Below are 55,642 nucleotides of genomic sequence, written 5' to 3' on the forward strand. Positions count from 1 at the left end.
GAGCAGCGCCGCCCGCACCCGCGCGCCGCGCCGGGCCAGCCGCGCGCCGGCGTAGAGCGCGTCGCCGCCGTTGTCGCCGCTGCCCGCCAGGACCAGCACCCGGCTCGCGTAGACGCGGCCAGGCACGCCGTCGCGCAGCAGCTCCGCGCAGGTGGCGGCGAGTCCCGCGGCCGCCCGTTGCATCAGCGTGCCCTCGGGCAGACGGGCCATCAGCTCGCCCTCGGCCGCCCGGACCCACTCCACCGCATGTGCTCGACGCATGCCCGTCCGCTCCTTCGAGGCCCTGGAGGCTCAACCCTCGGCGATCACCACCGCCGACGCTACGCCCGCGTCGTGACTGAGGGAGAGATGCCACGACTTCACGCCCAGGCGCGCCGCGCACGCGGCGACCGTGCCGCGGACGGTCAGCACCGGGCGTCCGGTCGTCTCGGTGCGCACCTCGGCGTCGGTCCACTCCAGGTTGCCCGGCGCGCCGAGGGCCTTGGCCAGGGCCTCCTTCGCGGCGAACCGGGCCGCGAGCGAGGCGATGCCGCGCCGCTCCCCGCTGGGCAGCAGCAGCTCGTCGGGGGTGAAGAGGCGGTCGGCCATCGCGGGGGTGCGCTGCAGCGACTCCTCGAAACGTCTGATCTCCGCGACGTCGATGCCGACTCCGATGATCATGCGACTGCTCCCAATCGACGAAGAAGGGGTCCGGACGCGTGGCGCGTCCGGACCCCCACTCTTTCAGGGACGGTCTACTCGACCGTCACCGACTTGGCCAGGTTGCGTGGCTGGTCGACCTCGTGGCCCTTGGCCGTGGCCAGCTCGCAGGCGAAGACCTGCAGCGGGACGGTCGCGACCAGCGGCTGCAGCAGCGTCGGCGTCTGCGGGATGCGGACCAGGTGGTCGGCGTACGGCACGACCGCCTCGTCGCCCTCCTCCGCGATGACCAGGGTCTTCGCGCCGCGGGCGCGGATCTCCTGGATGTTGGAGACGATCTTGTCGTGCAGCACCGAGCGGCCGCGCGGCGACGGAACGACCACGACGACCGGCAGGCCCTCCTCGATCAGTGCGATCGGACCGTGCTTCAGCTCGCCTGCCGCGAAGCCCTCGGCGTGCATGTAGGCGAGCTCCTTGAGCTTGAGCGCGCCCTCCAGCGCCACCGGGTAGCCCACGTGGCGGCCGAGGAACAGGACGGACTTGGCGTCGGCCAGGGAGCGGGCCAGCTCGCGGACCGGCTCCATGGTCTCCAGCACCTGCTCGACCTGACGCGGCGCGTCGGCGAGCTGGCGGATGACCTCGAAGATCTCGTCGCCCCACTTGGTGCCGCGGACCTGGCCCAGGTACAGGGCGACCAGGTAGCAGGCGACCAGCTGGGTCAGGAACGCCTTGGTGGAGGCGACGGCGACCTCGGGGCCGGCGTGGGTGTAGAGCACGGCGTCCGACTCGCGCGGAATCGTGGAGCCGTTGGTGTTGCAGATGGCCAGCACCTTGGCGCCCTGCTCACGGGCGTGACGCAGCGCCATCAGGGTGTCCATGGTCTCGCCGGACTGGGAGATGGCGATGACCAGGGTCTGCGCGTCGAGGATCGGGTCGCGGTAGCGGAACTCCGAGGCGACCTCGACCTCGCAGGGGATGCGGGTCCAGTGCTCGATCGCGTACTTGGCGATCATGCCGGCATGGAAGGCGGTGCCGCAGGCGACGATGACGACCTTGTCGATCTCACGCAGGACCTGGTCGTCGATGCGCAGCTCGTCGAGGGTGAGCCGGCCGTCGGTGTCGATGCGGCCGAGGAGGGTGTCGGCGACGGCCTTCGGCTGCTCGGCGATCTCCTTGAGCATGAAGTAGTCGTAGCCGCCCTTCTCGGCGGCGGAGGCGTCCCAGTCCACGTGGTACTCGCGGAAGTCGCCCGGCTTGCCGTAGAAGTCGGTGATGGTGACGCCCTCACGGCGCAGCTCGACGACCTGGTCCTGGCCGAGCTCGATGGCCTCGCGGGTGTGCGCGATGAAGGCGGCCACGTCGGAGGCGAGAAAGTTCTCGCCCTCGCCGACGCCGACGACCAGCGGCGAGTTGCGGCGGGCCGCGACGACGACGCCCGCGGCGTCGGCGTGGGTGGCCACCAGGGTGAACGCGCCGTCCAGCTGGCGGCAGACGCCGCGCATGGCCTCGGCGAGGTCCAGCTCCGCGCCGCCTGCCCGCTGCGCGTCGACGGCCTCGGCCAGCAGGTGCGCGACGACCTCGGTGTCGGTCTCGGAGGCGAGCACGTGGCCGCGCTCGGTCAGCTCCAGGCGCAGCCGGGCGAAGTTCTCGATGATCCCGTTGTGCACGACGGCGACCTTGCCCGCGCCGCCCACGTGGGGGTGGGCGTTGGCGTCGGTCGGGCCGCCGTGGGTCGCCCAACGGGTGTGGCCTATCCCGACCGTGCCCGCGGCCAGGGGGGACTCGGCCAGCAGCGCCTCAAGATTGGCGAGCTTTCCGGCCTTCTTCGCGACCGCGAGGTCGCCTTCGGGGGTCTGCACGGCCACACCGGCCGAGTCGTATCCCCGGTACTCCAGGCGCCGCAGCCCGGACAGGACGACGTCCAGGGCGGGCTGCTCGCCCACGTAACCAACGATTCCGCACATCGCCCCAGCTTAAGGCCCACTCGCGGAGCCCTCGCCTCCGCTCGTGGGCCGAAATTGCGACGAGGCTCACAGCTTTACAAGGGACATAAGAGACAAGCGTTGGCAAAAGGGGGACTGACGGCCGATCGTGACGCCCGGTCAGCCCGCACGCCCGTCGATCGGCTTGTGCGCGGCTGCGCACTCCTGTGCCCGGCACAATGGGGCCCGTGCGGATTCGACTGCTCGGCCCCCTGTCCCTCACCGGCCCCGACGGCGACGCCGTCGACCTGAAGGGCGAACGCCTCCGCACCCTGCTCGTCGCCCTGGCGCTGACCGACGGCAGGCCCGTCTCGGTGCGCGCGCTGACCGAGACCCTCTGGCCCGACGAGCCGCCGGCCAACCCCGCCAACGCCGTGCAGGCGCTCGCCTCGCGGCTGCGCGCCGCGCTCGGCCGCGACGCGGTCGAGCTCACCCCGGCCGGCTACCGCCTGGGCCTCGACACGGACGTGGCCCAGTTCTCCCTTCTGCTCCGGGCCGGGGAGCACCGGCGCGCGCTCGCGCTGTGGCGCGGCGAGCCCGACCTCCCCGGCCACCCCGACGAGGTGCTCCGGCTGCGGTCGCTGTGGCGGTCGGCACAGGACGAGGTGGTCGACGCCGACCTCGCCGAAGGGAACGGCGAGCCGCACATCCCCGCGCTGCGCGCGGCCGTCGCCGCCGAGCCGCTGCGCGAACGCCCGCGCGCCCAGCTGCTGCGCGCGCTGCACCAGGCGGGACGGGACGCGGAGGCGCTGGCCGAGTACGAGCAGGCCCGCACCGTCCTCGCGGAGCAGTTGGGCGCCGACCCCTCCCCGCTGCTGAGGGACGCCCACCTGGCCGTCCTCGCCGGGCCCTTCGCCGCAGGGTCGCCGGCCGCCCCGTCCCCGTCAGGCCAGCCCCCGACCGCCCAGCCCCCGTCGGGCCTATCCCCTTCGGCCCAGCGCCTGTCGGCGGAGCCGGGCGCCCGGCACGCCCTGCCCGCCGCGCTGACCAGCTTCCTCGGCCGCGACGCGGAGGTCGCCGCCGTGCGCGCGGACCTCGCCGTCTCCCGACTGGTCACCCTCATCGGCCCCGGCGGCGCGGGCAAGACGCGGCTGGCCGTCGAGTCCGCCCGCAGCCACCCCACCCCGCTGCGCCTGGTCGAGCTGGCCCCGGTCAAGGACCCGGCCGACCTCGCGGGCACCGTGGCGGCGACGCTGCACTGGCGCGAGACCGTCCCGTCGCGCACTCACCCGGGCGGCAACCCGGCGGACGTCACCGAGCGGCTGATCAACGTCATCGGCGCGACCGAGCTGCTGCTGATCCTGGACAACTGCGAGCACCTGATCGACGCGGCCGCCGCGCTGGCCGCGCGGCTGCTCGCCGCCTGCCCGCATCTGCGGATCCTGGCCACCAGCCGGGAGCCGCTGGCCATCACCGGCGAGCGGCTGCGGCCGGTGCCGCCGCTCGCGCTGCCGGAGAGAACGTCCCTCGACGGCGCCGCGCGCGACGACGTCAGGCCCGCCAGGGCGTCCCACGACTACCCCGCCGTCCGGCTCTTCCTCGACCGCGCCCTCGCCGTACGGCCCGGCTGGACGCCGACCGACGCCGAGCTCGCCACGGTGGTGACCGTCTGCCGCGCGCTGGACGGCCAGCCGCTCGCGATCGAGCTGGCCGCGGCGCGCATGCGCTCGCTGGACCCGCAGGGCATCGCCGACCGGCTGACCCAGCGGTTCCGGCTGCTGACCGGCGGCAGCCGGGACGCGCTGCCGCGCCACCGCACGCTGCGCGCCGTCGTCGACTGGAGCTGGGACCTGCTGGAGGCGCCGGAACGCGCCCTGCTCGCCCGCCTCTCCGTCTTCTCCGGCCCGGCGGCCCTCGACGCGGTGGAACGTATCTGCCACACGGCGCAGCTGACCGAGGACCAGGTCTTCGACGTGCTCGCCTCCCTGGTCGACAAGTCGCTGGTGGTCCGCAGCGACTCCGGCCGCTACCGGCTGCTGGAGACCATCCGCGTCTACGCCGCCGAGCGCCTGGAGGAGGAGGGGGCCGCCACCGCCACCCGGGACGCGCACGCCGCCCACCACCTCGCCCTCGCCGAGCGGAACGAGCCCGAGCTCTACGGCCCCGGCCAGATCGCCGTCCTCGCAGCCTTCAACGCCGCACACGACGACCTGATCGCGGCCCTGCGCTGGTCCGTCGAGCGCCGCGACGCGGACACCGCGAACCGCCTGGTGGCCGCGCTCGGCTGGTACCTGTGGCGGCGCGGTGACCAGGGCGAGCACCTGCCGCTGGTGCACCAGGCGCTGGAGCTGCCCGCCGCCGACGTCGCGCCGCTGCCGCGCGCGATCGCCTCCGGCATCACGGCCCTCTACGCCCTCGACACGGACTGGATGCTGGCCTCGTCCCTGGAGATGCTCCACCAGGCGACGGCCCTGCGCGACGCCCTGCCGGCCCCCGCCGTCCACCCGCTGCTGCCACTGCTCGACATCATGACCGCCCTCTTCGAGCAGGAGGACTGGACCGTCACCGGTATGGCCCGGGGCCTTCTCGACGCCCCGCACCCGTGGGTCCGGGCCACCGGCCGGCTCTTCTTCGGCTTCGCGCTGCAGAACGACGGCCGTGCCGAGGAGGCCGAGGCCGCCCTGCGCGCGGCCTCCGAGCAGTTCCGCGAGGTCGGCGACCTGTGGGGGCGCTCCTTCTGCTGCTCGGGGCTGGCCGACTACGCGCTGTGGCGCGGCGAGGTGGACTCCGCTGTGGCGCTGTGGCAGCAGGCCATCGAGTTCGAGCAGCGGATGGGCGTCAATGCCGACGCGCCCGACTACCGGGCCCGCATGATCGCCGCACGGTACTCCGACGCCGAGAGCGCCGAGGCCGTCGCCGCGCTGGAGCGGCTGGTCGTGGCCGTGCGCGCCAACGGCGCCTGGTCACCCCTGCTGGTCACCCACAGCGCGCTGGCGAGCGCCTACCGGCGCACGGGAACGCCGGAACGGGGCCTGCCACTGCTGGAGGAGGCGCTGGGCCTGCTGCACCACCGGATCAACGGACTGCCGCAGATGAGGTCGGTGCTGCTGACCGAGCTCGGCCTCACCCTCGGCGCCTGCGACCGGCTCGACGAGGCGGCCGACGCCCACACCGACGCGCTGCGCGCCGCCGCCGAGTCCTACGACGGGCCGATCGTGGCCGCCGCCCTCCAGGGCTTCGGCGACCTGGCGCTGCGTCAGGGCGACCCGGAACGCGCGGCGTACCTGCTCGGCTCCGCGCACGGCCAGCGCGGCGTGCCGGACCGCTCCTCCCCCGAACTGGCCGCCAACCGCGAGGCCGCACGGGCCGCGCTCGGCGCGGAGCGCTTCGAGGCGGCCTACGCGCGCGGCCGGGCGAGCTCACGTGCGGAGCTGCTCGACCAGCTCGGTCTGGGCGACGTGCGCCCGGCCGGGGTCAGGAGCGCCGCGGACACGCCCTGACCGGCCCGCGGCCTCACCCGCGCGAGCCCTGGAGGCTCCGCAGCGCCCCGTCGAGCGCGCCGAGCGCCACCTGCCAGGACTCCTCCGTCGGCCGCCCGAGCCGGAACCGGTTCGCCGCCTCCAGGGTGACCCAGCCGTGCAGCGTGCTGCACAGCAGACGGACGGCGTCGATCCGCGCCGTGTCGTCCAGCGCGTAGCCGCGCAGCAGTGCCGCGCACGCGGCCACCACACGCTGACCGCCCTCGGACTCGACCGGGAGCTGGGTCGCCGCGTACCGCCCGGGACGCCCCTGCGCGAAGTCGCGGTAGGCGTTCGCGAAGGCCGCGAGCGCGGCGCGCCCCGCGCGGCCGGCCACCGCCTCGCCGAGCGCGTCCGCGAGCTCGTCCGCCGCCAGCGCGGCGACCCGCTCCCGCAGCTCGGCGAGGTTGCGCACGTGCGCGTAGAGGCTGGCGTCCGCGACGCCCACCCGGCGGGCCACCGCGGCGACGGTGAGCTTCTCGAAGCCGGCCTCGTCGGCCAGGTCCGCCGCCTCGCGGGCGACCCGGTCCGCGGTCAGGCCCATGCGTGCCAACGAGCACCCTCCACCTATAGCTGTTAATCATTTGCCTAGGGCTCCTAGGAAAGCCTACCGTCGGAACCATGCAGAAGCTCACCGAATCCCGGATCCGCGAGTCGTTCGTCAACTGCACCAAGGGCGAGGCCGCCCGCCTCCACATCCCCCGGGACCTGGACGAGCGTCCCTTCGCCGACCTCGACTTCCTCGGGTGGCGCGACCCGGGCGCGCCCGACCGCTGCGCGCTGGTCGCGGAGCGGCCGGACGGCTCGCTCGTCGGCATCGCCCTGCGCTTCCCGCCGCCGCAGCGCGGCTTCCTGCAGCGCAGCCTCTGCTCACTGTGCCTGACCACGCACCCCCGCAGCGGCGTCTCGCTGCTGACCGCCCGGCGCGCGGGCAAGGCCGGCCGGGAGGGCAACTCCGTCGGCCTCTACATGTGCACCGATCTCGCCTGCTCGCTCTACGTCCGGGGCCTCAAGCAGGCCGAGCCGGGGGCCCGGTTCGAGGAGTCGCTCAGCCAGGAGGAGCAGATCGAGCGCCTGAACACCAAGCTCGACGACTTCCTCGACAAGGTCCTGAGGTGAACACGAGCGCGCTTTGAGACATATCTCTCGGCGCGGACCTTCCGGTACTCGGCAGACAATAGGACGGTGCCCCCAACGCTGGAAGCCCAACGCCGCGCCGACGCGTCCCCCTTCGTCGACCTCGACCGCGCGGAGTGGAGCGCGCTCCACGAGCGCACGCCGCTGCCGCTGACCGCCGCCGAGCTGGAGCGGCTGCGCGGTCTCGGCGACGTCATCGACCTGCAGGAGGTCCAGGACGTCTACCTGCCGCTGTCACGGCTGCTGAACCTGTACGTGACGGCCACGGGCGCGCTCAGAGGCGCGCTCAACGACTTCCTCGACAGCAACGAGCACACCCACACCCAGTCCGGCACACCGTTCGTCATCGGCGTGGCCGGCTCCGTGGCCGTCGGCAAGTCCACGACGGCCCGCCTGCTGCAGGCCATGCTGGCCCGCTGGCCCGAGCACCCTCGCGTCGAGCTGGTCACCACCGACGGCTTCCTGCTGCCCAACGCCGAGCTGCGCCGCCGCGGCCTGATGTCCCGCAAGGGCTTCCCCGAGTCCTACGACCGCCGCGCGCTGACCCGCTTCGTCGCCGACGTGAAGTCGGGCAAGGAGGAGGTCACCGCGCCGGTCTACTCGCACCTCGTCTACGACATCGTCGAGGACGAGCGGCTGACCGTGCACCGCCCCGACATCCTCATCATCGAGGGCCTCAACGTGCTGCAGCCCGCCCTGCCGGGGCAGGACGGGCGCACGCGGGTCGCGGTGGCGGACTTCTTCGACTTCTCCATCTACGTCGACGCCCGCCCGGACGACATCGAGACGTGGTACCTGGACCGCTTCCGCAAGCTGCGCCAGACGGCGTTCCAGAACCCGGAGTCCTACTTCCGCCGCTACGCCGAGGTCCCGGAGGCCGAGGCGCTCGACTACGCCCGCCACCTGTGGCGCACGATCAACCGCCCCAACCTCGTCGAGAACGTGGCCCCGACCCGGGGCCGCGCCGACCTCGTCCTGCGCAAGGGCCCGGACCACAAGGTCCAGCGGGTCAGCCTGCGCAAGCTCTGACCGCGCCTCAGCCCTGCGGGGCCTGCGGCACCGGCGGCTGCACGCCCTGCGGCTGAGTGGGCTGGTACGGCGTGGTCTGCTGCGGCATCGGCTGCTGCGGCGCTTGCGGCGCATAGGCGTACGGCGCGGCGGCGTCGTACGGCTGCGGCGCACCCTGCGTCGGAACGTACGGCGCGGCGGCGTCGTACGGCTGCGGCGCACCCTGCGTCGGAACGTACGCCTGCGGCGCGGCGGCGTCGGCATGGCGCGACTTCCGCGAACGGAAGAAGTTGACGATCAGCGCCACCGGCAGGATGAACACCTTGAACAGGATGAGGTAGGACCCGCCGGTGAAGACGAAGCCCAGATAGATGCCGTAACCGAAGAAGCCGACACCGACGATCGCGTTGAAGATGCGCCAGCCGGTCGTCTGGCCACTGGAATTGAGCGCGGCGATGACCAGCATCGCGATGCCGCTGACCAGAAGCAGGACGACATAGGCCGAGAAACCGGGCGAACTGCTGAAATCAATGTTCAAGGCGGAGGCCCCCGTAGACGAAATCGGATAACGCCCGCGGACGCTATCCGATCCCGATCCCGCCTGTCACTCGGTTACTGCTGGGTCTTCGACTCCTCGGCGGCGAGCCGCACGCACAGCGCCACGGCCTCCATCGCCTCGCGCAGCTCGGTCAGCGAGGGGTAGCTCGGAGCCAGGCGGATGTGGTGGTCCCGCGGGTCGTGCCCGTACGGGAACGCCGCACCGGCCGGGGTGAGCGCCACACCGGCCTCCTTCGCCAGGCGCACGACCTCCGCCGCGCAGCCGTCCGGCACCTCCAGGCTGACGAAGTACCCGCCCTCGGGCCGGCTCCAGCGGGCGATCCCTCGTCCGCCGAGCTCGCGCTCCAACACGTGCTCGACCGTCTCGAAGCGCGGCGCGAGCAGCGCGCGGTGCTTGGCCATGTGCGCGAGCACGCCCTCGGTGTCGCCGAAGAAGCGGACGTGGCGCAGCTGGTTGACCTTGTCCGGGCCGATGGTCTGCTTCGACAGCAGCGCCTTCAGCCACTCGACGTTGCCCGTCGAGGAGCCGAAGAAGGCGACGCCCGAACCGGCCAGGGTGATCTTCGAGGTGGACGCGAAGACGAAGGCCCGGTCCGGGTTACCCGCCAGCGCGCAGGCCTCCAGGATGTCCGCGAGCTCGGCGCGCCGCTCGGTCAGGTCGTGGATCGCGTAGGCGTTGTCCCAGAGGATCCGGAAGTCCGGCGCGGCGGTCCGCATCGCCGCGAGGCGGCGCACGGTCTCGGCGCCGTAGACCTCACCGGACGGGTTGCTGTAGGCCGGGACGCACCAGATGCCCTTGATCCGCGGGTCCTCGGCGACCAGCCGCTCGACCTCGTCCATGTCCGGGCCCTGACCGGTGAGCGCGACCGGCACCATGGTGATGCCGAAGCGCTCGCACAGCCCGAAGTGCCGGTCGTAGCCCGGCACCGGGCACAGGAAGACCACCTCGTCCTCCTCCACCCACCGGCGCGGGGCGCCGGGCACGGGCGAGAGCAGGGCATTCGCGATGACGTCGTGCATGATCTGCAGGCTGGCGTTGCCCAGCGCCAGCAACTGGCCCTGCGGGATGCCGAGCAGCGGCGAGAAGATCTCCACCAGCTCGGGCAGCCCGGTCAGCCCGCCGTAGTTGCGGGTGTCCGAACCGTCGGCCGCGAGATAGTCGCCCTCCCCGGGCAGCTCCAGCATCCGGTTCGACAGGTTCAGCTGCTCGGGCGAGGGCTTGCCCCGCGTCAGATCCAGCTTCAGCCCCTTGGCCTGGAGCCCTGCGTATTCTTCACGAAGCGTCACTTCTACTCCCACAGTGGGTTGCCACATCTAGGGGCGCGGGGCTCTGCTGATGTGCGGCTCCGCCGCGCGGGCGCGAGAACCACCTGCGTACGGATGGCCCCGCACGTGCGGGGACCCACCGCCTCGGGTGGCTTGTCGCGCGCACGCGGTCAGTCAAGCGCCGCCCACGCCCCTGGAGGGTGCCTAGCCGAGCCTCTGCCGAACAACTTCCGCGAGCCGCTCGCAGACGCTCTGCGCCTGCTCGTGGTTCGCGGCCTCCACCATCACACGGACCAGCGGCTCCGTCCCGGAGGGACGCAGCAGGACCCGGCCGGTCTCGCCGAGCTCCGCCTCCGCCTCCGCCACCGCGTCCAGCAGCGCCTCGTCCTGCGCGGCGCGCGCCTTGTCCACGCCCTTGACGTTGATCATGACCTGCGGCAGCCGCGTCATCACGCCGGCCAGCTCGCCCAGCGGCTTGCCCGTCGCGGCGACGCGAGCCGCCAGCATCAGGCCGGTCAGCGTTCCGTCGCCGGTGGTCGCGTGCTCCAGCAGGATCACGTGGCCGGACTGCTCGCCGCCGAGGGTGTAGCCGTGCTGCTTCATGGACTCCAGCACGTAGCGGTCGCCGACCGCGGTCTGGACGAGGTCGATGCCCTCGCGCTCCAGCGCCAGCTTGAAGCCCAGGTTGGACATGACCGTCGCCACGACGGTGTCCTTCGCCAGCGCGCCCGAGTCCCGCAGGCCCAGCGCGAGCACGGCGAGGATCTGGTCGCCGTCGATCTCGTTGCCCTCGCGGTCCACCGCGAGGCAGCGGTCGGCGTCGCCGTCGTGGGCGATGCCGAGGTCCGCGCCGTGCTCGACGACGGCCGCGCGCAGCGGGCCGAGGTGGGTCGAGCCGATGCCGTCGTTGATGTTGAGGCCGTCCGGCTCGGCGCCGATGACGGCGACGACGTCGGCGCCCGCGGCGCGGAAGGCCTGCGGGGAGGCGGCCGCTGCGGCGCCGTGGGCGGCGTCGATGACGACCTTCAGGCCGTCCAGGCGGTTCGGCAGCGCGCCGAGCAGGTGCTGGACGTACTGGTCGAGCCCGGCCTCGTGGTCGCGGACGCGACCCACCGCGGCGCCGGTCGGGCGGGACCACTCCTCCGTGCCGAAGCGCTCGTAGTGCGCCTCGATGGCGTCCTCGATCGCGTCGTCGAGCTTGTGGCCGCCCTTGGCCAGGAACTTGAGGCCGTTGTCGGGCATCGGGTTGTGACTGGCGGACAGCATCACGCCGAAGTCCACGCCCAGCGCGTCGGTCAGGTACGCGACCGCCGGGGTCGGCAGCACGCCGAGACGCAGCACGTCCACGCCCGAGCTCGCGAGGCCGGCGACGACCGCGGCCTCCAGGAACTCACCGGAGGCCCTCGGGTCCCGACCGACCACGGCCACCGGACGGTGACCCTCGAACGCGCCCAGATCACCGAGCACGTGCGCGGCGGCGACGGACAGACCCATCGCCATCTCCGCGGTCAGATCCACGTTCGCCAGTCCGCGAACGCCGTCGGTACCAAAGAGTCGTCCCATACTGCTGAAACCTTCCGGGTGACGCGTAACGCCGGATATGAACGAACCACGCCCTGGGAACACACGGTGCTCCCAGGGCGTGGCGAAAACCAGCTCCCCCATGCGATGCGGCGGAGCGGGGTGCGACTTAGCGCTTGCTGTACTGCGGCGCCTTACGGGCCTTCTTGAGACCGGCCTTCTTGCGCTCGACGGCACGCGGGTCACGCGTCAGGAAGCCGGCCTTCTTCAGCGCCGGGCGGTTGGCGTCGACGTCGGCCTCGTTCAGGGCGCGGGCGACACCGAGACGCAGGGCGTAGGCCTGGCCGGAGATGCCGCCACCGTTGATACGGGCGACGACGTCGTAACGACCGTCCAGCTCAAGGATCTTGAACGGGTCGTTCACGGTCTGCTGGTGCACCTTGTTGGGGAAGTACTCCTCCAGGGTGCGACCGTTGATCTTCCACTGGCCGGTGCCGGGGACGATGCGCACGCGGGCGATCGCCTCCTTGCGGCGACCCAGGCCGGCGCCCGGAAGGGCCTCGCCGAACCGGGAGGGAAGGGACTCGCTGGTGTACTCGGTCTCCTCGACCTCGAAGGTCTCCTCGACCTCGAGGGGGAGCTCAGCAGTGGTCTCGGCCACGGTTGTCCTCTGTTCTTCTCGTCAGATTTGGGGTGTGGCCGGTCTTACTGAGCGACCTGGGTGATCTCGAACGCCACCGGCTGCTGGGCAGCGTGGGGGTGCTGGTCGCCCGAGTACACCTTCAGCTTCGAGAGCATCTGACGACCCAGGGAGTTCTTCGGGAGCATGCCCTTGATGGCCTTCTCGACGGCCTTCTCGGGGTTCTTGTCCATCAGCTCGTCGTAGCGGACGGACCGCAGACCACCCGGGTAGCCAGAGTGGCGGTAGGCCATCTTCTGGGTCTTCTTGTTGCCGGACAGGTGCACCTTGTCCGCGTTGATGATGATGACGAAGTCACCCATGTCAACGTGCGGCGCGTACACCGGCTTGTGCTTGCCCCGCAGAAGGGAGGCGGCCTGAGAGGCCAGACGGCCGAGGACAACGTCCTGGGCGTCAATGACGAGCCACTGACGCTGGACGTCGCCGGGCTTGGGGCTGTACGTACGCACGGTCGTAGCCTTCGCTTTTCAGTGAGTGTGTGCCTGACAGGACCGCCTGGACGATCGGAGCAGCCTGCGCACCCTCGATCCGGACGCAATCGGATCTTCGGGGCCGCCGCTCATCGACCTGGCGGACCGGCGTACCGACCTCTCACGTGAGATAGAGCGAGCCAATACGCACAACGAACTCGCAGAATACCGGCCCGGCGGCTGGCGGGTCAAAACGCCGCCCACGCACCGTGCCGGTTATCCACAAGCTGTGCACCAGTCTACGTCCCGCTTCAGCGTTCCCGCGCCACGCGCCGCTCGTCCCAGACCGGCTCAGGGGCCTCGTAGACCCGTCCGTCCGCGCCGAACACCAGGAAACGGTCGAAGGAACGGGCGAACCAGCGGTCGTGTGTGACGGCCAGCACTGTTCCGTCGAAGGCCTCCAGGCCCTCCTGCAGCGCCTCGGCGCTCTCCAGGTCCAGGTTGTCGGTGGGCTCATCCAGCAGCAGGGCCGTCGCGCCCGACAACTCCAGGCGCAGGATCATCAACCGCGCCTGCTGGCCGCCGGAGAGGCTCTCGAACCGGACCGCCTCCTGGTGATGCAGCTCATAGCGCCGCAGCACGCTCATCGCCGCCTTGCGGTCCAGCGCGTGCTCGGACTCGAGGATCTCCCGGGCGGTGCGGCCGTGCAGCTCCGGATGGGCGTGGGTCTGCGCGAAGTGGCCCGGGACGACGCGGGCGCCGAGCTTCCAGGCGCCCGCGTGAGCGACCGGCTCGCCCGCCACCAGCCGCAGGAAGTGCGACTTGCCGGAGCCGTTCGAGCCCAGCACCGCGACCCGCTCGCCGTAGTAGACCTCCAGGTCGAACGGCTTCATCAGCCCGGTCAGTTCCAGCTGCTCGAAGGTGAAGGCGCGCACGCCGGTGCGCCCGCCCTTGAGCCGCATCGTGACCGCCTGCTTGCGCGGCGGCTCCGGCGGCGGGCCGGCCTCCTCGAACTTGCGCAGCCGGGTCTGCATGGCGGAGTACCGCGAGGCCATGTCGGGCGACCGCTTCGCGAACTCGCGCAGCTCCACCACCAGCTTCTTGAGCTGGGTGTGCTTCTCGTCCCAACGGCGGCGCAGCTCCTCGAAGCGGGCGAAGCGCTCCTCGCGGGCCTCGTGGTAGGTCGAGAAGCCGGCCCCGTGCACCCAGATCTCGCTGCCGTCGACGCCCGTCTCCACGCTGACGATCTTCTTGGCGGCGTTGTTCAGCAGCTCGCGGTCGTGGGAGATGAAGAGCACCGTCTTGCGGGTCTCCGCCAGCTGCTCCTCCAGCCAGCGCTTGCCCGGCACGTCCAGGTAGTTGTCCGGCTCGTCCAGCAGCAGCACCTCGTCCGGGCCGCGCAGCAGCGACTCCAGGACCAGCCGCTTCTGCTCGCCGCCGGAGAGGGTGTTGAGCGCCCGCCACTGCGCCCGCTCGTAGGGGGTGCCCAGGGCGGCCATGGTGCAGACGTCCCAGACGGTCTCGTAGTCGTAGCCGCCCGCGTCCGCCCAGTCCGCCAGCGCCTGCGCGTAGGCGAGCTGGGTCTCCTCGTCCTCCTGCGTCATCATCGCCAGCTCGGCCGCGTCCACGGCCCGCGCGGCGTTCTTGACCTTGGCCGGGGCGACCGAGACCAGCAGGTCGCGCACGGACGCGTCGGGCGCCAACGGCCGCTCCGCGCCGTCGTCCTGCTGCGTCGCCTCGCGGCCGGTCGTGCCGACGAACTGGCGCATCACGCCGAGCCCGCCGCTGACGGTGACCGTGCCGCCGTGCGGCTTCAGGTCGCCCGCGATCAGTCGCAGCAGCGTGGTCTTGCCGGCGCCGTTGGCGCCGACCAGCGCGACGGCGGCGCCCTCGCCGACCCGGAAGGACGCGTCGCCGAACAGCACCCGTCCGTCCGGCAGGTAGTACTCCAGGTGAGAGATCTCGACGTGTCCCATGAGCAGCGATTGTTGGTTCCGGAGGCGGTCACGGGCAAACCGGTTTTTCCGCCCGCTCGCCCACACCCAGTACGATTCCGGCGCATGACGACAGGGTCTGGTCAGCAGGGCGAATCGCCGGAGGGCCGTCAGGGCACGCCGCTCCCCCGCCGCGGCGCGCAGCAGCACGGGCGGATACCGACGCAGTACGCCCCGGGCAGCGGAAGACTCCGCGCCGCAGCGAGAAGCGCGGCGCGCAGCGCGCTCAGCACCGCGGTGCGCGTCCGCCCCGGCGCCCCCGAGCCGCCGATCCCGGAGCCCCAGCAGGGCGCGCCGGGAGCCACCGCGACGCGGACCGCCACGGCGTTCGCGATCCGGCCGGGCACCCCCGCGGACGACTCCCCCACGCCCGACCTGGACGAGCTCACCCAGCCCTACGCCGCCACCAACGTGCGCCGCCGCCGCTTCCGCCGGCGCACCCTCGCGCTGGGCGCGGCCGTCGTCCTCTTGGCGGGCGGCACCGCGGCCGCGCTGGCGGTCAGCGGCCACCAGGGCCGCTCGGGCCGCCACAGCTCAGCGGCGGCGCCGACCAGCCCGTCGGCGCAGCCCACGACGCCCTCCGCGGTGCCCTCGGCCGTCCCCTCGGCGCAGCCGACGCCCAGCCCCACCCTGCTCGACCCGCTCACGCTGCTCTCCAGCGCGGCCACCGACAAGGCGCCGCTCAGCGCGGCCACGCTCTTTCCGGGCAAGAGCGTCACCGTCAACGGCCATTCCTACACCCAGGCACTGACAGCGACCTCGTTGTGCGCGGCGGCGGCCTCACCGGCGCTCGCGACCGTGCTCGCCAAGAACGGCTGCCAGGGCATCTTCCGCGCCACCTACGGAAACGGCTCGGCGGAGGTCACCGTCGGTATCGCCGTCTTCGACAGCGCGGCCGAGGCGAACGCGGTCAAGGGCGCCGCCGCTACCGGCAACATCTCGTCCCTGTTCGGCGGCCCGGTCAAGCCGTTCTGCCAGAAGCAGGTCTGCCGGATCTCCAGCAACGCCGTGGGCCGCTACGCCTACTTCACCGTGGCCGGATACCCGGACGGCAGGCCGGTCCCGGCCAACGACACGACCGCCCTCGCGGCCGGCAACGACCTCGCCACCCTGGCCTTCCAGAACCTCGCCGAGCGCGGCCGCACCGAGGCGGCCGCCGCTCACTGACCCCCGAGCACCCTCAGTCGCCGGGCGGCACGGTTCCGCTCGGCGAGCAGCTCGTCGGCCGGGTAGCCGACCTCCTCCAGGGTCAGTCCGTAGGGCCGCACGACGTTGACGGCGGAGTTCCGCACCCCGCCGGCCAGCACCTCGGCCGGGAAGTCCAGCGGCCGCTGACCGCCGCCGACGAGCAGCATGGAGCCGACCAGGGCGCGCACCATGTTGTGGCAGAACGCGTCGGCCCGGACGGTCCCGACGACCAGGCCGGGGACTCCGGGGCCGAGGAGCGCGTCGCCCTCGGTGCGCTCCCAGGAGAACTCCAGCAGCTCCCGGATGGTCGTCGCGCCCTCGCGCTTCTTGCAGTACGCCGCGAAGTCGTGCTCGCCGATCAGACGTCGGGCCGCCTCGTTCATCAACGCCACGTCCAGCGGCCGGTCGTGCCAGAGCACATGGCCGCGCCGCAGCGGGTCGACGCCGCCCTGGGTGTCGCAGACGCGGTAGGCGTACCGCCGCCAGACCGCGCTGAAGCGGGCGTCGAACCCGGCCGGGGCCTCGGAGAGCCGCCACACCCGGATGTCCCCGGGCAGCCGCCCGGCGAGGCGGCGCAGCAGCTTCTCGCCCTCGGTCTGCCAGATCGCCTCCGGGAGGTCGACGTGAGCCACCTGACCGCGCGCGTGCACCCCGGCGTCCGTACGCCCCGCGACCGTCAGCGGGAAGATCTCCCGCTGCCGCGTCACGACGGAGACGGCCTCCTCCAGCTCCTGCTGGACGGTCCGCCGCCCGTTCTTCTGCCGCGCCCAGCCCGAGAAGTCCGCGCCGTCATAGGCCAGGTCCAGCCGGATCCGGACGAAGCCCTCGGCGGGGCCGTCCTTGCGAGGCTCTTCTTCGCAGCTCATCTGTTCCTCTGAGTCGAAAAACGGACCCGCCCCCTCGGAAGGGAACGGGTCCGTCGTGGATCACGCGGGAGGATTACTCCGCCGCGGTCTCCTCCGTCTTCGCGGCGACCTTGGTCGCGGCCTCGGCCTCGCCGACGGCCTCCTGGGCCACGGTCAGGCCCTCGACCAGCTCGATGACGGCCATGGGCGCGTTGTCGCCACGGCGCGTACCGATCTTGGTGATACGGGTGTAGCCACCCGGACGGTTCTCGTAGCGAGGACCGATCTCGGTGAAGAGGGTGTGCAGAACCGCGATGTCCGTGATGACCTTGCGGACCTCACGGCGGTTGTGCAGATCACCCTTCTTCGCCTTGGTGATCAGCTTCTCCGCGTACGGACGCAGACGGCGGGCCTTGGCCTCCGTCGTGGTGATGCGGCCGTGCTGGAACAGCTCACGGGCCAGACCGGCGAGCAGCAGACGCTCGTGGGACGGGCCGCCGCCGAGGCGGGCACCCTTGGCGGGCTGAGGCATGGTGTCTCCTTCAATATCCGGCGTCGGCCGTATGAGGAACCGGGCCGGGCGTACGGGCAGTGCGCCCGCACGACTTAGACATACAGCTAACAAGAGTACGGGACCGCCGAGGCGGTCCCGTACCCTCCCCCAGCCTTCGGCAGGGGGGTCACCCCAGGCAATGCCAGGAGTCAGAAGACTCAGTACTGCTCGGTCTCCGCGAAGCCCGTGTCGTCGTCGTCGGCGCCGAAGGCGTCGGCGGCGGCGGTCGGGTCGAATCCGGGCGGGCTGTCCTTGAGGGCCAGGCCCATGCCGGCCAGCTTCGCCTTGACCTCGTCGATCGACTTCGCACCGAAGTTGCGGATGTCGAGCAGGTCGGCCTCGGAGCGGGCGACGAGCTCACCCACGGTGTGGATGCCCTCGCGCTTGAGGCAGTTGTAGGAGCGGACGGTGAGCTCCAGCTCCTCGATCGGCAGTGCCAGGTCGGCGGCCAGGGCGGCGTCCGTCGGGGACGGGCCCATGTCGATGCCCTCGGCGTCGAGGTTGAGCTCGCGCGCCAGGCCGAACAGCTCGACCAGGGTCTTACCGGCCGACGCCATCGCGTCACGCGGACGCATGGCCGGCTTGGTCTCGACGTCGACGATCAGCTTGTCGAAGTCGGTGCGCTGCTCGACACGGGTGGCCTCGACCTTGTAGGTGACCTTCAGCACGGGGCTGTAGATCGAGTCGACCGGGATACGGCCGATCTCCTGGCCGGACTGCTTGTTCTGCACGGCGGAGACGTAGCCGCGACCGCGCTCGACGGTCAGCTCCATCTCCAGCTTGCCCTTGCCGTTCAGCGTGGCGAGGACCAGCTCGGGGTTGTGCACCTCGACACCCGCCGGCGGCGCGATGTCGGCGGCGGTGACCAGGCCCGGACCCTGCTTGCGCAGGTACATCACGACCGGCTCGTCGTGCTCCGAGGAGACGACCAGCTGCTTGATGTTGAGGATCAGGTCGGTGACGTCCTCCTTGACGCCCGGCACGGTGGTGAACTCGTGCAGCACGCCGTCGATCCGGATGCTGGTGACAGCGGCGCCCGGGATCGAGGAGAGGAGGGTACGACGGAGCGAGTTGCCGAGGGTGTAGCCGAAGCCCGGCTCCAGCGGCTCGATGACGAACCGGGAGCGGAACTCGTCGACAACCTCTTCGGTCAGCGTCGGGCGCTGAGCGATCAGCATGAGGGAAATCCTCCAGATAGATCTTCGGCACCCACTATTTGATGCCGACGAAAGCAAGGATACGGCCTCCGGGTGAACCGGAGGCCGTATCCCAAGAGCGTTGGCTCAGAAGCGCATCAGACGCGACGACGCTTCGGCGGGCGGCAGCCGTTGTGCGGGACGGGGGTGACGTCCTGGATGGAGCCGACCTCCAGGCCGGTGGCCTGGATGGAGCGGATCGCGGTCTCACGACCGGAGCCCGGGCCCTTGACGAAGACGTCGACCTTGCGCATGCCGTGCTCCTGCGCGCGGCGAGCAGCGGCCTCGGCGGCCATCTGCGCGGCGAACGGGGTCGACTTGCGGGAGCCCTTGAAGCCGACGTGGCCCGAGGACGCCCAGGCGATCACGTTGCCGGACGGGTCTGTGATCGAGACGATCGTGTTGTTGAACGTGCTCTTGATGTGGGCGTGCCCGTGAGCGACGTTCTTCTTCTCCTTGCGGCGGATCTTCTTCGCGCCGGCAGCCTGACGGCCCTTGGGAGGCATGAGCTGATTTCTCCTACTGAGGTGGTCGGTCCGCTAGCCCAGCGGGCCGGATTAAGTCCGGTGTGTGGGGCGGACTACTACTTCTTGCCCGGCTTCTTCTTGCCGGCAATCGCGCGACGCGGGCCCTTGCGGGTACGCGCGTTGGTGTGGGTGCGCTGACCGCGGACCGGCAGGCCACGGCGGTGGCGCAGGCCCTCGTAGCAGCCGATCTCGACCTTGCGGCGGATGTCGGCGGCGACGGCGCGGCGGAGGTCACCCTCGACCTCGAAGTTCGCGTCCACGAACTTCTGCAGCTTGACCAGGTCGTCCTCGGTGATGTCGCGGACGCGGATGTCCGGGTTCACACCGGTCTCGTCCAGCGCCTTCTTCGCGAGGGTGCGGCCGATGCCGTAGACGTAGGTGAGGGCGATCTCGATCCGCTTCTCGCGGGGGAGATCAACGCCACTGAGGCGTGCCATGGATCTGGCTCCTGTTGTTTCCTCGGAGGTCTGACGCGACACCTACCCGTTCAGCTCCCGCTGATCGAGCCCCGGCCTCCGACCGGGGGTGGCAGTCCGTCCGTCGCCGTGTGCAACGAGCGGATCGGGTGTCCCGTTTCATGTTGTTTTTCGCGTCGCGCGAAGAGTTACGACCCGTACAGGGGGTGAAATCAGCCCTGGCGCTGCTTGTGGCGCAGGTTCTCGCAGATCACCATGACCCGGCCGTGACGGCGGATCACCTTGCACTTGTCGCAGATCTTCTTGACGCTCGGCTTGACCTTCATCTGACTGTCAATCTCCGGGTCTGGATCTGCTGGTTACTTGTACCGGTAGACGATGCGACCACGGGTCAGGTCGTACGGGCTGAGCTCGACGACGACCCGGTCGTCCGGGAGGATGCGGATGTAGTGCATGCGCATCTTGCCGCTGATGTGCGCGAGAACTTTGTGACCGTTCTGCAGTTCCACCTTGAACATCGCGTTCGGCAGAGACTCGATCACGGTGCCCTCGATCTCGATGGCGCCTTGCTTCTTGGCCATAATCCTGCGGAATTCGCCTTCCGGAATCGACTACCGTAGTCGGCACTCACGCAGGGACCTGGACAGGTCCACCCTCAGCCCGGTATCGGGCGAGGACATGCGGAAGCAAGCTACGAGTGAGCCGACACAGCAGTCTACGTCAGTGGGCAAGTGAACGCGAAATCAACCCAGCGGGTCGGGGGCGACGGTCACGCCCAGCTCGGCCAGCTTCGCCTTCCCGCCGTCGAAGGCGGTGAGGACGAACGGGCCCTCCTCCGTCAGCGCGACGGAGTGCTCCCAGTGCGAGGACCAGGTGCCGTCGTTGCTGACGACCGTCCACTCGTCCTTGAGCACGTGCGTCTTCGGGGTGCCGAGCGTGATCATCGGCTCGATGGCGACGCAGAAGCCGGGGACCAGCTTCATGCCGCGGCCACGCCGGCGGTCGACGTAGTTCAGCAGGTGCGGGTCCATGTGCATGGCGGAGCCGATGCCGTGGCCGCCGTAGTCCTCGACGATGCCGTACTTGCCGCGCGGCGGCAGCGGCTGGCGGCGGATGAAGGTCTCGATGCCGCGGCTGATGTCCGAGAGCCGGTTGTTCATTTTGACCTGGGCGATGCCGGCCCACATCGAGCCCTCGGTGGTCGCGCTCAGCGCGTGCAGCTCCGGCGCGTGGCCGCCGCCGACGAAGACGGTGACGGCGGCGTCGCCGTGCCAGCCGTCGACGATCGCGCCACAGTCGATGGAGATCATGTCGCCGTCGTTGAGCACCCGTTCGCCGGGGATGCCGTGGACCACCTCCTCGTTGACGGAGGCGCAGATCACACCGGTGAAGCCGTGGTAGCCGAGGAAGTTGGAGGTGGCACCGTGGCCCTCGATGACCTTCTTCGCGATGGCGTCGAGCTCACCGGTGGTCACCCCGGGAACGGCCGCCTCGCTCGCCGCCTTCAGCGCCTCGGCCACGATCAGCCCGGCCTCCCGCATCTTCGCGATCTGCTCGGGCGTCTTGATCTCAACCATGCACTCTTCCCGCTCTCCTCAACGTGTGACCACAACGCACTGCGGCCGTGACATCCCTCCAGGGTGTCACGGCCGCAGCCCAGGCATGAAACCGCCGGGAGAGGAACCTCAGTCGTTCGCGTTCTCCCGCAGCGCGGCGATCGCGCGCTCGGTGACCTCGTCGACCTTGCCGAGGGCGGAGATCGTGGTGACCAGCCCCTGCTTGGCGTAGTACTCGATGATCGGCTCGGTCTCCGTGTGGTAGACCTCGAGCCGGGTGCGCACGGTCTCCTCGCTGTCGTCCGAGCGCTGGTACAGCTCACCGCCGCAGATGTCGCAGACGCCCTCGACCGCCGGCGGGTTGTACAGCACGTGGAAGATGTGGCCGCTGTCATTGCGGCACAGGCGGCGGCCGGCGATGCGCCGGACCACCTCGTCCTCGGGAACCTCCAGGTCCAGCACGCCGTCGAGGGCGATGCCGAACTCCGCGAGGATCTCGTCCAGCGCGACGGCCTGCGCGGTGTTGCGCGGGAAGCCGTCCAGCAGGAATCCGTTGCCGGAGTCGTCGTGCCGGAGGCGGTCCTTCACCATCGCGATGGTGACCTCGTCGGGTACCAGCTTGCCCGTGTCCATGATGCTCTTCGCGAGGCGGCCGAGCTCGGTGCCCTGCGAGATGTTGGCGCGGAACAGGTCGCCGGTGGACACGTGCGGGATGGACAGGGTCTTGGCCAGCAGCGCGGCCTGAGTACCCTTCCCGGCCCCCGGGGGTCCGACGAGGACGATACGCATCAGCGGAGGAACCCTTCGTAGTTGCGCTGCTGGAGCTGGCTCTCGATCTGCTTCACAGTTTCAAGGCCGACACCCACAACGATGAGGATGCTCGTGCCGCCGAACGGGAAGTTCTGCGACGCCGAGAACAGCCCGAGTGCGATCAGGGGCACCAGGGCGATGACGCCCAGGTAGAGCGAGCCCGGCCAGGTGATCCTGGTCAGCACATAGTTCAGGTATTCCGCCGTCGGGCGGCCGGCCCGGATGCCCGGGATGAACCCACCATACTTCTTCATGTTGTCGGCGACTTCTTCGGGGTTGAAGGAGATCGCCACGTAGAAGAAGGCAAAGAAGACAATCAGGACGAAGTACAGAATCATGTAGAGCGCGCTGTCACTGTTCTTCGCCAGGTTCTGCTCGATCCACTCTCCCCAGCCCTTCTGGGTGGAGCCGCTGAGCTGCACGACCAGCGCGGGGATGTAGAGCAGCGAGCTCGCGAAGATGACAGGGATCACACCCGCCTGGTTCACCTTCAGCGGGATGTAGGTCGACGTCCCGCCGTAGGCACGCCGCCCGATCATGCGCTTCGCGTACTGGACCGGGATCCGGCGCTGCGCCTGCTCGACGAAGACCACCAGGCCGACCATGCACAGGCCCATCGCGATGACGATGAAGAAGGTCAGCCAGCCCTTGCTCGCCTTGATGCTCCACAGCTGCGACGGGAACTGCGCCGCGACCGAGGTGAAGATGAGGATCGACATGCCGTTGCCGATGCCGCGGTCGGTGACGAGCTCACCCAGCCACATGATGACGGTGGTGCCGGCGGTCATCGTGATGACCATGGTGGCGACGGTGAAGACCGACTGGTTCGGGACGACGGTGCTGCCGGGGCAGGCGTTGCCGAAGAGCGCGCCGTTCTGGGCGGTCGCGGAGATCGCGGTGGCCTGGAGCACCGCGAGGGCGATGGTCAGGTAGCGCGTGTACTGCGTGATCTTCGCCTGACCGGCCTGGCCCTCCTTCTTGAGGGCGTCGAGGCGCGGGATCACCACGGTCAGCAGCTGCAGGATGATGCTCGACGTGATGTACGGCATGATCCCGAGCGCGAAGACGGTGATCTGGAGCAGCGCGCCGCCGGAGAACAGGTTCACCAGGCCGAGCAGCTGGTTGCCGCCGCCCTTCTGCATACCGGTGATGCACTGCTGCACGCCCGCGTAGTTCACGCCCGGCACAGGGATGTGCGCGCCCATCCGGAACACGACCATGATGCCCAGCGTGAACAGCAGCTTCTTGCGCAGGTCGGGCGTCTTGAACGCCCGGGCGAACGCGGTGAGCACGGGGCCTCCTGCTGCTCCCGGCCGACTGAGGCGGGGAGGGACGGTGGATCAGGGGGGCGCCGTCTGAGTGGCACCGCCGGGTTGCGGCTTGTACCGAGACGGGTGGCCAACCTACAAGTGGACTCCACGGACTCTAACAGTGCTCGCCCCCCCAACTGAAGTGCGCTGTCCCCGATCAAGCCGAAAGAGTCGCTTCGGCAGCGGTGGCCGTCCGCGGACAACACGATGCGCACACTCATCAGCATTCGGGCCGATCCCAGCAAATACGGACAAGATCATCAGGCTGCCCGCCCAATCATCCGGCCATCGGTATCGACCCCCTCCAATCGGAGGTCGCGCTCCCGCCCCCAGGAGGGTGTACGGAGCGATGAATTCATGGAAAATTTCGGAGTCGGCCATAGCGCCGAGCGGATCACCGAATTCCGATTCCCTGGACTGCGCTATTTCTCCAGCCAGAGGGCGCGACCGGTGGCTTCCTCGGGCAGGACACCAAGTCCTGCGAAGGGCCGGCCGGGGTTGTCAGCACCGGCTTCGATGCCTCCATCGAGCCCCAGCACAAAGCCGCGGCCACGGCGCTCGACAGCAATACTCATGGCCTCCCCCATGGCCCGGCCCGACCGACCATGTCCGGGGCGGCCCGCAAAAGTATGTAGGTCATATACACATGCGGGCGATCCGATCGCTCCTGCCGGTTGGTGCATACTCAAAACAGCCATATCGGCCCTGCCCGGCCCCGGGGACTGCCGAGCTGCCTGCCGACTGCAGCACCGCGCCCCCTGTTGCCGCACCCCGTCGCCCAAGGGGACTTGTCCGATCTGTCCGACTGCCGGTGCCCCAAGGAGTAATTGACCCGTGAATTGCCCATGAACAGCGGCTCGAGGCCCCCGCTGGCCCATCCCGGACTGGTAGACAGGACTCCATCCGGGGGACGGCCAATCGAACGACCGAGGCTTCCTTTGCTGCTCCGCTCGCTCCGACGCACGCCTGTATGGCTGCCCCCGGCCGTGTTGGCGCTCCTGATGGGTTTCTGGCATCTCGGCCGCCCGCTGCTGTGGCGTGACGAACTGGCCACCTGGAGCGCGACCAGCCGGAGCCTCGGGCACGTCTGGGGTCTGCTCGGCAACGTCGACGCCGTCTCGGGCGCCTACTACATCTTCCTGCACGGCTGGACGGCCGTGTTCGGCGACTCGGCCGTCGCCCTGCGCACACCGAGCGTCCTCGCCGTCGGACTCGCCGCGGGCCTGACGGCCGCGCTCGGCAAGCGCCTGTTCGGCGCCCGCGCGGGTCTCTGGGCGGGCCTGCTCTTCGCCCTCGTCCCGGCGGTGCTGCGGTACGCGCAGGAGGCGCGCTCCTACGGCATGGTCACCGCGGCCGCCGTGCTGGCCACCTGGCAGCTGGTCCGCGTCCTCGACTGCAAGCCGGAGTGGTCGCGGCGCAGGATGCGGTTGGAGTGGCTCGGCTACGCGGGCGCTCTGGTCCTCACCGGCCTGCTGCACCTGGTCGCCCTGGCGGTGCTGGCCTCCCACCTGTGGCTGGTCTGGACGCGCCGCCGTCGCGCGTGGCGGGGCCTGCTGGCCGCGACCGTGCTCGCGCTCGCCGTGCTGTCGCCACTGCTGATCGCGGGCCGCGCGGAGTCCGGGCGGCAGATCAACTGGATCCAGCGGCCGAACCTGCTGGCCTTCCCCGGCATGGTCCACGACCTCACCTTCGCGTGGCCGGTCAGCATCGCGCTGCTGGTGCTGGCGCTCGTCGCCTGCACCTCCCGCGACGGGCTGCGCTTCCTGCCGGTGCCGTTCCTGCCGATCGTGGTGGTCTGGATCGCCTCCCAGGGGTCGAACTCCTACTGGGTGGAGCGCTACCTGCTCTTCACGGTCCCGCTGTGGACCGTCCTGGCCGGGGCGGGCGCCGAGCGGCTGCCGCGCGGGCGCTGGGCCGCGCCGGTCGCCGTCGTCGTGGTCGCGGCACTGGGGTTCACCAGCCTGAAGGACCAGAGCGGCCCGTGGTCCCACACCGGCACCGACTGGCGCACGGCGGCCCGGACCATCTCCACCGGCTTCCGGCCCGGCGACGCGATGGTCCCGGAACGGGGCGGCGCGTCGGTCTACATGCTCGACCTGGGCCTCGACTACTACCTCCCCGCGAAGGTCCACCCCAAGGACCTCTTCCTGGCGCGGACCGCGGTCGCCCGGGACGACCTCATGGCCACCGAGTGCGCGGTCCCGACGGCCTGCCTCGACGGGGCGCCGCGGCTCTGGGTGGTCACCTTCGGCCATGCCCGCGATCCCCTCGCCGGACTCCCCCAGCCCGAGCAGGCCGCCCTGCGGGCGCACTACACCGTCGTCGGCATCGACCACGTCAAGGGGCTGACCGTCGGGCTGCTGACCCTCTCCTGAACGAGCGGCCGAGCAAGCGGGGCGGGCGAGTGGGTCGAGCAGCGGGTCCGGAGAGACCGCCGGAAACGCATCGGGCCCGGCTCCCCCCGAGAGGGGAGCCGGGCCCGAGTGTCAGCGACGAGCTCAGATGAGCTCGGTCACCGTGCCGCCGGCGGCGGTGATCTTCTCAGCGGCGGAGCCGGAGACGGCGTCGACCGACACCTGCAGCGCCACGGAGATCTCGCCGGTGCCGAGCACCTTGACGAGCGCGTTCTTGCGAACCGCACCCTTCGCGACCAGGTCCTCGACCGTGACCTCGCCACCCTGCGGGTAGAGCGCGGCCAGCTTGTCGAGGTTGACGACCTGGAACTCGACGCGGAACGGGTTCTTGAAGCCCTTCAGCTTCGGCAGACGCATGTGGAGGGGCATCTGCCCACCCTCGAAGCGCTGCGGAACCTGGTAACGGGCCTTCGTGCCCTTGGTACCACGACCAGCGGTCTTACCCTTGGACGCCTCACCACGACCGACACGGGTCTTGGCGGTCTTGGCACCCGGGGCGGGACGCAGGTTGTGGATCTTCAGCGGGTTCTGCTCCGCCATCTCAGTCCACCTCCTCGACCGTGACGAGGTGACGGACGGTCTGGGCCATCCCGCGGATCTCGGGACGGTCCTCCTTCACGACCACGTCGTGCATGCGCTTGAGACCAAGCGAACGCAGGGTGTCACGGTGGTTCTGCTTGCTACCGATGTAGGACTTGACCTGGGTGATCTTCAGGCGAGCCATTACGCAGCCCCCTGCCCAGCGGCCCGGGCGCGCAGCAGCGCGGCCGGAGCGACGTCCTCCAGCGGCAGACCACGACGGGCGGCGATCTCCTCGGGGCGCGAAAGGCCCTTCAGCGCGGCCACGGTGGCGTGGACGATGTTGATCGCGTTGTCGGAGCCCAGGGACTTCGACAGGATGTCGTGAACGCCGGCGCACTCGAGCACGGCGCGCACCGGACCACCGGCGATAACGCCGGTACCCGGAGAAGCCGGCTTCAGCAGCACGACGCCCGCGGCCTTCTCACCCTGAACCGGGTGGGGGATGGTGCCCTGGATACGGGGGACCTTGAAGAAGTGCTTCTTGGCCTCCTCCACACCCTTGGCGATGGCGGCCGGCACCTCCTTGGCCTTGCCGTAACCGACACCCACGGTGCCCTCGCCATCGCCCACCACGACCAGCGCGGTGAAGGAGAAGCGACGACCACCCTTGACAACCTTGGCGACACGGTTGATCGCTACGACGCGCTCGACGTAGGCGGTCTTCTCGACGACGGCGCCGCCGTCACGACCGTCACGCTTGCGGTCACGCCGCTCGCCACCGGTGCCGCCACCGGCGCCGCTGCCGCGGCGCTGGGGTCCAGCCATTGGATTACCTCTCTCGTTTACGTCCGTCAGCCTGTGGCGGGCGGGTCAGAAGTCCAGACCGGCCTCGCGGGCGGCGTCCGCCAGGGCCGCGATGCGGCCGGCGTACTGGTTGCCCGCGCGGTCGAAGACGACCTGCTCGATACCGGCAGCCTTGGCGCGCTCGGCGACCAGGGCTCCGACCTTCTTGGCCTGCTCGGTCTTGTCAGCCTCGTTGCCCTTGATGGACACGTCGAGGGTGGACGCCGAAACCAGGGTGTGGCCCGCGAGGTCGTCGATCACCTGCGCCACCATGTGGCGGTTGGACCGGGAGACCACGAGGCGCGGACGAACCGGAGTACCGGAGACGCGCTTGCGGACGCGGATGGCGCGGCGCTTGCGGGCGGCGGACTTGTAGCCGTTGCCCTTGCCGATCTTCACACCGACAGTCATGGGTTACTTACCACTCTTTCCGACCTTGCGGCGGATGACCTCGCCCGCGTACTTCACGCCCTTGGCCTTGTACGGGTCGGGCTTGCGCAGCTTGCGGATCTTCGCGGCGACCTCGCCGACCTTCTGCTTGTCGATGCCGTCCACGTGGAACTTGGTCGGCGACTCGACCACGAAGGAGATGCCCTCCGGGGCCGGGACCAGGATCGGGTGGCTGTAGCCGAGGGAGAACTCCATGTCGGAGCCCTTCGCCGCGACGCGGTAACCAACACCGCTGATCTCGAGCGACTTGCGGTAGCCCGCGGTCACGCCGGTGATCATGTTCGCCACCAGCGTGCGGGTCAGGCCGTGCAGGGCCTTCGACATGCGCTCGTCGTTCGGGCGGGAGACGACAACGGTGCCGTCCTCAGCCTTCGCGATCTCGATCGGCGCGGCGACGGAGTGGGTGAGGGTGCCCTTGGGGCCCTTCACCGAGACCGTCCGGCCATCGATGGTGACGTCCACGCCGGCGGGAACCGGGATGGGCAGCCGTCCAATGCGAGACATTGCTGTACCTCCGTTTCCCTGAGTTACCAGACGTAGGCGAGGACTTCCCCACCCACGCCCTTCTTGGCGGCCTGCTGGCCGGTGAGCAGACCCGAGGACGTGGAGATGATCGCCACGCCCAGGCCGCCGAGCACCTTCGGCAGGTTGGTGGACTTTGCGTAGACCCGCAGGCCCGGCTTGGAGATGCGCTTGATGCCCGCGATCGAGCGCTCACGGTTCGGGCCGAACTTGAGGTCGATGGTCAGCTTCTTGCCGACCTCGCCCTCGCTCGGGTCCTCGACCTTCCAGGAGGTGATGTAACCCTCCTGCTTGAGGATCTCCGCGATGTGAGTCTTGATCTTCGAGTGGGGCATCACGACGGAGTCGTGGTAGGCCGAGTTCGCGTTTCGCAGACGCGTCAGCATGTCTGCGATCGGGTCGGTCATGGTCATGATGGCCTGTGGCCTCTCTCACCGTGGTTTCCGCGCGCCTCGTTTGCAGAAGGGGCACGGGACCTACGGTGTAGTAAGACGAATTCGGGGCAGCACGGGCCCCGACCTCCCTAGGTTACAGGAGGCCGGGAGCCCGTCTGATCCGAGGTTGCTTACCTCTGAGTTCCTGACAGTCCTTCGGATCGTCCGAAGGAGCTGGTTACCAGGAGCTCTTGGTCACGCCCGGCAGCTCGCCGCGGTGCGCCATCTCACGAAGGCAGACACGGCAGAGGCCGAACTTGCGGTACACGGAGTGCGGACGGCCGCAGCGCTGGCACCGGGTGTAGCCCCGGACGCCGAACTTCGGCTTGCGCTCCGCCTTGGCGATCAGCGCCTTCTTCGCCATGGGTCAGCTCTCCTTGAACGGGAAGCCGAGAGCCCGCAGCAGCGCCCGGCCCTCGTCGTCGGTCTGGGCGGTGGTCACCACGGTGATGTCCATACCACGGGTGCGGTCGACCTTGTCGGGGTCGATCTCGTGGAACATGACCTGCTCGGTCAGACCGAAGGTGTAGTTGCCCTTGCCGTCGAACTGCTTCGGCGACAGACCACGGAAGTCGCGGATACGCGGGAGCGCCAGCGAGATCAGGCGGTCCAGGAACTCCCACATGCGGTCACCACGAAGGGTGACGTGGGCGCCGATCGGCTGACCCTCACGCAGCTTGAACTGCGCGATGCTCTTGCGAGCCTTGGTCACGGTCGGCTTCTGGCCGGTGATCGCGGTGAGGTCCTTGACCGCACCGTCGATCAGCTTCGAGTCGCGGGCGGCGTCGCCCACACCCATGTTGACCACGACCTTGACCAGGCCGGGGATCAGCATGACGTTCTCGTAAGCGAACTGCTCGTTCAGCTGACCCTTGATCTCGGAGCGGTAGCGCTCCTTGAGACGGGGGCTGACCTTCGGGGTCGAGGTGTCGGTCATCAGATGTCCTCACCGGTGCGCTTGGCAACGCGGATCTTGTTGCCCTGCTCGTCGAATCGGTAGCCGACGCGGGTGACGACCTTCTTGCCGTCCTTCTCCACAACGAGCTGAACGTTGCTCACGTGGATCGGGGCCTCGACGGTCACGATGCCGCCGGCCTTCGAGCCGTTCGCGGTGGGCGTGGCCTTGGTGTGCTTCTTGACCCGGTTGACACCCTCGACCAGGACCTTGGACGTGGTCGGGAAGGCCTGAATGACCTTGCCCTGCTTGCCCTTGTCCTTGCCGGTGATGACCTGGACCAGGTCACCCTTCTTGATCTTCATGCCTGCCATCGGTTACAGCACCTCCGGCGCAAGCGAGATGATCTTCATGAACTTCTTCTCGCGCAGCTCACGGCCGACGGGGCCGAAGATGCGGGTGCCACGCGGGTCACCCTCGGTGTTCTTGAGGATGACGGCGGCGTTCTCGTCGAACCGGATGTAGGAACCGTCGGGACGACGGCGCTCCTTCACGGTCCGGACGATGACGGCCTTGACCACGTCACCCTTCTTCACGTTGCCACCGGGGATCGCGTCCTTGACGGTCGCCACGATGACGTCGCCGATACCCGCGTAGCGCCGGCCGGAGCCACCGAGAACGCGGATGCAAAGGATCTCCTTCGCGCCCGTGTTGTCGGCGACACGCAGTCGCGACTCCTGCTGGATCACGTCTTTCTCCTGATCGTCAACGATCGGGACCGGGTCCGCCGCTGCTCACCCGAGCACCCTGACCCCTTTTCAGGGGCGGGGCCCCGAGCACATACGGCGGCACCCAATCGCGTTCGTTACTTGGCCTTCTCGAGGATCTCGACGACGCGCCAGCGCTTCGTCGCGGACAGCGGACGGGTCTCCATGAGGAGAACCCGGTCGCCGACACCGCAGGCGTTGGCCTCGTCGTGCGCCTTCAGCTTGTTGGTACGGCGGATGACCTTGCCGTACAGCGCGTGCTTGACGCGGTCCTCGACGGCGACGACGACGGTCTTGTCCATCTTGTCGCTGACGACCAGACCCTCACGGGTCTTGCGGAAACCGCGCGTCTCGTTGGTGTTCTCAGTCATCAGGCGTCCTTCACCGTGTCGATGCCCAGCTCGCGCTCGCGCATCAGGGTGTAGATCCGCGCGATGTCCTTCTTGACGAGCTTGAGCCGCCCGTGGTTGTCGAGCTGCCCGGTCGCCGCCTGGAAGCGGAGGTTGAACAGCTCCTCCTTGCGCTCACGCAGCTGCGCAACGAGACCCTCGTTGTCCAGCTCACGGAGCTCAGCAGCCTTGGTGCCGGCCATCAGCTCTCACCTGCCTCGCGCCGGACGATCCGGCACTTCATCGGGAGCTTGTGAGCCGCGCGCGTCAGCGCCTCACGAGCCATCTTCTCGTTCGGGTAGGACAGCTCGAACATGACCCGACCCGGGTGCACGTTGGCGATCCACCACTCCGGCGAACCCTTACCGGAACCCATGCGGGTCTCGGCAGGCTTCTTCGTCAGCGGACGGTCCGGGTAGATGTTGATCCACACCTTGCCGCCACGCTTGATGTGACGCGTGATGGAGATACGAGCGGACTCGATCTGCCGGTTCGTCACATACGCCGGGGTGACGGCCTGCAGGCCCCACTCGCCGAACGTAACCTCGGTACCGCCCTTGGCCGCACCACGACGCTTGGGGTGGTGCTGCTTGCGGTGCTTGACCCTGCGAGGGATCAGCATGGTCAGGCCTCCGTAGTGGTCTCAGCCGCAGCGGCAGCCGGAGCCTCGGTCGTCGCGGGAGCGGCGGCCTCGGCGTTCTGCTGCTGCGGACGGCGGCCACGGCCGCCGGCGGGACGGTCGCCGCCCCGACGGGGGCGCTCGCCCGGGCCACCCGCACGCGGCGGACGGTTCCCGGCCTTGGCAGCGGCGTTGTCGGCACGGACCTCGGCGATGTTCTTGACATCACCCTTGTAGATCCAGACCTTGACACCGATGCGACCGAAGGTGGTCTTGGCCTCGAAGAAGCCGTAGTCCACGTTGGCGCGGAGCGTGTGCAGCGGCACACGACCCTCACGGTAGAACTCGCTGCGGGACATCTCAGCGCCGCCCAGACGGCCGGAGCACTGGATCTTGATGCCCTTGGCGCCGGACTTCATCGTGCCCTGCATGCTCTTACGCATGGCGCGACGGAAGGAGACGCGGGAGGACAGCTGCTCCGCGACGCCCTGAGCCACGAGCTGGGCGTCCAGCTCGGGGTTCTTGACCTCGAGGATGTTCAGCTGGACCTGCTTGCCGGTCAGCTTCTCGAGGTCACCGCGGATGCGGTCGGCCTCGGTGCCGCGGCGGCCGATGACGATGCCCGGGCGGGCGGTGTGGATGTCCACCCGCACGCGGTCACGGGTGCGCTCGATCTCAACCTTCGAGATACCGGCGCGCTCCATGCCGGACGTCATCATGCGACGGATCGCGACGTCTTCCTTGACGTAGTCCTTGTACAGCTTGTCGGCGTACCAGCGGGACTTGAAGTCCGTGGTGATGCCGAGGCGGAACCCGTGCGGGTTAACCTTCTGGCCCATTACCGGGTCCCTTCCTTCGACGCGACGACCACAGTGATGTGGCTCGTCCGCTTGCGGATCCGGTACGCGCGGCCCTGGGCCCGCGGACGGAAACGCTTCAGGGTCGGGCCCTCGTCGACATAGGCCTCAGCGATGTAGAGGCTGTCGACGTCGTTGTGGTTGTAGTTGTGCGCGGCGTTCGCAACGGCGCTGTTGAGCACCTTGAGAACGGGCACCGAAGCAGCCTGCGGAGCGAATCGCAGGACCGCCTGGGCCTCCGTGGCATTCATGCCACGGACAAGGTCCACCACGCGGCGGGCCTTCATGGGCGTCACGCGGATGTACCGCGCCTGTGCCCTGGCTTCCATGGTTGTCCCCTTGATGGTGATTGTCATCGTGTCTTCGCTTCGCAGGTCAGCGACGCTTGGACTTGCGGTCGTCCTTGACGTGACCCTTGAACGTGCGGGTCGGCGCGAACTCGCCGAGCTTGTGGCCGACCATCGACTCGGTGACGAACACCGGGATGTGCTTGCGGCCGTCGTGCACCGCGAGGGTGTGCCCCAGCATCGCCGGAACGATCATGGAGCGACGGGACCAGGTCTTGATGACGTTCTGGGTACCGGCCTCGTTCTGACTGTCCACCTTCTTCATCAGGTGGTCGTCGACGAAGGGACCCTTCTTGAGACTGCGCGGCATCGAGACTGCTCCTAGCGCTTCTTGTTCGTCTTGCGGCGGCGGACGATCAGCTTGTCGCTCGCCTTCTTCGGCTTGCGAGTGCGACCCTCCTTCTGGCCCCACGGCGAAACCGGGTGGCGACCACCGGAGGTCTTACCCTCACCACCACCGTGCGGGTGGTCGATCGGGTTCATGGCGACACCACGCACGGTCGGGCGGACGCCCTTCCAGCGCATACGGCCGGCCTTACCCCAGTTGATGTTGGACTGCTCGGCGTTGCCGACCTCGCCAACGGTCGCCCGGCAGCGCGCGTCGACGAGGCGGACCTCGCCCGACGGCATGCGCAGGTGGGCGTAGACGCCCTCACGCGCAAGCAGCTGGATGCTGGAACCGGCGGAACGGGCCAGCTTGGCGCCGCCGCCCGGACGCAGCTCCACCGCGTGGATGACGGTACCCACGGGGATGTTGCGCAGCGGGAGGTTGTTGCCCGGCTTGATGTCGGCGTTGGGGCCGGCCTCAACCCGGTCGCCCTGGCCGAGCTTGGCCGGAGCGATGATGTAGCGCTTCTCGCCGTCTGCGTAGTGCAGCAGCGCGATGCGCGCGGTGCGGTTCGGGTCGTACTCGATGTGCGCGACCTTGGCCGGGACGCCGTCCTTGTCGTGACGACGGAAGTCGATCACACGGTACGCGCGCTTGTGGCCGCCACCCTGGTGGCGAACGGTCACGCGACCGGTGTTGTTGCGACCGCCCTTGCTGTGCAGCGGGCGGACCAGCGACTTCTCCGGCTCGGACCGCGTGATCTCGACAAAGTCGGCAACGCTGGAGCCGCGACGGCCCGGCGTTGTCGGCTTGTACTTGCGGATGCCCATGGCTTCTTCTGTCCTTAACCGTTACGGGATTCCCTGGCGCCTCAGGCGGCCGGGGCGTTCCCGAAGATGTCGATGCTGCCCTCTGCCAGCGTCACGATGGCGCGCTTGGTGTCCTTGCGCTTGCCGAAACCGGTGCGGGAGCGCTTGCGCTTGCCCTTGCGGTTGATCGTGTTCACGTTGGCGACCTTGACCGAGAAGACCGCCTCGACGGCCTGCTTGATCTGCGTCTTGTTGGCGTCCGGCGACACGATGAACGTGTACTTCGACTCGTCGAGGAGCGCGTAGCTCTTCTCCGAGATGACCGGCTTGATCAGGACGTCACGGGGGTCCGTGTACGTCTTGCTCGTGATCTCGCTCATCAGGCGGCGCTCCCATCGAGCTCGCCCTCAGCGGCGACAGCCTTGGCGGACGCGACCGGACCGGCCACGAAACGCTCGAAGGCGGCCTGGGTGAAGACCACGTCGTCGGAGACGAGCACGTCGTAGGTGTTCAGCTGACCGGCGTCCAGGATGTGCACGGTCGGCAGGTTGCGGGCGCTGAGGAGCGACAGCTCGTCGTCACGCTCGACGACCAGCAGGACGTTCTTGCGCTCGCTGATCTTGCCGAGCAGCGTGCGGGCAGCCTTGGTGGACGGCGCCTCGGTCGCGGTCACGCCGGTGACGACGTGGATGCGAGCGTTGCGGGCCCGGTCGGTCAGGGCGCCACGCAGGGCGGCGGCCTTCATCTTCTTCGGGGTCCGCTGCGAGTAGTCACGCGGCACGGGACCGTGCACGACGCCACCACCGGCGAACTGCGGCGCACGGGTCGAACCCTGACGGGCGCGACCGGTGCCCTTCTGGCGGTACGGCTTCTTGCCGCCACCACGGACCTCGCCGCGGCTCTTCGCCTTGTGCGTGCCCTGACGAGCGGCGGCGAGCTGAGCGACGACGACCTGGTGCATCAGCGGAACGCTGACCTTGGCGTCGAAAATCTCAGCCGGCAGCTCGACGGTGCCGACGGTCTCACCCGCGGGGGAGAGAACGTTGATGGAGCTCATTGCTTCAGGCCCCCTTCGCCGCAGTGCGGACCAGGATGAGGCCGCCGTTCGGACCGGGGACGGCGCCCTTGATGAGCAGCAGACCCTTCTCCGCGTCAACGGCGTGGACGGTCAGGTTCTGCGTGGTGACACGCTCGTGGCCCATACGGCCGGCCATCTTCAGACCCTTGAAGACACGACCGGGGGTGGCGCAGCCACCGATGGAACCGGGCGAACGGTGCTTGCGCTGCACGCCGTGGCCGGCGCCGAGGCCCTTGAAGTTGTGACGCTTCATGACACCGGCGAAGCCCTTGCCCTTGCTGGTGCCGGTCACGTCGACCTTGACACCGGCCTCGAACACCTCAGCGGTGATCTCCTGGCCGAGGGTGTACTCCGAGGCGTCGGACGTGCGCAGCTCGACCAGGTGGCGGCGCGGGGTCACGCCGGCCTTGGCGAAGTGGCCCGCGAGGGGCTTGTTCACCTTGCGCGGGTCGATGTCGCCGAAGCCGATCTGCACGGCGTCGTAGCCGGTGCCGTCGGCGGTGTGGACCTGGGTCACGACGTTCGGGCCGGCCTTGACGACGGTCACCGGGACGATGCGGTTGTTCTCGTCCCAGACCTGCGTCATGCCGAGCTTCTCGCCCAGGATGCCCTTGATCTGCTTAGCCATTCTCAGCTCACGCCCCTCAGAGCTTGATCTCGATGTCGACACCGGCCGGCAGGTCGAGTCGCATCAGAGAGTCAACGGTCTTGGGCGTCGGGTCGAGGATGTCGATCAGGCGCTTGTGCGTGCGCATCTCGAAGTGCTCGCGCGAGTCCTTGTACTTGTGCGGCGAGCGGATGACGCAGTACACGTTCTTCTCAGTGGGCAGCGGCACCGGGCCCGCGACCTGCGCACCAGTACGCGTCACCGTCTCGACGATCTTCTTCGCCGAGGAGTCGATGACCTCGTGGTCGTAGGCCTTGAGCCGGATGCGGATCTTCTGTCCCGCCATGGCTACTTCGTAGTCCTTCTGTCTCTGTCGCCTCTGCGCCACAGCGTCCCGGGTGGAACTCTGTGGGGTGTTTCTCCGACCCACGCGGTCGGGCGTGTCGTACTCGCCTTCGCAGTGAAGCCTTGGCGGAAACACCGGATTGACGCCTTTGCCTACGCTTCCCGAAAGATTCCCGTACTTTCGCGCCGCAGCTGCCGCGTCTCGTCCAGACGTGCTGGATCACAGACAAACGGCCATCACGGGCACGACGAGTACTGTGGGACTCGCTTTCGGTCCTCCGGACAGGAGGCGCGCAACATCGGCGCTCAACCGAGCAACTTGACTAGTGTGCCATACCGGACAGGGTGGACGCCAATCAAGCCCGGCACGAGCAAACAGAAACCCCCTGCCAGCAAGCTGGCAGGGGGTTCTGACGCTGGATCAGCGAGATGTCAATTACTTGACGATCTTGGTGACCTGGCCGGCGCCGACGGTACGGCCACCCTCACGGATGGCGAACTTCAGGCCCTCCTCCATGGCGACCGGCTGGATCAGCGCGACCGTCATGGCGGTGTTGTCGCCCGGCATGACCATCTCGGTGCCCTCGGGGAGGGTCACGACGCCGGTCACGTCCGTGGTACGGAAGTAGAACTGCGGGCGGTAGTTGTTGAAGAACGGGGTGTGGCGGCCACCCTCGTCCTTCGACAGGATGTAGGCCTGGGCCTCGAAGTCGGTGTGCGGCGTGACCGAACCCGGCTTGATGATGACCTGGCCGCGCTCGACGTCCTCGCGCTTGATGCCGCGGAGCAGCAGACCGACGTTCTCACCGGCCTGGCCCTCGTCGAGCAGCTTGCGGAACATCTCGATGCCCGTGACCGTGGTGGTGGTCTTGGTGGTCTTGATGCCGATGATGTCGACGGTCTCGTTGACCTTCAGGACACCGCGCTCGATACGACCGGTGACGACGGTGCCACGACCGGTGATCGTGAAGACGTCCTCGATCGGCATCAGGAACGGCTTGTCGACGTCACGCTCGGGGGTCGGGATGGCCTCGTCGACCGCGTGCATCAGGCCGAGGAGCTTCTCGCCCCACTCCTTGTCGCCCTCCAGCGCCTTCAGCGCGGAGACGCGGACGACCGGGAGGTCGTCGCCCGGGAACTCGTACTCGGAGAGCAGCTCGCGGACCTCGAGCTCGACGAGCTCCAGGATCTCCTCGTCGTCCACCATGTCGGCCTTGTTCAGGGCGACGACGATGTAGGGGACGCCGACCTGGCGGGCCAGGAGGACGTGCTCCTTGGTCTGCGGCATCGGGCCGTCGGTGGCGGCCACGACCAGGATCGCGCCGTCCATCTGGGCGGCACCGGTGATCATGTTCTTGATGTAGTCCGCGTGACCCGGGCAGTCGACGTGGGCGTAGTGACGCGCCTCGGTCTGGTACTCGACGTGCGCGATGGAGATGGTGATACCGCGCTGACGCTCCTCCGGCGCCTTGTCGATCTGGTCGAACGGCGTGAAGGGGTTGATCTCCGGGTACGCGTCGTGCAGCACCTTGGTGATCGCGGCAGTCAGGGTCGTCTTGCCGTGGTCAATGTGACCGATGGTGCCGATGTTGACGTGCGGCTTGACTCGCTCGAACTTGGCCTTAGCCACTTTGGGGTCCTCCTGAGGACAGTTTCTGTACGCCGTTCGACGTCAGGTGGTCTGTGTGTGGGGGGGGGCCGGAGGAGCCCGGGGACCACGTGTGACACGCGGCCCCCAGGACCACCTCCGTACAGCCTATGCGAGGTTTCGCACCGGGAAGTCCCGGTATGCGAGGTACTTACTCGCCCTTGGCCTTTGCCACGATCTCTTCCGCCACGTTCTTGGGAACCTCGGCGTACGAGTCGAACTGCATGGAGTAGCTGGCGCGACCCGAGGTCTTGCTGCGCAGGTCGCCGACGTAGCCGAACATCTCGGACAGCGGGACGAGCGCCTTGACGACGCGGGCGCCGGAACGCTCGTCCATGGCCTGGATCTGGCCACGGCGCGAGTTGATGTCGCCGATGACGTCGCCCATGTAGTCCTCGGGCGTGGTGACCTCGACGGCCATCATCGGCTCGAGCAGCACGGGGGACGCCTTGCGAGCACCCTCCTTGAACGCCATCGAACCGGCGATCTTGAACGCGAGCTCGGAGGAGTCGACGTCGTGCGACGCACCGTCCAGCAGCGTCACGCGGACACCCTGGAGCGGGTAGCCGGCGAGGATGCCGAACTCCATGGCCTCCTGCGCACCGGCGTCGACCGAGGGGATGTACTCACGAGGCACGCGACCACCGGTGACGGCGTTCACGAACTCGTAGCCCTCGCCGGACTCCAGCGGCTCGATCGCGATCTGGACCTTGGCGAACTGACCGGAGCCACCCGTCTGCTTCTTGTGGGTGTAGTCAATGCGCTCGACGGCCTTGCGGATCGTCTCGCGGTAGGCGACCTGCGGCTTGCCGACGTTGGCCTCGACCTTGAACTCACGCTTCATACGGTCGACCAGCACCTCGAGGTGCAGCTCGCCCATACCCGCGATGATGGTCTGGCCGGTCTCCTCGTCCGTGTTGACCTGGAAGGAGGGGTCCTCCTCCGCGAGACGCTGGATGGCGACACCCAGCTTCTCCTGGTCGCCCTTGGACTTGGGCTCGATGGCGACGCGGATGACCGGGGCCGGGAAGTCCATGGACTCCAGGATCACCTGGTTCTTGTCGTCGCTCAGCGTCTCACCGGTGGTGGTCTGCTTCAGGCCCATGACGGCGACGATGTCGCCGGCGCCCACCGAGTCGATCTCCTCACGCTTGTTCGCGTGCATGCGGTAGATCTTGCCGATGCGCTCCTTCTTGCCCTTGACCGAGTTGAGCACCTGGGTGCCCGCCTCGAGGCGGCCGGAGTACACGCGGACGAAGGTGAGCTTGCCCAGGTGCGGGTCGGACATGATCTTGAATGCGAGCGCGGCCAGCGGCTCGTCGTCCGACGCCTTGCGGGTGATCTCGACCGACTCGTCGCCCGGCTTGTGACCGATGATGGACTCGACGTCCAGCGGCGACGGCAGGTACTTCACGACCGCGTCGAGCAGGGGCTGGACGCCCTTGTTCTTGAACGCGGTGCCGCAGAAGACCGGGGTGAAGTTGCTGGCGAGCGTGCCGCGGCGGATGCCCGCGATGAGCTGCTCCTCGGTGGGCTCCTGGCCCTCGAGGAAGAGCTCCATCAGCTCGTCGTCGCCCTCGGCGGAGGTCTCGAGCAGCTTGGCCCGGTACTCCTCGGCGAGCTCGGTGTGCGAGGCCGGGATGTCGAGGGTGTCGTACATCTCGCCCTTGGTCGCCTCGGCGGACCAGACCAGAGCCTTCATCTTCACCAGGTCGACGACACCGGTGAAGTCGGACTCGGCACCGATCGGCAGCTGCATGACCAGCGGGGTGGCGCCCAGGCGGTCGACGATGGAGTCGACACAGCGGAAGAACTCCGCGCCGGTGCGGTCCAGCTTGTTCACGAAGCAGATGCGCGGGACGCCGTAACGGTCGGCCTGACGCCACACCGTCTCGGACTGCGGCTCGACACCGGCCACACCGTCGAACACCGTCACGGCGCCGTCGAGGACGCGGAGCGAACGCTCCACCTCGACGGTGAAGTCGACGTGACCCGGGGTGTCGATGATGTTGATGGTGTTGTCGACGCCGTCGACGGTCCAGTGGCAGGTCGTCGCGGCCGACGTGATCGTGATGCCGCGCTCCTGCTCCTGCTCCATCCAGTCCATCGTGGCAGCGCCGTCGTGGACCTCACCGATCTTGTACGACACACCGGTGTAGAACAGGATGCGCTCGGTCGTGGTGGTCTTGCCCGCGTCGATGTGGGCCATGATCCCGATGTTGCGGGTCCTGGCCAGGTCAAGGGAGGTTGCAGCCATGGTGGCTCGTTCTCTCTCTGTCTTTGAGTGACGGGGTTCGGACTACCAGCGGTAGTGCGCGAAGGCCTTGTTGGACTCGGCCATCTTGTGGGTGTCCTCGCGACGCTTCACGGAGGCACCCAGACCGTTGCTGGCGTCCAGGATCTCGTTGAGGAGACGCTCGGTCATGGTCTTCTCGCGGCGAGCGCGGGAGTAGCCGACCAGCCAGCGCAGGGCCAGCGTGTTGGCGCGACCCGGCTTGACCTCGACCGGCACCTGGTAGGTGGCGCCACCGACGCGGCGGGACTTGACCTCGAGGGTCGGCTTGACGTTCTCCAGGGCGCGCTTGAGCGCGACCACCGGGTCGTTGCCGGTCTTCTCGCGGACGCCCTCGAGGGCGCCGTACACGATGCGCTCGGCGGTGGAGCGCTTGCCGTGCAGGAGGATCTTGTTGACGAGCTGGGTCACCACAGGGGAGCCGTAAACCGGGTCGATGATGACCGGGCGCTTCGGGGCAGGGCCCTTACGAGGCATTTTTTACTTCTCCTTCTTGGCGCCGTAGCGGCTGCGGGCCTGCTTGCGGTTCTTGACACCCTGGGTGTCGAGCGAGCCGCGGATGATCTTGTAGCGCACACCCGGCAGGTCCTTCACACGACCGCCACGCACGAGCACGATGGAGTGCTCCTGCAGGTTGTGACCCTCACCCGGAATGTAAGCGGTGACCTCGATCCCGCTGGTGAGGCGCACACGCGCGACCTTACGAAGAGCCGAGTTCGGCTTCTTCGGGGTGGTCGTGTACACACGCGTGCAGACGCCGCGACGCTGGGGCGAACCCTTCAGTGCGGGCGTCTTGTTCTTCTCGACCTTGTCCTGCCGGCCCTTTCGGACCAGCTGCTGGATCGTAGGCACCGTATCTCCAAGTCTCTGTGCCAAGGCTGGGTGAAACTAACCTGGTGCGTCTCACGACTCGCCCGACCCACGCGGTCGGGTGTGTCGGACTCCCTGCACATGCCCCAGCTGGCTGAGAGCTCGGATGTGTGGTAGCGCGGTATCCCATGCGCGGCGGCCTGAATGCACGCACGCGCGAGAGACCCGGGGACACCCCAGGCACAAGGTCAGAGCGTACCTAGCGCAAGGGCCCCGGTCAAAACAAATGGATGTGCGCCCAATGTTCGGCTGTCAAGTCGCCAGGCAGCCTAGCCGTGCCGGATCGCGAGAAGGAAGAAGAAAGCCCACAGGACTGTGCCCAGGCTGCCGAGGATGATGCCGGCCGTGGCCATCCCGTCGCCCTCCTCGTCCCGGGTGCGCAGCTGGTTCTTGGCGATGACGCCGCAGATCAGCGCGGGCAGGCCGGTCGCCCCGACGCTGACCAGCTGGGCCAGGCCGAGCAGCAGCGACGCGGTGGCGGCGCCGTTGGTTCGCCGCCGGACCGGCGGCCAGCCCGGCGGGACGTAGCCGTACGGCGGCGCGGGAGGCGGCATCGCCGCGAAGGCCGGCGGGGGCGCCATCATCGGCGTGGGCATGGGGCCGACCGGCAGGTCCTGCACCAGCAGGCCGAGCTGCCCGTACGTCTGCGCGTACTGCGCGCGCTCGGTGCGGTCGTGGTACTCGTCCGTGCTGAGGCGGCCCTCCGCGAAGGCGGCCTTCAGCACGTCCACGGTCCGCTCGCGGTCCGCCTGGGACGCGCGCATCGCGGACTGCGGGACGACAGGGCGCTGCCACGGGTTCCCCGGTGGCATCGGCTGCATCATCGACACTGCGACCTCCCCGCTCGCCTGCTCTCCCCATACTGCAAGACGAGCGGGGATCCCGCACGGTGCCCGGCATCTCCGACCTGTGCTGTCACGAGCTTGTGACAGAAGCTCAGGAGCTGGTCTCGACCCGCTCCGCGTAGCGCCTCCCGAGCTCGGCCCAGTGACGGTCCAGCAGGGCGGGCGACACCTGGGTGCCGTACTCGGCGGCCAGGTACTCGCTCAGCTGACGCGGGTCCGGCTCCTGGTTGTAGGTGTCCATGAACGAGGTGAGGGCCTCGAAGTACAGGTCCAGCGGCTCCTCGCCCTCCCCCTCGCGCTGCGGCGCGAACCAGGCCTCCGGGCCGGGCGGCGGGTACGGGGGCTGTTGGTTGGGCAGCCAGCCGATGCCGCGGGTCGAGGGGTCGGCCGAGCCGGCCTCCTGGTCCTCGCCGCCGACAGGCTGTCCGGCTTGGTCCGGCACGTTCAGCAGGCGCCGGTGCCGGTTGCGGACGACGGTCTGCAGCGTGTTGACCACCAGCGGGTCCACCGCGGGCTGTGCCTCGGGCTGGGGCTGCTCCGGCGACTGCGGCTGGGCCTGCTGCGGCTGCCGGTGCTGCGGCTGGGCCTGCTGGGAGTGCGGCTGCTGAGACTGGGGCTGCGCGTACGGCCGAACGGGTGAGCCGAACGCCTCCGCCTGCTCCAGCGGCTGGGTCTGCTCCACCGGCTGGGTCTGGTCCGCCGGCTGCGGATGCGGCGCGGTGTGCGGCAGCGGGGCCTCCAGCGCGGGGGCCACGATGGGGTCGACCTCCCGGAAGTCCCGGTGGGCGCGGACCACGTCCAGGTCGAGCGGGACGCCGTAGCGGGCCAGCTTGAGCGGCAGCAGCAGCTCCAGGGGGGCACGGTAGCGCCAGCCGCGGCCGTACTGGGCGCGCAGGTGCGTCCGGTAGACGAGCCGGTTCTGCTCCAGACGGATGACCTCGTCGTACGAGCGCAGCTCCCACAGCTTCATCCGCCGCCAGAGCACGAAGGTCGGCAGCGGGGAGAGGATCCAGCGGAACAGCCGGACCGACTCCATGTAGCGGTCAGCGGTGATGTCCGCGATCCGCCCGACGGCGTGCCGCGCCGCCTCGACGACCACGATGAAGAGCAGCGGGATGATCGCGTGCATCCCCATCGCCAGCGGGTCGCCGACGGAGGAGGCCGCGTTGAAGACGATGGTGCCGACGGTCAGCGTCCAGGCCGCCTGACGCAGCAGCGGGAACGGGATGCGCAGCCAGGTGAGCACCAGGTCGAGCGCCAGCAGCACGGCGATGCCGACGTCGACGCCGATCGGGAACACGTAGGCGAAGAGTCCGAAGCCCTTGCGTGTGGCAAGCACGCGGACGGCGGAGTAGGAGCCTGCGAAACCGATGCCGGCGATGATGAAAGCGCCGGCGGCCACCACACCGATGAGGGTGCGGTGGGTCTTGGTTATCACGGGGCGGTCGGCCATGGGGCGTGCTCGCTTCGTGTTGGTCGCTGGGGGCCTTTGAGGGGAGACAGCTTGCCATACCGGTGTGCCGGGCTGGTGATCGCGTGGGGTCTGATCTTCGAGCAGCGGCTGGCGGCTTGAGACACTGGGGGTATGAGCAGGGATTCAGGGACGCGCGAGCTGGTCGCGCAGGCGCTGGCGGACACCCGGTACGCACTGCCGCGGCAGGCCGAGCGGACCGTCGAGGACTGGGCCTCGCGGCTCTCCGCACAGGGCGCCGAGCGTGCCGACGTCGACCGTGAACTCCTGCGCCAGGCAGAGGAGTTGCTCGGTTCCATGTGGTCGCGCGGCTTCTGGCGGCCGGCCGACGTGGTCAGGCTCACGCGTCGGCAGTTGAGGCCGGCCCACGTCTCCCTGGCCGTCGGCCTGATCGCGGCCGAGGCCCGGCGCTACTCCCCCGCGGCGTTCGACCGCCGTTGGACGGAGCAACTGCGCGAGATCGACGCGGAGCGGCCCGACTGGGCGGAGGACTCCGCCTGGCTCGGCGAGACGGCCGCGCGGCTGCGGCTGGACCGCTTCTCCGCACTGATCCACCTGCTGGAGCTGCTGCGCCTGTGGGGCACCGCCCCGGTGCTGACCCAGGTGGGCCCGGTCCCCGGCTCCGACGCCCCGCTCACCGCCCCGGTGCCGGGCGAACCGAAGCAGCTGGCGCGCATCCGCGCGCTGCTGGCCAAGGCGGAGGCGACGACCTACGCCGAGGAGGCGGAGGCCTTCACCGCCAAGGCACAGGAACTGATGGCCCGTCATAGCATCGACGAGGCGCTGCTCGCCGCGCGCAGCGGGGACCGCACCCTGCCCGCGGCGATCCGGGTGGGGATCGACAACCCCTACGAGTCGGCCAAGGCGCTCCTCCTGGACGCGGTGGCCTCCGCGAACCGCTCCCAGGCGGTCTGGGACAAGCACAACGGCTTCTGCACGGTCGTCGGCTTCGAGGCGGACCTGGACGCGGTGGAGCTGCTGTTCACCTCCCTGCTGGTCCAGGGGGTGGCCGCGATGAACAGCGGCAGGGTCCAGCAGGGCGGCCGCAGCAAGGCGTTCCGCCAGTCCTTCCTGGTCGCCTACGCCAGCCGCATCCGCGAGCGGCTGAACGCCGCGACGGCCCAGGCGGAGGCGGAGACCACGGCCGGCAACCTCCTGCCGGTCCTCGCGGCCCGCCAGGAGGCCGTGGAGGAGCAGACGCTGGCGCTCTTCCCCAGCATCAAGAAGGGCCGCGCCATCCGCGTCTCGGACCTGGACGGCTGGGAGCAGGGGCGGGCCGCGGCGGACCGGGCTCAGTTGCACGGCCGGCGGCGCGAGGAACTGCGCCCCTGAAGGCGTCGCACCTGAACGCCGGAGGCCCGGCTCCCCTCGGGGAGCCGGGCCTCTGTGTCTGCGGCTGTCAGCCCGTGTACGGGCCGTAGTCGTAGTCGTCCAGCGGGACGGCCTGGCCGGAGCCGGCGCCGAAGGGCGAGTAGTCCATGTCGTCGTAGCCGACGGCGGAGTACATCGCGGCCTTCGCCTCCTCGGTGGGCTCCACCCGGATGTTGCGGTAGCGGGGCAGGCCCGTACCGGCCGGGATGAGCTTACCGAGGATGACGTTCTCCTTGAGGCCCAGCAGCGGGTCGGACTTGGCGTGGATCGCCGCGTCCGTCAGGACCCTGGTCGTCTCCTGGAAGGAGGCGGCCGACAGCCAGGACTCGGTGGCCAGCGAGGCCTTGGTGATACCCATCAGCTGCGGACGGCCGGAGGCGGGGTGACCGCCCTCGGAGACCACACGACGGTTCTCGACCTCGAAGCGGCCGCGCTCGACGAGCTCGCCCGGGAGCAGCTCGGCGTCGCCCGACTCGATGATCGTCACGCGGCGGAGCATCTGCCGGATGATGATCTCGATGTGCTTGTCGTGGATCGACACACCCTGGGAGTTGTAGACCTTCTGGACTTCCTCCACCAGGTGCACCTGCACCGCGCGCTGGCCCATGATGCGCAGCACGTCGTGCGGGTTCACGGTACCGGCGGTCAGCTTCTCGCCGACGCCGACCCAGGAGCCCTCCTCGACCAGCAGCTTGACGCGCTTGGAGACCGGGTAGGCGATCTCGTCGCTGCCGTCGTCCGGCGTGATGACCAGCTTGCGGGTCTTCTCGGTGTCCTCGATGCGGATGCGGCCGGCCGCCTCCGCGATCGGGGCCACACCACGCGGGTTGCGGGCCTCGAAGAGCTCGACGACACGCGGCAGACCCTGGGTGATGTCGTCACCCGCCACACCACCGGTGTGGAAGGTACGCATCGTCAGCTGGGTGCCGGGCTCACCGATGGACTGGGCGGCGATGATGCCGACCGCCTCACCGATGTCGACCAGCTTGCCGGTGGCCAGCGAGCGGCCGTAGCACATGGCGCAGGTGCCGACGGCGGACTCACAGGTCAGGATCGAGCGGATCTTGACCTCGGAGATGCCGTGGCGGACCAGCTCGTCGATCATGACGTCACCCAGGTCCACGCCCGCGGGGGCGATGACCTGGCCGTCGACCACGACGTCCTCGGACAGCGTGCGGGCGTAGACCGAGGTCTCGACGTTGTCGACCTTGCGCAGCGAGCCGTCGGCGGCCACGTTGGCGATCGGCAGCTTGAGACCGCGCTCCGTCTGGCAGTCCTCCTCGCGGATGATGACGTCCTGGGAGACGTCGACCAGACGACGAGTCAGGTAGCCGGAGTCGGCGGTACGCAGGGCGGTGTCGGCCAGACCCTTACGGGCGCCGTGGGTGGAGATGAAGTACTCCAGCACGGACAGACCCTCACGGAACGACGCCTTGATGGGACGGGCGATCGTCTCGTTCTTGGCGTTCGACACCAGACCACGCATGCCGGCGATCTGACGCATCTGCATCATGTTTCCACGAGCACCCGAGTCGACCATCATGAAGATGGGGTTCGTCTTCGGGAAGTTCGCGTTCATCGCCTCGGCGACCTCGTTGGTCGCCTTGGTCCAGATCGCGACGAGCTCCTGCTGGCGCTCGTCACGGGTGATCAGACCGCGCTCGTACTGCTTCTGGACCTTCTCGGCCTGGGCCTCGTAGCCCTCGAGGATCTGCGGCTTCGACGGCGGAACGACGACGTCCGAGATCGAGACGGTGACACCGGAGCGGGTGGCCCAGTGGAAACCGGCGGCCTTGAGGTTGTCCAGGGTCGCCGCGACGGTGACCTTGGGGTAGCGCTCGGCGAGGTCGTTGACGATCGCCGAGAGCTGCTTCTTGCCGACCTCGTAGTCGACGAACGGGTAGTCCTCGGGCAGCAGCTCGTTGAAGAGCGCGCGGCCCAGGGTCGTCCGCAGACGCAGCGGCTCACCCTCCGACCAGGTGGGCTTGCCGTCCTCGTCGACCGGAGCGGTCCAGCCGCGCGGCGGAACCGTGCCGGCGGGCAGACGCAGGTCGATCGGGGCCTGGAGGTCCAGCTCCTTGGCGTCGAAGGCCATGACGGCCTCCGAGGTCGCGCCGAAGGCGCGGCCCACGCCGCGGAGCGTGTCCAGGTCGCGCTCGGAGGTCAGGAAGAACAGACCGAGCACCATGTCCTGGGTCGGCATGGTCACCGGGCGACCGTCGGCGGGCTTGAGGATGTTGTTCGAGGACAGCATCAGGATGCGGGCCTCGGCCTGCGCCTCCGCGGAGAGCGGCAGGTGGACGGCCATCTGGTCACCGTCGAAGTCCGCGTTGAACGCGGTGCAGACGAGCGGGTGGATCTGGATGGCCTTGCCCTCGACCAGCTGCGGCTCGAAGGCCTGGATGCCGAGGCGGTGCAGCGTGGGCGCACGGTTCAGCAGAACCGGGTGCTCCGCGATGACCTCTTCGAGGACGTCCCACACGACCGGGCGGGCACGCTCGACCATGCGCTTGGCCGACTTGATGTTCTGCGCGTGGTTCAGGTCCACCAGGCGCTTCATCACGAACGGCTTGAAGAGCTCCAGCGCCATGGCCTTCGGCAGACCGCACTGGTGCAGCTTGAGCTGCGGGCCGACGACGATGACCGAACGGGCCGAGTAGTCGACGCGCTTGCCGAGCAGGTTCTGACGGAAACGACCCTGCTTGCCCTTCAGCATGTCGCTGAGGGACTTCAGCGGGCGGTTGCCCGGACCGGTGACCGGACGGCCGCGACGGCCGTTGTCGAACAGCGAGTCCACGGCCTCCTGGAGCATGCGCTTCTCGTTGTTCACGATGATCTCGGGCGCGCCGAGGTCGAGAAGCCGCTTCAGGCGGTTGTTGCGGTTGATGACGCGGCGGTACAGGTCGTTCAGGTCGGAGGTCGCGAAGCGGCCACCGTCCAGCTGCACCATCGGACGCAGGTCCGGCGGGATGACCGGGACGCAGTCCAGCACCATGCCGGCCGGCTTGTTGTTGGTCTGCAGGAAGGCGGAGACGACCTTGAGACGCTTCAGGGCGCGGGTCTTCTTCTGACCCTTGCCCGTCTTGATGATCTCGCGGAGCTTCTCGGCCTCCTCCTCCAGGTCGAAGGACTCCAGGCGCTTCTGCAGGGCCGCGGCGCCCATGGAGCCCATGAAGTAGGTGCCGAAGCGGTCGCGCAGCTCGCGGTAGAGCAGCTCGTCGCCCTCGAGGTCCTGGACCTTGAGGGACTTGAAGCGGGCCCACACCTCGTCGAGGCGGTCCAGCTCACGCTGGGCGCGGTCGCGCAGCTGCTTCATCTCGCGCTCGGCGCCCTCGCGCACCTTGCGGCGAACGTCGGCCTTGGCGCCCTCGTTCTCCAGCTCGGCCAGGTCGGCCTCGAGCTTCTTGGCGCGGTTCTCCAGGTCGGAGTCACGGCGCTGCTCGACCTGCTGGCGCTCCACGGAGACCTGGGCCTCCAGGGAGGGCAGGTCACGGGTGCGGCGCTCCTCGTCCACCCACGTGATCATGTAGGCGGCGAAGTAGATGACCTTCTCCAGATCCTTGGGGGCAAGGTCCAGGAGGTAGCCGAGGCGCGACGGAACGCCCTTGAAGTACCAGATGTGCGTGACGGGGGCGGCCAGCTCGATGTGGCCCATCCGCTCACGGCGCACCTTGGCGCGGGTCACCTCGACGCCGCAGCGCTCGCAGATGATGCCCTTGAAGCGGACGCGCTTGTACTTACCGCAGTAGCACTCCCAGTCCCGGGTCGGGCCGAAGATCTTCTCGCAGAAGAGGCCGTCCTTTTCGGGCTTCAGGGTGCGGTAGTTGATGGTCTCGGGCTTCTTGACCTCGCCGTGCGACCACTGACGGATGTCGTCAGCGGTGGCCAGGCCGATTCGCAGCTCATCGAAGAAGTTGACGTCGAGCACTCTCGTCAATCCCTTTCGTCACCCCAGAAAGCGGGGCGGGGGTCGAAAACGTCTGTCTGGTCTGAAAGGGGGGCCTGGGGGTCGAAGGGCCGGCCTTGCTTGAAGTGGAGGCCGGCCCTACCCCTGTCAGACCTCTTCGACGCTGCTCGGCTCGCGCCGGGACAGGTCGATACCGAGCTCCTCCGCGGCGCGGAACACGTCCTCGTCGGAGTCACGCATCTCGATGGACATGCCGTCGGACGACAGCACCTCCACGTTCAGGCAGAGCGACTGCATCTCCTTGATGAGGACCTTGAAGGACTCGGGGATGCCGGGCTCGGGGATGTTCTCGCCCTTGACGATGGCCTCGTAGACCTTCACGCGGCCGAGGACGTCGTCGGACTTGATGGTGAGGAGCTCCTGCAGGGCGTAGGCGGCGCCGTACGCCTCCAGGGCCCACACCTCCATCTCACCGAAGCGCTGACCACCGAACTGCGCCTTACCACCCAGCGGCTGCTGCGTGATCATGGAGTACGGACCGGTCGAACGGGCGTGGAGCTTGTCGTCGACCAGGTGGTGCAGCTTGAGGATGTACATGTAGCCGACCGAGATCGGCATCGGGAACGGCTCGCCGGAGCGGCCGTCGAACAGCTGGGCCTTGCCGGACTGGCCGACCAGGCGGTCGCCGTCACGGGTCGGGATGGTGTTCTCCAGCAGACCGGTGATCTCGTCCTCGCGCGCACCGTCGAAGACCGGGGTGGCCAGGTTGGTACCCGGGTCCGCCTTGTCGGCGCCGATCTTCTGCAGGCGGCGGGCCCACTCGTCGGCGATGCCGGAGACGTCCCAGCCCTGCTTGGCCAGCCAGCCGAGGTGGGTCTCCAGGACCTGTCCCGGGTTCATTCGGGACGGGACGCCGAGGGGGTTGAGGACGATGTCGACCGGGGTGCCGTCGGCGAGGAACGGCATGTCCTCGACCGGCAGGATCTTGGAGATGACACCCTTGTTGCCGTGACGGCCGGCGAGCTTGTCACCGTTGGTGATCTTGCGCTTCTGCGCCACGTAGACGCGGACCAGCTGGTTCACGCCCGGGGGCAGCTCGTCGCCCTCTTCGCGGTCGAAGACGCGGACGCCGATGACCTTGCCGGACTCACCGTGGGGAACCTTCAGCGAGGTGTCGCGGACCTCACGGGCCTTCTCACCGAAGATCGCGCGCAGCAGGCGCTCCTCCGGGGTCAGCTCGGTCTCACCCTTCGGGGTGACCTTGCCGACCAGGATGTCACCGGTGGTGACATCGGCGCCGATGCGGATGATGCCGCGCTCGTCGAGGTCCGCGAGGACCTCCTCGGAGACGTTCGGGATGTCCCGGGTGATCTCCTCGGGGCCGAGCTTGGTGTCACGGGCGTCGACCTCGTGCTCCTCGATGTGGATCGAGGAGAGGACGTCGTCCTGCACGAGGCGCTGCGACAGGATGATCGCGTCCTCGTAGTTGTGACCCTCCCACGGCATGAACGCCACAAGCAGGTTCTTGCCGAGGGCCATCTCGCCCTCGTCGGTGCAGGGGCCGTCGGCCAGGACCTGGCCGGCGATGATGCGGGCGCCCTCGTCCACGATGACCTTCTGGTTGAAGGCCGTGCCCTGGTTGGAGCGCGTGAACTTGGCCACCCGGTAGGTGGTGTAGGTGCCGTCGTCGTTGGCGACGGTGACGTAGTCCGCGGAGACCTCCTGGACCACGCCGTCCTTCTCGGCGGTGATGACGTCGGCTGCGTCGACGGCGGCGCGGTACTCCATGCCGGTGCCGACGAGCGGGGACTCGCTCTTCAGCAGCGGGACGGCCTGGCGCATCATGTTCGAGCCCATGAGCGCGCGGTTGGCGTCGTCGTGCTCGAGGAACGGGATCATGGCGGTCGCGACCGACACCATCTGGCGCGGCGAGACGTCCATGTAGTCGATCTCGACACCGGGGATGTAGTCGATCTCGCCGCCACGGCGGCGGACCAGGACGCGGGCCTCGGCGAAGGTGTTCTCGTCCGTCAGCGGCGCGTTGGCCTGCGCGATGACGAAGCGGTCCTCCTCGTCGGCGGTCAGGTAGTCCAGGTCGTCGGTGACGACACCCTCGACGACCTTGCGGTACGGCGTCTCCACGAAGCCGAAGGCGTTGACCCGGCCGTAGGAGGCGAGCGAACCGATCAGACCGATGTTCGGGCCTTCCGGGGTCTCGATCGGGCACATGCGTCCGTAGTGGGACGGGTGCACGTCACGGACCTCGAAGCCGGCGCGCTCACGGGAGAGACCACCGGGGCCCAGCGCGGACAGACGACGCTTGTGGGTCAGACCCGACAGCGGGTTCGTCTGGTCCATGAACTGGGACAGCTGGCTGGTGCCGAAGAACTCCTTGATGGAGGCGACGACCGGCCGGATGTTGATCAGGGTCTGCGGCGTGATCGCCTCGACGTCCTGGGTGGTCATGCGCTCGCGCACGACGCGCTCCATACGGGCGAGACCCGTACGGACCTGGTTCTGGATCAGCTCGCCGACGTTGCGCAGACGACGGTTGCCGAAGTGGTCGATGTCGTCATCCTCGATGACGAGCGTCTGGCCGTTCGGCGCGACCGTCTCGGTCTCGCCCGCGTGCAGCTGCACCAGGTACTTGATCGTCGCGATGATGTCGTCGACGGTCAGCACACCGGAGTCGATGCCCTGGGCGACGCCCAGCTTCTTGTTGATCTTGTACCGGCCGACCTTGGCCAGGTCGTAGCGCTTGCTGTTGAAGTAGAGGTTCTCCAGCAGCGTCTGCGCGGCCTCGCGCGTCGGCGGCTCGCCCGGACGCAGCTTGCGGTAGATGTCGAGCAGCGCGTCGTCCTGGCCCTGGGTGTGGTCCTTCTCCAGGGTGGCGCGCATCGACTCGTACTGGCCGAACTCCTCCAGGATCTGCTCGGAGGTCCAGCCGAGGGCCTTGAGCAGCACCGTGACCGACTGCTTGCGCTTGCGGTCGATGCGGACACCGACCATGTCGCGCTTGTCGATCTCCAGCTCCAGCCAGGCACCGCGGGACGGGATGACCTTGGCGGAGTAGATGTCCTTGTCCGAGGTCTTGTCCAGCGTGGTGTCGAAGTAGACACCCGGCGAACGGACCAGCTGGGACACGACGACACGCTCGGTGCCGTTGATGACGAAGGTGCCCTTGTTGGTCATCAGGGGGAAGTCGCCCATGAAGACCGTCTGGGACTTGATCTCACCAGTCTCGTTGTTCGTGAACTCGGCCGTGACGAAGAGCGGGGCCGCGTACGTGAAGTCGCGGTCCTTGCACTCGTCGATCGAGTTCTTCGGAGGCTCGAAACGGTGGTCGCGGAACGTCAGCGACATGGACCCGGAGAAGTCCTCGATCGGGGAGATCTCCTCGAAGATCTCCTCCAGACCGGACTTGGTGGGGACGTCGAAGCCCTCATCGAGGGCGGCGTCGACCCGCGCCTTCCATGCGGCGTTGCCGAGGAGCCAGTCAAAGCTCTCGGTCTGGAGCGCCAAGAGGTTCGGAACCTCAAGCGGCTCCTTGATCTTCGCGAAGGAAATGCGGAGCGGGGCGGTGGATGCGGAGGTGTTCGAGGCGTTGCGCGAGGCGGCCAAGAGGGGGTCCTTCCGAGGGCTCGGACTCACTACGCGCGTACCGGGCCCGCCCGTCTCACGGGTAGCATCCGCGCTCTCGCACCGAACCCTCAGACAGGGGATCTTCCCTGTTCAGAGGCGGTGCGCGGGCGGGGTGCCACCCCTGGTCGGGGCAGCGCAGACTCCGGGCGACGAGTCACGGAGCAGCTAAAAGGCAGCGCAAAGGGACAGTGTAGCCACAGGCTGCACTGCTGTCCAGTCCGGATTCGGAGACCGAATCTCAGAACTCCCTACCTCGCGGGACGCCCCCTCCCGGGGACGTCCTCAGGCGGTCACTTCGTCGCCGGGGGAATGCTTCCCCTCAGACGGCGAATCCATGCCTTCTCTGGTGCCTTCGCTCAAGACCTCGCGTCCTGAGAATTGCGCGCTGCTGGCCGTTCGTCAAGGGCACCGGGGCTCTCACCTCGGTTACGGACCGACATCACCCCTGCTGAGCGCCGACGACGATCACCATACTCCCGCCCGCTGACAGCGGAGCACCCACGCTAGACCAGATGGCCTGAATCGGACCGTTCCGGACATAAACAAACCGGGGCGATCACTCCAAAGAGTGATCGCCCCGGTTCGGCAGAGCGCTCGCGCTCCGATCCCCGGAGGGATCGGGCCGCGAAAGGTCTTACTTGACCTCGACCGAAGCGCCGGCGGCCTTGAGCGCGTCGGCGGCCTTGTCAGCGGCCTCCTTGTTGACCTTCTCGAGCAGCGGCTTCGGCGCACCGTCGACGAGGTCCTTGGCCTCCTTCAGGCCCAGGGAGGTCAGCTCACGCACGACCTTGATGACCTGGATCTTCTTGTCGCCGGCACCGGTGAGGATGACGTCGAACTCGTCCTTCTCCTCAGCGGCCTCGGCAACCGGGGCACCCGGAACACCGGCGGCAACCGCGACCGGGGCGGCGGCGGTGACGTCGAACTTCTCCTCGAAGGCCTTCACGAACTCGGAGAGCTCGATGAGGGTCATCTCCTCGAACTGCGCGAGCAGGTCGTCCTGGCTGAGCTTCGCCATGATTGGCGTCCTTCCACTAAGTCGGCTGGTGCCGGATGTAATGAACGGCGGGCGTGCACGGCCCGCTGCGAGAACGGATTACTCCGCGGCGGGAGCCTCGTCCTCGACGGCGGGGGCCGGCGTACCGGCACCGCCCTGCTCCTCGACCTTGGCGCGCAGCGCCTCGACCGTGCGAACAAGCTTCGACGGCAGAGCCTGGAAGAGCGCGGCAGCCGAGGACTGCTTGGCCTTCATGGCGCCGGCGAGCTTGGAGAGCAGCACCTCGCGGGACTCGAGGTCCGCGAGCTTCTTGATGTCGTCACCGGTCAGCGGCTTGCCGTCAAGCACACCGCCCTTGATGACGAGCGCCGGGTTCTCCTTGGCGAAGTCACGCAGAGCCTTGGCCGACTCCACCGGGTCACCGGTGACGAAGGCGACAGCCGTCGGACCGGTGAACAGGTCGTCGAGCTGGGTGATCCCGACCTCGTTGGCCGCGATCTTGGTCAGCGTGTTCTTCACCACGGCGTACTGGGCGTTGTCGCCGAGCGAGCGACGCAGCGTCTTCAGCTGCGCCACGGTCAGACCGCGGTACTCGGTCAGCACGGCCGCGTTCGAGCCGCGGAACTTGTCCGTGATCTCGGCAACGGCGGCAGCCTTGTCGGGCCTTGCCATAGGCTTACGCCTCCTTCCGTGATGTCGATGCGTGGCCGACCAGAGAGTCGACCTGCTAAACCTGACTGCCGGAAGGAAAGCTTCGGTGGAACTACAAGAGCCCCGGCGCAGGCGCACGGGGCTCGACCTCCGCTCGACGCCGTGCGAACCCGCGCGACGGAGCGATGGGACAGAAGTCCTCGAATCAACCTGCGCGGGTCACCCGCAGCTTTCGCTGTGCGGATCCTTCGGCTCTCGTCCACCCAGGGGCATACGGGAGCAACCAGCGGTCAGTGGCTTGCCTCGAGAGTACGTGACCGCCCGCCCGCGGAGCAAATCGCCCCCGGGCGGGCGGTCGTCGAGCGGTCGTCGAGCCGTCAGCCCGTCGGCAGCAGCGTGGACATGTCCAGGGTGTCGCTCGCCGCCGGCGGCGTGACGGCGACCGGCGCGGTGCCGTAGTCGGTGTAGTCGATCGTCACGTTCATCGGCACGGACGAGGAGGCGGGCGTGCTCTCCTGCATACGGACCGGCAGGCTCTGGCTGTTGACCCAGAGGTCCACGTTCATGGTGCTGACGCCCAGCTTGCTGTCCTGCTGGATCAGGGACTTCAGCTGCGGGTCCTGCTGGGCCGCGAGCTTGGCGAGGTCCACCGTGCCCGCGTAGTGGGTGGTGGAGACGCCGTCGACCGTCTCGGTGCCGACCCGCTTGATGTCGCCGGACGAGGTGAACAGCTTGACCTGCGTGGCCGGGTCCTGACCGTTGCTCTGGTTCAGCGACGAGGCCAGCGCCGCGTTCTTGGACAGGTCCAGCTTCATCCAGTGCTTGCCCTTGAGGTCGGCGGGCGCGCTGCCGGTGAAGCCCATGTACATGGTCGTGCCGGACATCATCATGTGCAGCGAGGTGCTGCCGCCCAGGCTGGCGGCCATGTCCGGGCTGTCCATGGTCATGTCGAGACCCACCGGGTTCCAGGAGACCTTGCCGTTCCCGGAGATGTTCACCTGCTTGCCCTGGGCGGTGACCTGCTCCTTCATCGTCATGCTGACCGAGGTGTACTTCTGGGTGGCCTGGGAGGCCGCCGACATCGCGTCGGCCACGCTCACCATCGGGACGGAGGCCGTGCTCGCCGTGCCGGACGCGGAGGCCTGCTTGCCGCCTCCGCAGGCCGACAGGCCGACGACGGCCAGGGCCACGGTGGCTGCGGCGGCGAGAGTACGGGTGTGACGCATGGGAATCCCCCTGTTCGCGAAGCGTGCGAACAACGACGCTACACCCGTCCTACGACGGCGAACGGACCGGTACCGAGCCTCGATGAGGCTTGGTACCGGCCCGTTACAGACCTACGGTCCTACGGCGATCCGGGGGGATCAGACCGCCGCAGGGTCCTCCTCGACGAGGAGGTTGCGGGTGCGGTTCGGGTCCACCTGGATGCCCGGGCCCATCGTCGTGCTGACGGCGACCTTCTTGATGTAGCGGCCCTTGGCGGCGGACGGCTTGGCCCGGAGGACCTCCTCGAGCGCCGCGGCGTAGTTCTCGACCAGCTTCTCGGTGTCGAAGGAGGTCTTGCCGATGATCAGGTGCAGGTTCGAGTGCTTGTCGACGCGGAACTCGATCTTGCCGCCCTTGATCTCCGTGACAGCCTTCGCCACGTCGACGGTGACGGTGCCGGTCTTCGGGTTCGGCATCAGACCACGGGGACCGAGCACGCGGCCGAGGCGGCCGACCTTGCCCATGAGGTCCGGGGTGGCGACGACGGCGTCGAAGTCCAGGCGACCCTTGGCGACCTCGTCGATCAGCTCGTCGGCGCCGACGATGTCGGCGCCCGCAGCCTCCGCGGCCGCGGCACGGTCACCGGTCGCGAAGACCAGGACCCGGGCGGTCTTGCCGGTGCCGTGCGGGAGGTTCACGGTGCTGCGGACCATCTGGTCGGCCTTGCGCGGGTCGACACCCAGGCGCATGGCCACCTCGACGGTCGCGTCGAACTTGGTGGTGGAGGTCTCCTTGGCGAGGCGGATGGCCTCGAGGGGGGCGTACAGACGCTCGCGGTCGACCTTGGCGGCCGCGGCAGTCAGAGCCTTGCTGCGCTTCACTGCTGCTCCTACTGGATTTCTTGGCGTGGAGTCGTGGTTGCTGCGGACCGCGCCCGGCCCTACCACGGGAAAAGCTCTGTCGAGCCTGAGCCGCAGCTCAGCCCTCGACGGTGATGCCCATCGAACGAGCGGTACCGGCGATGATGCGCTCGGCCATCTCGATGTCGTTCGCGTTCAGGTCGGGCATCTTGGTGGTGGCGATCTCGCGGACCTGGGCGGCCGTGATCTTGGCGACCTTGGTCTTGTGCGGCTCGCCGGAGCCCTTCTCCACGCCCGCGGCCTTCAGGATGAGGCGAGCGGCCGGCGGAGTCTTGGTGATGAAGGTGAAGGAACGGTCCTCGTAGACCGTGATCTCCACCGGCACGACCATGCCACGCTGCGACTCGGTCGCGGCGTTGTAGGCCTTGCAGAACTCCATGATGTTGACGCCGTGCTGACCCAGGGCCGGGCCGACGGGCGGCGCGGGGTTGGCCGCACCGGCGTTGATCTGGAGCTTGATAAGCCCCGTGACCTTCTTCTTCTTGGGAGGCATGCTCTCTCCGGGTCCTTACGAGAGGTGT

Annotated in this window: 60 protein-coding genes and 1 pseudogene; 6 read left to right on the forward strand and 55 right to left on the reverse strand. The window is 68.8% G+C overall.

Annotated features, from left to right (window positions below):
- The 3 genes and pseudogenes from TR48_RS16165 to glmS form a co-directional block, all read right to left on the reverse strand.
- Window positions 1-261: pseudogene (locus TR48_RS16165) on the reverse strand (NAD(P)H-hydrate epimerase); the annotation flags it as partial.
- 30 nt (window positions 262-291) lie between these two features.
- The gene (locus TR48_RS16170) at window positions 292-660 is read right to left on the reverse strand and encodes a holo-ACP synthase (protein WP_042367607.1); all 369 of its coding nucleotides are present in this window, start codon (window positions 658-660) and stop codon (window positions 292-294) included.
- Window positions 661-734: 74 nt separating this feature from the next.
- Complete coding sequence (gene glmS, locus TR48_RS16175; RefSeq protein WP_084729485.1) at window positions 735-2,603, reverse strand: glutamine--fructose-6-phosphate transaminase (isomerizing); 1,869 nt, start codon at window positions 2,601-2,603, stop codon at window positions 735-737.
- Window positions 2,604-2,809: 206 nt separating this feature from the next.
- On the opposite strand from glmS, the gene TR48_RS16180 reads away from it, so the two are divergent.
- Window positions 2,810-6,061: an ATP-binding protein gene (locus TR48_RS16180; RefSeq protein ID WP_042367799.1), complete on the forward strand. Its 3,252-nt coding sequence runs from the start codon at window positions 2,810-2,812 to the stop codon at window positions 6,059-6,061.
- A 13-nt stretch (window positions 6,062-6,074) separates the two neighbouring features.
- Here the strand turns inward: TR48_RS16180 and TR48_RS16185 are convergent, their stop codons facing one another.
- Window positions 6,075-6,623 carry a TetR/AcrR family transcriptional regulator gene (locus TR48_RS16185; RefSeq protein ID WP_369405584.1) on the reverse strand — a complete coding sequence of 183 codons (549 nt, stop codon included), beginning with the start codon at window positions 6,621-6,623 and terminating at the stop codon, window positions 6,075-6,077.
- Between the two features lie 77 nt (window positions 6,624-6,700).
- Here TR48_RS16185 and TR48_RS16190 point away from each other — a divergent pair, with 77 nt between their 5' ends.
- The gene (locus TR48_RS16190) at window positions 6,701-7,198 is read left to right on the forward strand and encodes an FBP domain-containing protein (RefSeq protein ID WP_042367613.1); all 498 of its coding nucleotides are present in this window, start codon (window positions 6,701-6,703) and stop codon (window positions 7,196-7,198) included.
- A gap of 66 nt (window positions 7,199-7,264) precedes the next feature.
- Window positions 7,265-8,245: a type I pantothenate kinase gene (gene coaA, locus TR48_RS16195; protein WP_042367615.1), complete on the forward strand. Its 981-nt coding sequence runs from the start codon at window positions 7,265-7,267 to the stop codon at window positions 8,243-8,245.
- A gap of 7 nt (window positions 8,246-8,252) precedes the next feature.
- Here the strand turns inward: coaA and TR48_RS41955 are convergent, their stop codons facing one another.
- The 6 genes from TR48_RS41955 to TR48_RS16225 form a co-directional block, all read right to left on the reverse strand.
- Window positions 8,253-8,762 (reverse strand): hypothetical protein, encoded by a 510-nt coding sequence (locus TR48_RS41955; protein ID WP_152628001.1) that lies wholly within the window; start codon window positions 8,760-8,762, stop codon window positions 8,253-8,255.
- A gap of 74 nt (window positions 8,763-8,836) precedes the next feature.
- Window positions 8,837-10,069, reverse strand: coding sequence for an aspartate aminotransferase type Ic (locus TR48_RS16205; protein ID WP_439654472.1), 1,233 nt, complete (start codon window positions 10,067-10,069; stop codon window positions 8,837-8,839).
- Window positions 10,070-10,252: 183 nt separating this feature from the next.
- Window positions 10,253-11,611, reverse strand: coding sequence for a phosphoglucosamine mutase (gene glmM / locus TR48_RS16210; RefSeq protein WP_042367619.1), 1,359 nt, complete (start codon window positions 11,609-11,611; stop codon window positions 10,253-10,255).
- 127 nt (window positions 11,612-11,738) lie between these two features.
- The gene (gene rpsI, locus TR48_RS16215) at window positions 11,739-12,230 is read right to left on the reverse strand and encodes a 30S ribosomal protein S9 (protein ID WP_042367622.1); all 492 of its coding nucleotides are present in this window, start codon (window positions 12,228-12,230) and stop codon (window positions 11,739-11,741) included.
- A gap of 44 nt (window positions 12,231-12,274) precedes the next feature.
- Window positions 12,275-12,718 carry a 50S ribosomal protein L13 gene (gene rplM / locus TR48_RS16220; protein WP_042367625.1) on the reverse strand — a complete coding sequence of 148 codons (444 nt, stop codon included), beginning with the start codon at window positions 12,716-12,718 and terminating at the stop codon, window positions 12,275-12,277.
- 272 nt (window positions 12,719-12,990) lie between these two features.
- Window positions 12,991-14,655 (reverse strand): ABC-F family ATP-binding cassette domain-containing protein, encoded by a 1,665-nt coding sequence (locus TR48_RS16225; RefSeq protein ID WP_042367627.1) that lies wholly within the window; start codon window positions 14,653-14,655, stop codon window positions 12,991-12,993.
- 84 nt (window positions 14,656-14,739) lie between these two features.
- Between TR48_RS16225 and TR48_RS16230 the strand changes: the two genes are divergently transcribed.
- Entirely contained in the window at window positions 14,740-15,840 is a 1,101-nt protein-coding gene (locus TR48_RS16230; RefSeq protein WP_152628002.1) for a hypothetical protein, read from the forward strand.
- Here the strand turns inward: TR48_RS16230 and truA are convergent.
- From truA to TR48_RS43265, 11 genes are all read right to left on the reverse strand, one after another.
- On the reverse strand, window positions 15,834-16,727 hold the full coding sequence (gene truA, locus TR48_RS16235) for a tRNA pseudouridine(38-40) synthase TruA (RefSeq protein WP_042367629.1): 894 nt from the start codon (window positions 16,725-16,727) through the stop codon (window positions 15,834-15,836). The genes TR48_RS16230 and truA overlap by 7 nt on opposite strands.
- Before the next feature lie 73 nt (window positions 16,728-16,800).
- Window positions 16,801-17,238, reverse strand: coding sequence for a 50S ribosomal protein L17 (rplQ, locus tag TR48_RS16240; RefSeq protein WP_042367630.1), 438 nt, complete (start codon window positions 17,236-17,238; stop codon window positions 16,801-16,803).
- A 179-nt stretch (window positions 17,239-17,417) separates the two neighbouring features.
- Window positions 17,418-18,437 (reverse strand): DNA-directed RNA polymerase subunit alpha, encoded by a 1,020-nt coding sequence (locus tag TR48_RS16245; RefSeq protein ID WP_042367633.1) that lies wholly within the window; start codon window positions 18,435-18,437, stop codon window positions 17,418-17,420.
- A gap of 116 nt (window positions 18,438-18,553) precedes the next feature.
- The gene (rpsK, locus tag TR48_RS16250; RefSeq protein WP_042367634.1) at window positions 18,554-18,961 is read right to left on the reverse strand and encodes a 30S ribosomal protein S11; all 408 of its coding nucleotides are present in this window, start codon (window positions 18,959-18,961) and stop codon (window positions 18,554-18,556) included.
- A gap of 77 nt (window positions 18,962-19,038) precedes the next feature.
- On the reverse strand, window positions 19,039-19,419 hold the full coding sequence (rpsM, locus tag TR48_RS16255; RefSeq protein WP_042367636.1) for a 30S ribosomal protein S13: 381 nt from the start codon (window positions 19,417-19,419) through the stop codon (window positions 19,039-19,041).
- A 191-nt stretch (window positions 19,420-19,610) separates the two neighbouring features.
- Window positions 19,611-19,724 (reverse strand): 50S ribosomal protein L36, encoded by a 114-nt coding sequence (rpmJ, locus tag TR48_RS16260; RefSeq protein WP_009740505.1) that lies wholly within the window; start codon window positions 19,722-19,724, stop codon window positions 19,611-19,613.
- 33 nt (window positions 19,725-19,757) lie between these two features.
- Complete coding sequence (gene infA / locus TR48_RS16265; RefSeq protein ID WP_003956442.1) at window positions 19,758-19,979, reverse strand: translation initiation factor IF-1; 222 nt, start codon at window positions 19,977-19,979, stop codon at window positions 19,758-19,760.
- Window positions 19,980-20,141: 162 nt separating this feature from the next.
- A complete protein-coding gene (gene map / locus TR48_RS16270) occupies window positions 20,142-20,975 on the reverse strand; it encodes a type I methionyl aminopeptidase (protein ID WP_042367646.1) in 834 nt (277 codons plus the stop codon).
- 108 nt (window positions 20,976-21,083) lie between these two features.
- Window positions 21,084-21,743, reverse strand: a complete 660-nt coding sequence (locus TR48_RS16275; RefSeq protein ID WP_042367647.1) for an adenylate kinase — start codon at window positions 21,741-21,743, stop codon at window positions 21,084-21,086.
- Window positions 21,743-23,056 carry a preprotein translocase subunit SecY gene (secY, locus tag TR48_RS16280; protein ID WP_042367649.1) on the reverse strand — a complete coding sequence of 438 codons (1,314 nt, stop codon included), beginning with the start codon at window positions 23,054-23,056 and terminating at the stop codon, window positions 21,743-21,745. Before secY ends, TR48_RS16275 begins: the two co-directional genes overlap by 1 nt.
- A 440-nt stretch (window positions 23,057-23,496) precedes the next feature.
- Complete coding sequence (locus TR48_RS43265; RefSeq protein WP_161789841.1) at window positions 23,497-23,649, reverse strand: hypothetical protein; 153 nt, start codon at window positions 23,647-23,649, stop codon at window positions 23,497-23,499.
- Between the two features lie 426 nt (window positions 23,650-24,075).
- On the opposite strand from TR48_RS43265, the gene TR48_RS16285 reads away from it, so the two are divergent.
- Window positions 24,076-25,449 carry a glycosyltransferase family 39 protein gene (locus tag TR48_RS16285; protein WP_052442712.1) on the forward strand — a complete coding sequence of 458 codons (1,374 nt, stop codon included), beginning with the start codon at window positions 24,076-24,078 and terminating at the stop codon, window positions 25,447-25,449.
- Window positions 25,450-25,572: 123 nt separating this feature from the next.
- On the opposite strand, the gene rplO is transcribed toward TR48_RS16285, so the two are convergent.
- The 27 genes from rplO to TR48_RS16420 form a co-directional block, all read right to left on the reverse strand.
- Window positions 25,573-26,028 (reverse strand): 50S ribosomal protein L15, encoded by a 456-nt coding sequence (gene rplO / locus TR48_RS16290; RefSeq protein ID WP_042367651.1) that lies wholly within the window; start codon window positions 26,026-26,028, stop codon window positions 25,573-25,575.
- Between the two features lies 1 nt (window position 26,029).
- Complete coding sequence (rpmD, locus tag TR48_RS16295) at window positions 26,030-26,212, reverse strand: 50S ribosomal protein L30 (RefSeq protein ID WP_042367653.1); 183 nt, start codon at window positions 26,210-26,212, stop codon at window positions 26,030-26,032.
- Complete coding sequence (rpsE, locus tag TR48_RS16300; RefSeq protein ID WP_042367655.1) at window positions 26,212-26,835, reverse strand: 30S ribosomal protein S5; 624 nt, start codon at window positions 26,833-26,835, stop codon at window positions 26,212-26,214. Before rpsE ends, rpmD begins: the two co-directional genes overlap by 1 nt.
- 45 nt (window positions 26,836-26,880) lie before the next feature.
- A complete protein-coding gene (gene rplR, locus TR48_RS16305; protein WP_042367657.1) occupies window positions 26,881-27,264 on the reverse strand; it encodes a 50S ribosomal protein L18 in 384 nt (127 codons plus the stop codon).
- A 3-nt stretch (window positions 27,265-27,267) separates the two neighbouring features.
- The gene (gene rplF / locus TR48_RS16310) at window positions 27,268-27,807 is read right to left on the reverse strand and encodes a 50S ribosomal protein L6 (protein ID WP_042367659.1); all 540 of its coding nucleotides are present in this window, start codon (window positions 27,805-27,807) and stop codon (window positions 27,268-27,270) included.
- 23 nt (window positions 27,808-27,830) lie between these two features.
- Complete coding sequence (gene rpsH, locus TR48_RS16315) at window positions 27,831-28,238, reverse strand: 30S ribosomal protein S8 (protein ID WP_042367660.1); 408 nt, start codon at window positions 28,236-28,238, stop codon at window positions 27,831-27,833.
- 199 nt (window positions 28,239-28,437) lie between these two features.
- Complete coding sequence (locus TR48_RS16320; RefSeq protein ID WP_037575347.1) at window positions 28,438-28,623, reverse strand: type Z 30S ribosomal protein S14; 186 nt, start codon at window positions 28,621-28,623, stop codon at window positions 28,438-28,440.
- Between the two features lie 3 nt (window positions 28,624-28,626).
- Window positions 28,627-29,196 (reverse strand): 50S ribosomal protein L5, encoded by a 570-nt coding sequence (gene rplE, locus TR48_RS16325; RefSeq protein ID WP_042367665.1) that lies wholly within the window; start codon window positions 29,194-29,196, stop codon window positions 28,627-28,629.
- A complete protein-coding gene (gene rplX, locus TR48_RS16330; RefSeq protein ID WP_042367806.1) occupies window positions 29,196-29,519 on the reverse strand; it encodes a 50S ribosomal protein L24 in 324 nt (107 codons plus the stop codon). The genes rplE and rplX overlap by 1 nt, the downstream gene beginning before the upstream one ends.
- A 12-nt stretch (window positions 29,520-29,531) precedes the next feature.
- The gene (gene rplN / locus TR48_RS16335; RefSeq protein WP_042367667.1) at window positions 29,532-29,903 is read right to left on the reverse strand and encodes a 50S ribosomal protein L14; all 372 of its coding nucleotides are present in this window, start codon (window positions 29,901-29,903) and stop codon (window positions 29,532-29,534) included.
- A gap of 116 nt (window positions 29,904-30,019) precedes the next feature.
- Window positions 30,020-30,292 (reverse strand): 30S ribosomal protein S17, encoded by a 273-nt coding sequence (gene rpsQ, locus TR48_RS16340; protein WP_042367669.1) that lies wholly within the window; start codon window positions 30,290-30,292, stop codon window positions 30,020-30,022.
- On the reverse strand, window positions 30,292-30,516 hold the full coding sequence (gene rpmC, locus TR48_RS16345) for a 50S ribosomal protein L29 (protein WP_042367671.1): 225 nt from the start codon (window positions 30,514-30,516) through the stop codon (window positions 30,292-30,294). Before rpmC ends, rpsQ begins: the two co-directional genes overlap by 1 nt.
- Window positions 30,513-30,932, reverse strand: coding sequence for a 50S ribosomal protein L16 (gene rplP, locus TR48_RS16350; protein ID WP_042367673.1), 420 nt, complete (start codon window positions 30,930-30,932; stop codon window positions 30,513-30,515). The genes rpmC and rplP overlap by 4 nt, the downstream gene beginning before the upstream one ends.
- A 2-nt stretch (window positions 30,933-30,934) precedes the next feature.
- Window positions 30,935-31,768: a 30S ribosomal protein S3 gene (rpsC, locus tag TR48_RS16355; RefSeq protein WP_042367676.1), complete on the reverse strand. Its 834-nt coding sequence runs from the start codon at window positions 31,766-31,768 to the stop codon at window positions 30,935-30,937.
- Complete coding sequence (gene rplV / locus TR48_RS16360) at window positions 31,768-32,115, reverse strand: 50S ribosomal protein L22 (RefSeq protein WP_042367809.1); 348 nt, start codon at window positions 32,113-32,115, stop codon at window positions 31,768-31,770. The genes rpsC and rplV overlap by 1 nt, the downstream gene beginning before the upstream one ends.
- Before the next feature lie 46 nt (window positions 32,116-32,161).
- A complete protein-coding gene (gene rpsS / locus TR48_RS16365; RefSeq protein ID WP_042367679.1) occupies window positions 32,162-32,443 on the reverse strand; it encodes a 30S ribosomal protein S19 in 282 nt (93 codons plus the stop codon).
- An 11-nt stretch (window positions 32,444-32,454) separates the two neighbouring features.
- A complete protein-coding gene (rplB, locus tag TR48_RS16370; protein WP_042367681.1) occupies window positions 32,455-33,291 on the reverse strand; it encodes a 50S ribosomal protein L2 in 837 nt (278 codons plus the stop codon).
- A gap of 41 nt (window positions 33,292-33,332) precedes the next feature.
- Window positions 33,333-33,650, reverse strand: coding sequence for a 50S ribosomal protein L23 (gene rplW, locus TR48_RS16375; RefSeq protein WP_042367683.1), 318 nt, complete (start codon window positions 33,648-33,650; stop codon window positions 33,333-33,335).
- Complete coding sequence (rplD, locus tag TR48_RS16380) at window positions 33,650-34,327, reverse strand: 50S ribosomal protein L4 (protein WP_042367685.1); 678 nt, start codon at window positions 34,325-34,327, stop codon at window positions 33,650-33,652. Before rplD ends, rplW begins: the two co-directional genes overlap by 1 nt.
- 4 nt (window positions 34,328-34,331) lie before the next feature.
- Complete coding sequence (gene rplC / locus TR48_RS16385; protein ID WP_042367688.1) at window positions 34,332-34,976, reverse strand: 50S ribosomal protein L3; 645 nt, start codon at window positions 34,974-34,976, stop codon at window positions 34,332-34,334.
- Window positions 34,977-34,992: 16 nt separating this feature from the next.
- The gene (gene rpsJ, locus TR48_RS16390) at window positions 34,993-35,301 is read right to left on the reverse strand and encodes a 30S ribosomal protein S10 (RefSeq protein ID WP_020549238.1); all 309 of its coding nucleotides are present in this window, start codon (window positions 35,299-35,301) and stop codon (window positions 34,993-34,995) included.
- Window positions 35,302-35,736: 435 nt separating this feature from the next.
- Window positions 35,737-36,930, reverse strand: coding sequence for an elongation factor Tu (tuf, locus tag TR48_RS16395; protein WP_042367697.1), 1,194 nt, complete (start codon window positions 36,928-36,930; stop codon window positions 35,737-35,739).
- A 169-nt stretch (window positions 36,931-37,099) separates the two neighbouring features.
- The gene (fusA, locus tag TR48_RS16400) at window positions 37,100-39,205 is read right to left on the reverse strand and encodes an elongation factor G (protein ID WP_042367700.1); all 2,106 of its coding nucleotides are present in this window, start codon (window positions 39,203-39,205) and stop codon (window positions 37,100-37,102) included.
- Window positions 39,206-39,247: 42 nt separating this feature from the next.
- Window positions 39,248-39,718 (reverse strand): 30S ribosomal protein S7, encoded by a 471-nt coding sequence (rpsG, locus tag TR48_RS16405; protein WP_037605734.1) that lies wholly within the window; start codon window positions 39,716-39,718, stop codon window positions 39,248-39,250.
- Between the two features lie 3 nt (window positions 39,719-39,721).
- Window positions 39,722-40,093, reverse strand: coding sequence for a 30S ribosomal protein S12 (gene rpsL, locus TR48_RS16410; RefSeq protein ID WP_014144289.1), 372 nt, complete (start codon window positions 40,091-40,093; stop codon window positions 39,722-39,724).
- A 287-nt stretch (window positions 40,094-40,380) separates the two neighbouring features.
- A complete protein-coding gene (locus TR48_RS16415; protein WP_236652171.1) occupies window positions 40,381-40,923 on the reverse strand; it encodes a DUF1707 and DUF4190 domain-containing protein in 543 nt (180 codons plus the stop codon).
- A 124-nt stretch (window positions 40,924-41,047) separates the two neighbouring features.
- Window positions 41,048-42,409, reverse strand: a complete 1,362-nt coding sequence (locus TR48_RS16420; RefSeq protein WP_042367708.1) for a DUF2637 domain-containing protein — start codon at window positions 42,407-42,409, stop codon at window positions 41,048-41,050.
- A 132-nt stretch (window positions 42,410-42,541) separates the two neighbouring features.
- Here TR48_RS16420 and TR48_RS16425 point away from each other — a divergent pair, with 132 nt between their 5' ends.
- Window positions 42,542-43,759: a DUF2786 domain-containing protein gene (locus TR48_RS16425; RefSeq protein WP_084729488.1), complete on the forward strand. Its 1,218-nt coding sequence runs from the start codon at window positions 42,542-42,544 to the stop codon at window positions 43,757-43,759.
- 67 nt (window positions 43,760-43,826) lie between these two features.
- Here the strand turns inward: TR48_RS16425 and TR48_RS16430 are convergent, their stop codons facing one another.
- From TR48_RS16430 to rplK, 7 genes are all read right to left on the reverse strand, one after another.
- A complete protein-coding gene (locus tag TR48_RS16430) occupies window positions 43,827-47,726 on the reverse strand; it encodes a DNA-directed RNA polymerase subunit beta' (protein ID WP_042367711.1) in 3,900 nt (1,299 codons plus the stop codon).
- A 126-nt stretch (window positions 47,727-47,852) separates the two neighbouring features.
- Entirely contained in the window at window positions 47,853-51,326 is a 3,474-nt protein-coding gene (gene rpoB / locus TR48_RS16435) for a DNA-directed RNA polymerase subunit beta (protein WP_042367714.1), read from the reverse strand.
- A gap of 655 nt (window positions 51,327-51,981) precedes the next feature.
- Window positions 51,982-52,365, reverse strand: coding sequence for a 50S ribosomal protein L7/L12 (gene rplL / locus TR48_RS16440; RefSeq protein ID WP_042367717.1), 384 nt, complete (start codon window positions 52,363-52,365; stop codon window positions 51,982-51,984).
- Between the two features lie 78 nt (window positions 52,366-52,443).
- Window positions 52,444-53,016 carry a 50S ribosomal protein L10 gene (gene rplJ / locus TR48_RS16445; RefSeq protein ID WP_042367721.1) on the reverse strand — a complete coding sequence of 191 codons (573 nt, stop codon included), beginning with the start codon at window positions 53,014-53,016 and terminating at the stop codon, window positions 52,444-52,446.
- A gap of 356 nt (window positions 53,017-53,372) precedes the next feature.
- On the reverse strand, window positions 53,373-54,221 hold the full coding sequence (locus TR48_RS38925) for an SCO4651 family lipoprotein (RefSeq protein ID WP_052442713.1): 849 nt from the start codon (window positions 54,219-54,221) through the stop codon (window positions 53,373-53,375).
- 138 nt (window positions 54,222-54,359) lie between these two features.
- Window positions 54,360-55,082 carry a 50S ribosomal protein L1 gene (gene rplA / locus TR48_RS16455; RefSeq protein ID WP_042367724.1) on the reverse strand — a complete coding sequence of 241 codons (723 nt, stop codon included), beginning with the start codon at window positions 55,080-55,082 and terminating at the stop codon, window positions 54,360-54,362.
- A gap of 97 nt (window positions 55,083-55,179) precedes the next feature.
- Window positions 55,180-55,614, reverse strand: a complete 435-nt coding sequence (gene rplK / locus TR48_RS16460) for a 50S ribosomal protein L11 (protein WP_042367726.1) — start codon at window positions 55,612-55,614, stop codon at window positions 55,180-55,182.
- Window positions 55,615-55,642 lie beyond the last annotated feature (28 nt).

This window comes from Streptacidiphilus neutrinimicus, assembly GCF_000787815.1.
Lineage (GTDB): Bacteria > Actinomycetota > Actinomycetes > Streptomycetales > Streptomycetaceae > Streptacidiphilus > Streptacidiphilus neutrinimicus.

Coding starts and splice junctions, on each gene's coding strand:
- TR48_RS16170 (WP_042367607.1), bottom strand. CDS start 660: ATGATCATCGGAGTCGGCATCGACGTCGCGGAGATCAGACGTTTCGAG.
- glmS (WP_084729485.1), bottom strand. CDS start 2,603: ATGTGCGGAATCGTTGGTTACGTGGGCGAGCAGCCCGCCCTGGACGTC.
- TR48_RS16185 (WP_369405584.1), bottom strand. CDS start 6,623: ATGGGCCTGACCGCGGACCGGGTCGCCCGCGAGGCGGCGGACCTGGCC.
- TR48_RS16190 (WP_042367613.1), top strand. CDS start 6,701: ATGCAGAAGCTCACCGAATCCCGGATCCGCGAGTCGTTCGTCAACTGC.
- glmM (WP_042367619.1), bottom strand. CDS start 11,611: ATGGGACGACTCTTTGGTACCGACGGCGTTCGCGGACTGGCGAACGTG.
- TR48_RS16225 (WP_042367627.1), bottom strand. CDS start 14,655: ATGGGACACGTCGAGATCTCTCACCTGGAGTACTACCTGCCGGACGGA.
- TR48_RS16230 (WP_152628002.1), top strand. CDS start 14,740: ATGACGACAGGGTCTGGTCAGCAGGGCGAATCGCCGGAGGGCCGTCAG.
- truA (WP_042367629.1), bottom strand. CDS start 16,727: ATGAGCTGCGAAGAAGAGCCTCGCAAGGACGGCCCCGCCGAGGGCTTC.
- rplQ (WP_042367630.1), bottom strand. CDS start 17,238: ATGCCTCAGCCCGCCAAGGGTGCCCGCCTCGGCGGCGGCCCGTCCCAC.
- TR48_RS16245 (WP_042367633.1), bottom strand. CDS start 18,437: ATGCTGATCGCTCAGCGCCCGACGCTGACCGAAGAGGTTGTCGACGAG.
- rpsK (WP_042367634.1), bottom strand. CDS start 18,961: ATGCCTCCCAAGGGCCGTCAGGCTGCCGGCGCGAAGAAGATCCGCCGC.
- rpsM (WP_042367636.1), bottom strand. CDS start 19,419: ATGGCACGCCTCAGTGGCGTTGATCTCCCCCGCGAGAAGCGGATCGAG.
- rpmJ (WP_009740505.1), bottom strand. CDS start 19,724: ATGAAGGTCAAGCCGAGCGTCAAGAAGATCTGCGACAAGTGCAAGGTG.
- infA (WP_003956442.1), bottom strand. CDS start 19,979: ATGGCCAAGAAGCAAGGCGCCATCGAGATCGAGGGCACCGTGATCGAG.
- map (WP_042367646.1), bottom strand. CDS start 20,975: ATGGTTGAGATCAAGACGCCCGAGCAGATCGCGAAGATGCGGGAGGCC.
- TR48_RS16275 (WP_042367647.1), bottom strand. CDS start 21,743: ATGCGTATCGTCCTCGTCGGACCCCCGGGGGCCGGGAAGGGTACTCAG.
- TR48_RS43265 (WP_161789841.1), bottom strand. CDS start 23,649: ATGAGTATTGCTGTCGAGCGCCGTGGCCGCGGCTTTGTGCTGGGGCTC.
- TR48_RS16285 (WP_052442712.1), top strand. CDS start 24,076: ATGGGTTTCTGGCATCTCGGCCGCCCGCTGCTGTGGCGTGACGAACTG.
- rplO (WP_042367651.1), bottom strand. CDS start 26,028: ATGGCGGAGCAGAACCCGCTGAAGATCCACAACCTGCGTCCCGCCCCG.
- rpmD (WP_042367653.1), bottom strand. CDS start 26,212: ATGGCTCGCCTGAAGATCACCCAGGTCAAGTCCTACATCGGTAGCAAG.
- rpsE (WP_042367655.1), bottom strand. CDS start 26,835: ATGGCTGGACCCCAGCGCCGCGGCAGCGGCGCCGGTGGCGGCACCGGT.
- rplR (WP_042367657.1), bottom strand. CDS start 27,264: ATGACTGTCGGTGTGAAGATCGGCAAGGGCAACGGCTACAAGTCCGCC.
- rplF (WP_042367659.1), bottom strand. CDS start 27,807: ATGTCTCGCATTGGACGGCTGCCCATCCCGGTTCCCGCCGGCGTGGAC.
- rpsH (WP_042367660.1), bottom strand. CDS start 28,238: ATGACCATGACCGACCCGATCGCAGACATGCTGACGCGTCTGCGAAAC.
- TR48_RS16320 (WP_037575347.1), bottom strand. CDS start 28,623: ATGGCGAAGAAGGCGCTGATCGCCAAGGCGGAGCGCAAGCCGAAGTTC.
- rplE (WP_042367665.1), bottom strand. CDS start 29,196: ATGACCGACACCTCGACCCCGAAGGTCAGCCCCCGTCTCAAGGAGCGC.
- rplX (WP_042367806.1), bottom strand. CDS start 29,519: ATGAAGATCAAGAAGGGTGACCTGGTCCAGGTCATCACCGGCAAGGAC.
- rpsQ (WP_042367669.1), bottom strand. CDS start 30,292: ATGACTGAGAACACCAACGAGACGCGCGGTTTCCGCAAGACCCGTGAG.
- rplP (WP_042367673.1), bottom strand. CDS start 30,932: ATGCTGATCCCTCGCAGGGTCAAGCACCGCAAGCAGCACCACCCCAAG.
- rpsC (WP_042367676.1), bottom strand. CDS start 31,768: ATGGGCCAGAAGGTTAACCCGCACGGGTTCCGCCTCGGCATCACCACG.
- rplV (WP_042367809.1), bottom strand. CDS start 32,115: ATGGAAGCCAGGGCACAGGCGCGGTACATCCGCGTGACGCCCATGAAG.
- rpsS (WP_042367679.1), bottom strand. CDS start 32,443: ATGCCGCGCAGTCTCAAGAAGGGTCCCTTCGTCGACGACCACCTGATG.
- rplB (WP_042367681.1), bottom strand. CDS start 33,291: ATGGGCATCCGCAAGTACAAGCCGACAACGCCGGGCCGTCGCGGCTCC.
- rplW (WP_042367683.1), bottom strand. CDS start 33,650: ATGAGCGAGATCACGAGCAAGACGTACACGGACCCCCGTGACGTCCTG.
- rplD (WP_042367685.1), bottom strand. CDS start 34,327: ATGAGCTCCATCAACGTTCTCTCCCCCGCGGGTGAGACCGTCGGCACC.
- rplC (WP_042367688.1), bottom strand. CDS start 34,976: ATGGCTAAGCAGATCAAGGGCATCCTGGGCGAGAAGCTCGGCATGACG.
- rpsJ (WP_020549238.1), bottom strand. CDS start 35,301: ATGGCGGGACAGAAGATCCGCATCCGGCTCAAGGCCTACGACCACGAG.
- fusA (WP_042367700.1), bottom strand. CDS start 39,205: ATGGCTGCAACCTCCCTTGACCTGGCCAGGACCCGCAACATCGGGATC.
- rpsG (WP_037605734.1), bottom strand. CDS start 39,718: ATGCCTCGTAAGGGCCCTGCCCCGAAGCGCCCGGTCATCATCGACCCG.
- TR48_RS16415 (WP_236652171.1), bottom strand. CDS start 40,923: ATGCCACCGGGGAACCCGTGGCAGCGCCCTGTCGTCCCGCAGTCCGCG.
- TR48_RS16420 (WP_042367708.1), bottom strand. CDS start 42,409: ATGGCCGACCGCCCCGTGATAACCAAGACCCACCGCACCCTCATCGGT.
- TR48_RS16425 (WP_084729488.1), top strand. CDS start 42,542: ATGAGCAGGGATTCAGGGACGCGCGAGCTGGTCGCGCAGGCGCTGGCG.
- rplL (WP_042367717.1), bottom strand. CDS start 52,365: ATGGCGAAGCTCAGCCAGGACGACCTGCTCGCGCAGTTCGAGGAGATG.
- rplJ (WP_042367721.1), bottom strand. CDS start 53,016: ATGGCAAGGCCCGACAAGGCTGCCGCCGTTGCCGAGATCACGGACAAG.
- TR48_RS38925 (WP_052442713.1), bottom strand. CDS start 54,221: ATGCGTCACACCCGTACTCTCGCCGCCGCAGCCACCGTGGCCCTGGCC.
- rplK (WP_042367726.1), bottom strand. CDS start 55,614: ATGCCTCCCAAGAAGAAGAAGGTCACGGGGCTTATCAAGCTCCAGATC.